The organism is Phyllobacterium sp. YR531, from assembly GCF_000282595.1.
GTDB lineage: Bacteria > Pseudomonadota > Alphaproteobacteria > Rhizobiales > Rhizobiaceae > Phyllobacterium.
Genome location: NZ_AKIZ01000016.1, coordinates 739,754 through 797,424, shown reverse-complemented (window position 1 = coordinate 797,424; position 57,671 = coordinate 739,754). Strand labels below are relative to the sequence as shown.

Sequence of the window (57,671 nt, the reverse complement as noted above, 5' to 3'; positions counted from 1 at the left end):
CGCTAAACCAAGCCACCGAAATGGTGCGCCAGGCTGCTGAAACCATGCCGGATGCGGCAGGAGCCGCTGCCCATGCAATTACAGGTGGCGCGGTCGATCCATTCGTTTTCCGGCTTGCGATTTTTGTTCTGTCGATCTTCGTTGGTTACTACGTGGTCTGGTCTGTAACGCCTGCATTGCATACGCCCCTTATGGCGGTCACCAATGCCATTTCATCGGTTATCGTGGTGGGTGCACTGCTCGCTGTCGGTCTGTCCGCCAGCGGTGCGGCAACGGGTTTCGGTTTTATCGCGCTCGTTCTTGCAAGCGTCAATATATTTGGCGGCTTCCTAGTCACCCATCGCATGCTTGCCATGTACAAGAAAAAAGAAAAGTGAGATTTGAGCAATGAGCGTTAATTTCGCAGCTTTTCTTTATCTCGTCTCCGGCGTCCTTTTTATTCTGGCGCTGCGCGGACTGTCGCATCCAACCACAAGCCGTCAGGGTAATTTCTACGGCATGATTGGTATGGGTATATCAATCGTCACCACTTTAACCTTGGCCGAACCAAGCTTTGGTGGTCTTGGCCTGATCATCTTGGGCCTGGCCATTGGTGGTGGTGTAGGCGCTTACATAGCCAAGCGCATTGCCATGACCGCAATGCCGCAGCTTGTGGCTGCTTTCCACTCCTTGGTGGGTTTTGCGGCTGTAATGGTTGCAGCAGCGGCGGTCTATTCTCCGGAATCATTCGGAATTGGCGAAATCGGGTCCATCCACGCGCAGGCGCTGGTTGAAATGTCGATCGGTGTAGCCATTGGTGCGATCACCTTTACCGGATCGATCATCGCCTTCCTCAAACTTGATGGCCGTATGTCGGGTAAGCCGATCATGTTGCCGGGGCGTCATGTCATCAATGCAGGTTTGTTGATTGCCATTGTCGTTCTTGTCATTGCGCTGGTTATGACTGAGAGCCACGCAGTATTTTGGCTGATCGTGATCCTGTCGCTCATTTTGGGCGGTCTGATTATCGTGCCGATTGGCGGCGCTGACATGCCGGTCGTAGTGTCGATGCTGAACTCTTACTCCGGTTGGGCAGCAGCAGGTATCGGGTTTACGCTAGGCAATCTTGCACTGATCATCACCGGTGCGCTGGTAGGTTCTTCCGGTGCAATTCTGTCCTACATTATGTGTAAGGGCATGAACCGGTCATTCATCTCCGTTATTCTTGGCGGTTTTGGTGGTGAAACAGGCGGTGCTGCAACTGGTGAAGTTGAGCAGCGTCCTGTCAAGCAAGGCTCGGCTGACGATGCGGCCTTCATCATGAAGAATGCTTCCAAGGTTATCATTGTGCCGGGCTACGGTATGGCTGTGGCTCAGGCTCAACATGCCTTGCGTGAAATGGCGGACAAGCTCAAGGCGGAAGGCGTTGAAATCAAATACGCTATTCACCCGGTTGCGGGGCGTATGCCAGGCCATATGAACGTCTTGTTGGCCGAAGCAAACGTGCCTTATGATGAAGTGTTCGAGCTCGAGGACATTAACTCTGAATTTGCACAGGCTGATGTAGCCTTTGTGATTGGGGCGAACGATGTGACCAATCCGGCTGCAAAGACAGATCCGAAGTCACCGATCTTCGGGATGCCTATCCTTGATGTAGACAAGGCCGGCACAGTCCTGTTCATCAAGCGCGGTATGGGTTCCGGTTATGCTGGCGTAGAGAACGAACTTTTCTTCCGCGATAACACGATGATGCTCTTTGCCGATGCAAAGAAAATGGTCGAGAACATCGTAAAGGCGCTCGATCATTAAGCTCAGGCACTGTTGAACAAATAAAAACCCGCCAACTCGGCGGGTTTTTTTGTTGAAATTTGTTAATTAAGGCCTGGCACTTAAGCGCCGCGCGTCCGGGCCAGGCCATCCTTGGCCGGTTTGTAGTTGGGATCAAGTTGCACAGCCTTTGCATAGGATTTGGCTGCCCGAGCCTTTTCGCCGCGATGCTCATAGATGAGAGCCTGATTTGCCCAGCCTTCTGCAATGTCGCCATCGAGCTTGATCGCAGTATTGAAATCGTCAAATGCATTGTCATCATCGCCGAGTGCGACATAGGAGATGCCACGGCCATTATAAGGCTCAGCCGCATCTGGCTGCAGTGATATGGCTGTCGAAAAATCCTCGATGGCCTGTTTATGCTGGTTGCGCGCCTGATAGATCAAACCACGATTATGGTAAGCGCGAGCATCAGTCGTGTTGAGCTGGATGGCCTGCTGAAAATCGTTTAATGCTTCGTCAAGACGTCCCGCCTGACGGTAGAGATTTCCGCGGCCAATATAGGCCGTATCATATTGCGGGTTAATCTGGATGGCTTTGCTGTAATCGGCAGCAGCTTGTGCGGTATTGCCCATATTGCGGTAAACCAGTGCCCGGTTTGCGTAGGCTTGATAGAAGCTCGGGTTCAGCTGAAGGGCTGTATTGAAATCCTTGATCGCATCGTTGCTGCGGCCTGCACGTCCGAAAGCTGAACCGCGCACATTATAGGCTTCCGGATCTTTCGGGTTATTGCGAATAACGTCGTTGAGGGAGCTGATGTTCTCTGCTGAGCCTTGGGCTTTATCGATCCCGGTCATATCTGTTGCAGTGGTATTGCAGCCGACGAGGGTAAGAGCCATCACCGATGCCAACAGGAGGCCAACTATCCTTGTTGATCCGTTGATAGATGCAGGTTTGCGGTATGAAGCCACTTCCATTGAATATGTCATGTCCCAATTGTCCCGTTCAACCAAAGCCTTTGCAAGCGAAAATGTTCCGTCCCGATAAACGAAAAAAGGGCGGTGTGACGCAAGTCACTCCACCCCTTGTCGAGTCAAGGCGTCGATAGTTTATATCAACGAGCCGCAGAAGCGCGGGCCGGTACCTTCTTAACTGGCATTGGCAACAGGCCTTCGCGCTGCGCCTGCTTACGAGCCAATTTACGAGCGCGGCTGATAGCTTCCGCCTTCTGGCGGGCGCGCTTGATCGATGGCTTTTCGTAATGATCATGCATCTTCATTTCGCGGAACATGCCTTCGCGCTGCATCTTCTTCTTGAGGACGCGGAGGGCTTGATCAACATTATTTTCGCGTACGAGTACCTGCACGGTTTATCCTGTATCTCTTAGAATTTCGTTGAGCCTGATTTTCAGCGCCTGCATGGAGCAGAGAACAAAAATCAAACTTCGCGATAGTCATCCATCGCAAACTAAGCGTGGCCATTAGCAGAAACTTTTATCGATGTCCATGGCAGAGTGCGCAGGCTGTTGAGTATTTGCTGTAATTTATCACCCGACTGTTATTTTGAATTATGTAACACGTAACGCCAATCTCCGTCGCAAAATGGCAAAAGAGCTCTGGCTGGATACGATACTGATGCATAAAAGCATGGTTCTCTGTTTAAAAACTGATGTCGATATTTGAACAGAATCAAGCGCCACCTCAATGATCGATTGCTCTAAGGTGCAATTTTGCCAAGGCCCAATTGCTAGGAACGAATGATGCGGAAATATTCGGTGTTTGCTCTGGCCCGGGAGGCCTTGCGTGCCCACAAGGGATGGGACCAGCAATGGTCGTCGCCTGAACCAAAGTCTGAATATGACGTTATTATTGTTGGAGCGGGTGGGCATGGGTTGGCAACCGCGTACTACCTTGCAAAAGAACACGGTATTACCAATGTAGCTGTGCTTGAAAAGGGCTGGCTGGGCGGCGGCAATACGGGCCGCAACACTACAATTATCCGATCGAATTACCTCTATGACGAATCGGCAGGCATTTACGAGCATGCCGTGAAGCTTTGGGAGGGATTGAGCCAAGACCTCAATTATAATGTGATGTACTCTGCGCGTGGCGTAATGATGCTCGCCCATAACATTCACGATGTTCAGGTATTCAAGCGCCATATCCATGCGAACCGACTGAACGGCATTGACAATGAATGGCTGACGCCGGAGCAGGTCAAGGAATTCTGCCCGCCCATCAATCTATCCTCGGATGCACGATATCCTATCATCGGGGCGGCCCTGCAACGCCGTGGCGGTACGGCACGGCACGACGCGGTTGCATGGGGTTATGCCCGGGCGGCTGCAGACCGTGGCGTACATATTATCCAGAATTGTGAGGTCACCGGCATACGCCGTGCTCCGAATGGCGCTGTTCTAGGTGTCGATACGAATCGAGGCCCGATAAACGCCAAGAAAGTTGGTGTTGTCGCAGCTGGCCATACCTCTGTTCTGATGAATATGGCCGGTGTACGGATGCCCCTTGAGAGCTATCCTTTGCAGGCGCTGGTATCAGAACCGGTTAAACCATTGATCCCTTGCGTGATCATGTCCAATACAGTGCACGCCTACATATCGCAGTCAGACAAGGGTGAGATGGTCATCGGTGCGGGTACCGACCAGTATACGTCTTATTCGCAGACAGGTGGTTTGCACATCATCAATCACACACTTGATGCGATCTGCGAAATGTTCCCAGTTCTAACGCGACTGAAAATGTTGCGGTCTTGGGGTGGTATTGTGGACGTCACACCAGATCGTTCGCCAATTTTGGCAAAGACGCCTGTTGCGGGTCTGTACGTGAATTGTGGTTGGGGAACGGGTGGGTTCAAGGCGACCCCGGGTTCCGGCAATGTTTTTGCGCATACCATCGCTCGTGATGAGCCGCATAAAATCAATGCGCCGTTCACGCTTGAGCGGTTTACGACCGGACGCCTGATCGATGAAGCCGCAGCTGCGGCTGTCGCGCACTGATTTCAAGAGAGACGAATACCATGCTTCTCATCAAATGCCCTTATTGCGAAGAAGAGCGTCCGGAACTGGAATTTCGGAACGCTGGTGAAGCGCATCTTGTGCGCAATTCATCAATTATAGAACAGTCCGATGAAGACTTTGCGTCCTTCCTTTATTTCCGTCAGAACCCCAAAGGTTTGCAGTTTGAACGTTGGCGCCACATTCATGGCTGCGGCAGATTCTTTAATGCCGTGCGCGATTCCGTGTCTGACAAGTTCCTGACAGTCTACAAGGCCGGTGAGCCGAAGCCTGATGTGGAAGCGCTTCTCGCTGGCCGTGTGCCATCAGACGCCGAGCCGGTAAAAAGACGTGCGCCCCGCACAAAGAAAGCGGAGCTTTGATCCGATGGTTCACTCAACTCATTCCGGAAGCAATCGAATTGCGGGTGTCGGGCGTCTTACACCGGCGAAAACCGTGCGATTTACCTTTGACGGTCAAAATCTGACGGGGCTGGAGGGCGATACATTAGCTTCGGCACTCATTGCCAATGGCATTCATCTTGTAGGCCGTTCATTCAAGTATCATCGGCCTCGCGGTATTCTGTCGGCAGGCAGCGAAGAACCCAATGCTCTGATCGATATCGAACGCGACAAGTCACGCAAGCAGCCGAACGTGCGGGCAACAGTCCAGGAAATTTACGATGGCTTGAAAGCGAAGTCACAAAACCGCTGGCCATCCCTGACCTTTGATATCGGCGCGATCAATGATGTCTTTTCGCCAATGTTGCCAGCAGGGTTTTACTACAAGACCTTCATGTGGCCGAAATTTGCATGGAAGAGCATTTACGAGCCCAAAATCCGCGCAGCGGCTGGACTTGGTGTCGTTCCGGGCGAACCGGATACAGATCGTTATTCAAATCGCTTTGCTCATTGTGATGTGCTGGTTGTTGGCGCTGGTGCCGCGGGCTTGGCGGCTGCTCTGAGTGCAGCTTCGACCGGGGCACAAGTCATATTGTGCGACGAGCAGTCGGAAGTTGGTGGTGCGCTACGCTATGAAACCGATGTAAAAATCGACGGTCTTTCAGGTTATGATTGGGCTGTTGCCACTTATGCCAAATTGCGCGGCATGGCGAATGTGCGTGTGCTGACACGTACCACAGCCTTTGGTTATTACGCGCAGAACTTCGTGAGCCTGGTTGAGCGGATCAGCGATCATTTGAGCCGTCCGGCGGCGGAAATGCCCCGTGAACGCTTGTGGCAAGTTCGGGCAAAGAAGGTGGTCTTGGCGACCGGCGCTATCGAGCGGCATATGGTGTTTGCCAATAATGACCGTCCCGGCATCATGTTGGCGTCGGCAGCGCGTTTGTTCCTCAATCAATACGGCGTTGCTGTTGGCCGCAAGGTTGGCGTCTATACTGCCAATGATTCTGCGTATGCTGCTGCAATTGATCTGAAGCGCGCTGGTGTTGATGTGCCGGTCATTGTCGATACGCGTGATAGCCCTTCGTCAGCCGTCATTGAGGAAGCGCGTTCGCTTGGTATTGATATTCTGACTGGCCATGCGGTTTATAGCGCGGGTGGCAAGCGCCGTGTTTCGTCCATATCGATCAAACCTAACAATGGTGGAAACGAGCGAAAGATTGTCGTCGATGCCTTGATAATGTCGGCAGGCTGGACGCCGTCAGTTCACCTCTTCTCGCAATCGCGTGGCAAGGTTGCGTGGGATGCCGCCAATGAGCGCTTCCTGCCGGGAACTTATGCTCAAGATTGTATCTCCATCGGTGCTTGCAACGGCACAGATAATTTGCAGTCAGCTATAGACGAAGCTCTTGTTGCTGGTGGCGGACAGACGGGCGCACTTGCTGCGACCGGCGGCACGAACTGGATTTCTGGAATGATTGGTTCAGCACCCGGTGCCGGTGCAAACACGACTGTTAAGGCCTTCGTTGATTTCCAGAACGATGTGACTGCCAAAGATGTGCGACTGGCTGTGCGGGAAGGTATGCACTCAATTGAGCACATCAAACGATTTACCACCAATGGTATGGCAACGGACCAAGGGAAGACTTCCAATCTGCATGGCTTGGCGATTGCAGCCGAGGCCTTGGATAAACCTATTCCTGCGGTTGGTCTTACCACCTTCCGTGCGCCGTTCACGCCCGTAACTTTCGGCGCAATAGTCAATCATGCCCGTCATGATCTGTTCGATCCTACCCGGCGCACACCGATGCATGCCTGGCATGAGGCGCAGGGAGCGCCCTTTGAAGATGTGGGCCAGTGGAAACGCGCCTGGTATTATCCTCAAGCCGGCGAGGACATGCACGCGGCAGTCAATCGCGAATGCGTTGCTGTCCGTAATCATGCTGGCATTTTCGATGCATCGACACTTGGCAAAATTGAAGTCGTTGGACCCGACTCGGCGAAGTTCCTTGAACTGCTTTATACCAATCCTTGGGAAAAGCTCGGTGTCGGACGCTGCCGCTACGGTATCATGCTGCGAGAAGACGGCTTCATCTATGATGATGGCGTCGTTGGTCGTCTGGCAGAAGATCGTTTCCATGTGACGACGACCACGGGCGGAGCCCCACGTGTCATGCATCATATGGAAGACTATCTCCAGACCGAGTTCCCACACCTGAATGTGTGGCTGACCTCGACAACAGAGCAATGGGCCGTGATCGCTGTCCAAGGTCCTAAAGCACGGGAAATCATAGCCCCGCTGGTTGAAGGCATCGATCTTTCAAACGAGGCCATGCCGCATATGAGTGTGCGGGAGGGCAAGATTTGCGGTGTTCCAACACGCCTGTTCCGTATGTCGTTCACGGGCGAGGCCGGCTATGAAATCAACGTGCCAGCTGATTACGGCAAGGCTGTATGGGAGGCGGTCTACGAACAGGGCAAGCCTCATGGATTGACCCCATATGGCACAGAGACAATGCACGTTCTTCGCGCCGAAAAGGGTTACATCATTGTTGGTCAGGATACTGACGGAACTGTCACGCCGCAGGATGCTGGGCTGACATGGGCCATTGGCAAAAACAAGACTGATTATGTCGGTATTCGGGGTCTTCTGCGCCGCGATCTTGTTTCCGATGGGCGTAAGCAACTCGTTGGACTGAAAACGGTTGATCCGAAAGTCGTGCTGGAGGAGGGCGCACAGATTGTCGCCAACCCCAATCAGCCGGTTCCCATGACAATGATCGGTCACGTCACGTCTTCCTACTGGTCGGAAAATTGCGGCCGTTCCATTGCTCTGGCACTGGTGATCGACGGCACAAAGCGCCTTGGCGAAAGACTATACGTGCCTATGCCAAATGGGGTGATTGAGGTTGAAGTAACCGGCATGGTCTTCTTCGATGAAAAAGGAGAGCGGCTCAATGGTTGAGGTTTCCCGCGCAACACGTTTGCACCCGCTGCAAGCAGGTCATTCCGGTATTTTATCAGTGTCGGTAACACTGGCTGAGAATGCGACACGTATATCGCTTCGCGCCAGAGAAGATGCCATTCCCGCTCTTTCCAAAGCGCTTGACCTGACATTGCCAACAAAACCAAAATCAACTGCGTCCAATGGAGCAAGATCAGCTCTATGGATCGGCCCTGATGAATGGTTGATTATTGACGGTATTGAAAGCAGCGTGGCCGAGGATCTTCGTAAAGCAAAGGTTTTGCATTCGGCCGTTGATATTTCGCACCGTAATGTTGGAATCAATGTTTCGGGAAAAGGTGCGGACGCAGTGGTCAATGGCGGCTGCCCGCAAGATCTTTCGTTAAGCGCATTTCCGATAGGCGCTGCATCGCGCACCGTTCTCGGAAAGATAGAAATCGTTCTTTGGCGACTTGCGGAGAATGAGTTCCGCGTTGAATGCTGGCGGTCTTTTTCGAATTACGCCTACGCATTTCTCCAAGAATCAGCACGGGATGTTGCTGCTTAAATAGAAGGAATAAGTTCTCAGCTGAGAACTTATTCCTTTATATTCGATGAGCAATGTCCGCATCAACGGCCAGTTTTGCTGGGTTTTACCCCTTATACCTACTGGATTCTCTGTGCATTCTGACGAATTTCTCATGCATTTTCAAAGATTCTTCAATGAAATATTGTGGCGCTAGCAAGGCTTTTTTGTGATAATTGCCTTAATTGGCATCATGGAACGGCGGCTTTAAGCAAGCCGGATTTTACACCTGCAATGCTGATGCAATTTTACAGTTATCATGTAAACAGACACACGTAGCGCCGGTAACCACAATTACGCCGTCGTTTTTTTAGATGAGGCGCGAACGACTGCGGATTTGCGGTTTGCGTGCATAGAGAAATACATGTCTGTTAAAAAACGTCTGGTTATAAACTTTACCGGCTATGAGGGCTTGCACCCCGATGCTGTGCGCGGGCGTTACATTAACAGCTCGAATGATTTCAATAAGCTTTGGAATGCCAAAACCCATGCTGGGCCAATGGTGCCGGAGGGACCAGATATTGCAGCCATGCATATTCAAACCAATGGTGAGAATTGGTCTACTGAAACCGAATTCTGCCAATATGGAACTGCAGATATTTTCGATGCCTATTCTGCTCGAAATGTTACAACCCGTTTCGCAACCGGCCTGATGGCCTTTCTTGATATTTTACTGTCAGGTACTTTTTACCGATATATGCGCACGAGCTGGCGCTTTTGTCTGTTCTTCATGTGGCCGTTTGCTCTGGCATGCCTGATTACATTGGTGCTACTTGGCATTGGTCTTTCACCTGTTTGGGCGGATTTCAATTCGTGGCACATGTTGTGGAGTATTCCACTCGCATTGGTTGTATGCCGTGTCCTTATAAGGTGGCCAGGTGAGAAGATATTTTTCTCCTACCTGCTTGATGACTGGGCTGCCGCTTCCGACCGAATTCACGGCCGCAGCATTGAGTTAACTCGACGTCGCCGGGATTTTGCTGATCACCTGATCCGCAAGCTTCAGACAAATGATGCTGATGAAGTCCTCATCATTTCCCACAGTCTGGGCACGGTTCCAGCAGTGGAAGCGATTGCCGATGTTTGGCGTGCACAACCGAAGCTATTGGAAAACAAACCGGTATCGTTGGTGGCAGCAGGTTCATGCCTCCTGATGATTGCATTGCATCCCAGAGCGGTAAGTTTGAAAGAAGATATACGGGTTGTAATGCAGGAAACTCCGGTCTTTTGGGCCGAGTTTCAAGCCATTTCCGATATAATACATTTCTATAAATCAAATCCGGCCAGCGCGCTTGGGATCAAACCCAAGGTAGCGCCAACCATAAGGCGGATCAGATTCAAGAATGTTCATAAGCCGGCAAGATATGCACGGGCAAAAAAGAACTTCTTTAAAATGCACCTGCTGTTTCTCAAAGGCGCACAGATAAGAAATACGTATGATATGGGAATGTTTGTGCAGGGGCCGTTTATGTTTGCCGAGCTCATGACCGAATATGACGGCGAACCCGCTCCGCTCGATGCAGGGGGCAGAATTGCCAGATAGCTTCAGTCCATTTCCGGCGGATGCTCAAGCACAGCAATTGTCAACCAGTTGGCAACGAGTGCCGGCTTGACGAGGTTTTCAACTTCAAGCGTCACTTCGTAGTTGTTGAGCACACGTCCGGATGGGCGAATATCGGCATCGACGAGTTTGAAGCGTGCACGCACCCTTCTGCCCGTGTTGACGGGCGACATGAAACGTACTTTGTCAAAGCCGTAATTAATGCCCATCGTTGCGCCTTCGATCATCGGTAGCGCTTCGTAGGCCAAAGTCGATAGTAGTGATATGGTCAAAAAGCCATGAGCAATCGTACCACCAAAGGGCGTTTCTTTCGCAGCCCGCTCCGGATCGACATGAATAAACTGATGATCGTCGGTCGCGTCGGCAAATAGATTGATCATTTCCTGCGTGACTGTACGCCACTCGGAACAACCGATCTCAGTTCCGATCGCTGCCGTCAGTTGTTTGAGCGATATCGCTTCCTTCATAGTATCGACTTTCCAAGCGCTTGTGCGGGTTCATTATGTTTCGATAGTCGGTTCCTGACCGATTGTCATCCCCAATGGATAGAGTGTGGTCTTCGTCCGGCTCTTAAACAGTCCATTGGGTAATGTCTTCGCGTTCGCCTATAAGCGCCAGACCATGTGCGATGGATAGCAATTCGCCGCCGCTTTCAATTTTGTCCCGGTCGAAACGCTCGGTGAAAATACGGCGGACAGCAGGGACGAAGGAAGTGCCGCCTGTCAGAAACACCTTGTCGATCTGGTTTGGTGCAGTGTTCGTTTTTGTCAGGACATCGTCCAATGCACCTTCGATTCTTTGCAGGTCCTCTGCAATCCAGTTCTCAAAATCTGAACGTTGAATCATCTTCCTCCCGCCACGTCCAAGCGGGGCAAAGTGGAACTCTGCTTCATCGGTTGATGATAAAGCGATTTTTGTTGCGGATACTGCCTGATAAAGAGGGTAGCCCTCATCGTGTTCGACAAGATCAACGAATGTTTCAAGTTTGTCAGGGTCGAGACTGCTGCGGACCAGCTTCTTCAATTCGACGAATTCGCGGGACGTCTTGAAGATCGATAATTGGTTCCAACGTCCGAAATTGGCGTACCAGGAAGAGGGCACTTCAAGCTGCTTATCGAAGCTTTTGAAGTAGGTCCCTTTGCCGATTTGAGGTGCCACAATCTGATCGATCATACGATAATCGAAATGGTCGCCTGCTACTCCAACCCCGGAATAGCCTACCGGCGTCGCTTTGAGCCTTCCGGCAGAGCTTTCAAAACGGATAATCGAATAGTCGGTGGTGCCACCACCAAAATCTGCAACCAGAACGGTAGCATCGGCTTTCAGGTGCTGAGCAAAATAAAAGGCTGCCGCAACAGGCTCGTAGACAAAATGCAATTCTGGAAATCCAAAGCGGGAAAGAGCCTCACTATAGCGTTCCATCGCCAAATCAGGATTGGGGTTTGCTCCGGCAAAATGTACAGGGCGGCCAGTCACAATCCGGCTGATGTCTGATGGCCAGCTTTCATCTGCATAGGTTCGCAAACGGCGCACAAATATCTCCATCAGATCTTCAAATGTCTGACGTTTTGCTAAGATCAATGTGCCTTGAAACAAAGCGCTGGCGGCAAATGTCTTTATGGACTGGAGAAATCGGCATTCACCCGGGTGATCGATAAACTGACGGATTGCTGCGTGTCCGGCCTCAACCTTCAACGACGCTACCCCAGCCAGAGGGTCCTTCATGAATGATAGCGCCGTACGCATACTATCGGCTTCGCCAGCCTGGCTGGTAAACCTCATGGAATGTGTGGAAGCACCGTCCGCCAATGCCATCACGGTATTGGTCGTGCCAAAGTCAAAACCCAGCGCCTGAGCCATCGCCGCGCTCCTTGTGCTGCTATATTTTGATAGTTTTTAGGCGCTGGATGCGCTTTCGATTTGGGAGGCGCGTCATCGCACACCAATGCTGGCTATGCAAGAGAGCGTGTTGCCTCGCTCTTGATAAAATCAACAAATGCACGAAGCGGTACCGGCATGTGGTTGCGACTTGGATAGTAAAGCCTTGGCCCGGTAAAACTCAACCACCAGGGTTGCATAACCGGAACGAGATCGCCACTTTTGAACGCAGGTTCAATGGTTTCTTCGAACGAATATATCAGGCCCAAGCCAGCAATCGCTGCACCTAATTCAAGTTCAAGAGACGAAGCCAGTAGCGGCCCTTTCGGTGTAATTTTTACTGCTTTGCCATTTTTTTCGAACTCCCAGGCGGGCGAAGTTCCGCTGGCAAAACGATGACGAATACATGCGTGATCTATAATGTCGCGCGGATGTTCAGGTGCTTCGCGTGTCGCAAGATATGATGGCGCTGCTGCCAGAACAAAGCGCTGAGACCGAGGTCCAATAGGAATGGCAATCATATCCCGCTCAATGCTTTCATCGTAACGAATGCCAGCATCAAAGCCGGCTGCCAGAACGTCTATGAACGTGTCGCTGGCAAGGATGTCGAGCGTGATTCCCGGATGAGCCAGCAGAAACCGGTTGACGATAGGTGGCAAGATACTGCGTGCAACAATGATTGGTACATTGAGCTTGAGCGTTCCTGTCGGGCTATCGCGAAAACTGTTCAAGTCATCCAACGCACCCGCAATCTCGCCCATTGCCGGAGTCAGGCGGTCCAGCAATTGAACGCAGGCCTCTGTAGGGGTGACGCTTCGCGTCGTTCTGTTCAACAGGCGAACATCAAGCCGCTCTTCCAGGCGGCGTATCGCGTCGCTAAGGGATGATGCAGACACTCCACGCGTTTTCGCTGCTGCGCGAAAACTACGTGCTTCTGCGACAGCAACCAAGGCGCTGAGATCTGAGAGATCAGGATCGGTCATTGTACGATTTTACGAACAAGTTGTGCGTATTTCAATGGATTATCGCACAAACAAAAATCTTTTACAGTGGCGCTCGACAGTTTGTCTCGAAGAAAACTTTATGGAGTTCCACAATGCAATATCGTCAACTTGGTGCGACCGGCCCACAGGTCTCTGAGCTTGGTCTGGGTTGTATGGGCATGTCGGGCATGTATGGACCATCGGATCGTGCGGAAAGCATTGCCACAGTTCACGCCGCGCTCGATGCAGGCATTAATTTGCTGGATACCGGTGATTTTTACGGCATGGGCCACAATGAAATGCTGATTGCCGAGGCATTGAAGGACAGAAGGCGCGAGGATGCTGTCCTGAGCGTGAAGTTTGGTGCGTTGCGTGATCCGGGTGCTGGTTGGATCGGCTTCAATGCCAGGCCGGAAGCGGTGAAGACATCGCTTGCCTACTCGCTGCAACGGCTCGGTGTGGACTATATTGATGTCTATCGCCCTGCACGTCTCGATCCGAACGTACCGATTGAGGAAACCATCGGTGCGATTGCGGATATGGTGAAGGCGGGTTTTGTCAAGCATATCGGATTATCAGAAGTTGGTTCAGAGACGATAAGGCGCGCCGCAGCAGTTCATCCTATTGTCGATCTGCAGATCGAATATTCTTTGATTTCGCGTGGCATTGAGGATGGTATTCTTGAGACCTGTCGCGACCTTGGTATCGCCATCACGGCTTATGGCGTGCTTTCACGTGGCCTCATCAGCGGACACTGGCAGAAGAATGCTGTTGCACCTACGGATTTCCGGACGCATAGCCCGCGGTTTCAGGGTGAAAATGTCGACAAAAATCTGGCTTTAGTCGAGGCTCTCAAAAAGATTGCTGAGAGCAAAGGTGTTTCAGTGGCGCAAATTGCCATCGCTTGGGTATCCGCAAAGGGTAAGGATATCATCCCGGTCATTGGCGCGAGACGCAGAAATCGACTGACAGAGTCACTGGGTGCTTTGGATATTACATTAAGCGCCGATGACTTATCAGCGATTGAAACGGCAGTTCCTAAAGGCGCTGCTTCAGGCACGCGTTATGCAGAAGCCCAGATGGCGCATCTTGATAGTGAAACAGGTGCTCACGGTTGAGGGATATTGCGGGCCGGATTATTCGGCCCGCATTCCATCAGAACGGGTTCAGCCGCGAGGCTTTTCCTTATGGCCGCCAAACTCACTGCGCATGGCAGACAGAATCTTGTTGGCGAAGTCTGCATTGCCACGTGAAGAGAATCGCTCCTGCAACGCAGCGCTGAGCACTGGTGTCGGGACGGCCTCTTCAATAGCGGCCATAACTGTCCAGCGACCTTCGCCGGAATCAGAAACATGGCCCTCGTAACTTTCCAAAGCAGGGTCGCCGTGAAGGGCGTCAGCGGTCAAATCAAGCAACCAGGAACTGATGACGCTGCCACGACGCCATACTTCGGCAATTTCCGGCAGGTCCAGTTTGTATTGATAATGTTCCGGATGCTGCAACGGTGTGGTCTCTGCATCGACTTCGTGATCCCGCATACCAATGTCTGCATTGCGTAGAATGTTCAAGCCTTCGGCGTAGGCAGCCATCAAACCATATTCGATGCCATTATGGACCATTTTGACGAAGTGTCCGGCACCATGCGGCCCGCAATGCAGAAATCCCTGATCTGCTGTTCCGGTCGCATTTGCGGGGCGACTTTCTGTAACCGGCACGTCACCCTTGCCGGGTGCCAGAGCAGCGAAGATCGGTGAGAGGTGCTCAAAGGTGGCCTTTTCTCCACCAATCATCAGGCAATAGCCGCGCTCCAGTCCAAAGACGCCGCCGCTGGTTCCGACATCGACATAGTGAAGACCCTTGGGCTGCAAAGCTTTGCTGCGCCGGATGTCGTCATGATAGTAGGAATTGCCGCCATCAATAAGGATATCATCTTCCTCCAGGAGGGGTACCAACTGTTCCAGAACCTTATCGACAATAGCGGCCGGAAGCATAAGCCACACAACCCGCGGCTTGGTAAGCTTGGAGACGAAATCTTCCAGAGATTTGCTTCCTTTGGCACCCAGAGCCTCCAACGCCGCTATGCTTTCGGCACGCGCGTCGTAAACAACGCATTCATGCCCATGCTGCATCAGGCGCTGGGTCATATTGTTACCCATACGGCCCAGTCCAATCATACCGAGTTGCATTTCCAAATCTCCAAGGGAAAAGTTGCAAATATTTAGAGGTGATACGCTACCGGCGGGTGTCGGTAACGGCAATCTTTGGAATGAAATTTGTTTAAATAAAGCCCATGACGGAGAACCAGCTGTGGCTCAACCGTCTTTGCGAGAGACGAGCTTTTTCTCGAAGAAGAAGTATGGGCGAAGTTGGACGCCAAGCATGTTGCCGGCAAAAGCAGCCACTGCCCACACCCAGCCATGCAGGCTGCCGGAGGCAATGCCAGAGAAGTAAGCGCCGATATTGCAGCCATAGGCGATGCGCGCACCGTAACCCAGCAGCAATCCGCCGATAATGGCTGCAACGATCGAGCGTAATGGGATGTCGAGGCTGGGTGCAAAACTTCCTGCCAATGCTGCAGCCAGCATGGCGCCAGCAATTATCCCGAAATCCATAACTGAGGTGATATCGGCGAAGACGCTTTGGCCGAGTGCCTTGGCGTTGCCCGGGAGTTGCCAATAAGCCCATGCCGTTGGGTCAATGCCAATGATCTGCGCACCTTTCGCGCCCCACAATGCGAAAGCGGAGGTAACGCCCCATGGACGGCCAGCAATTGCCAGCGTGGCGAAGTTCAAAACGACCAGCGCAACAGCGCCCAAAACGAGCGGCCAAGGGCCGCGCAAAAGGCGCGAAATACCCTGACGAGGAGATGGTGGGGCTTTTTCCAGTGTCCCATTACGCCGCTTTTCGACGACAACAGTGATACCTGCGACTGCCAGAAAAAGTGCGAGCGAAATGGCTATGCCGCCAGCGGCACCAAAACTCTGTACCAGCGAGATGGGTGGCAGGGAGGGCAGGCTGGTCCACCAATCAAAATTGATGGTCGCCAATACCGAACCGATAATGAAGAAAAGCAGGGTGACCAGCATGCGTGCATTGCCACCACCGGCGGTAAACAATGTGCCCGAAGCACAACCTCCGCCCAGTTGCATGCCAATGCCAAACATGAACGCGCCAACAATCACACCAATTCCCGCAGGAGAGACGGAGCCTTTCACTTCATTTCCGAAAAGGACGCCGTTGGCCAAAGGAGGGAAGAAAAGAATGACGGCTAGCGCCAGCAGGATCATTTGTACACGCAAGCCGCGCCCGCGGCCTTCAACGATGAATACGCGCCATGCCGATGTGAAGCCGAATGCTGCATGATAGAGCGCTATGCCGAGGCCACCCCCAACGAGAAAAAGCGCACCTTGTGCCGGGCCATAACTGTATCCAAGGACGAGCGTGCCAATGATCAAAACTGCCAATGCTGCCAATCCGGGCGCTCCTAATGGTGGTAGCGGTTTTACGGTATCGGGGGTAAGGCTTGCGGCTGACATTGCGGTACTCCATTTCTGGCGCAACCATAATACTGTCGGTTCCGTGCCACGAGTTATTACTGTTTCTGAAATCGCTGTCGATTAGTATAATTTTGCTAGAAATTATAGTTTTGTAGAATGTTTTTATTGTTTTCCTAGGCTGCTGCTCGAAGTAATTTCTGTGGAGACTTGACGGGCAGGGAGTTAAAAACCTGTCAGCGTTAAGAACTGGCGTGGTGCCGCTGTCTCACAAATGCTATTCGACTAATTATTAGTGCAACTACATTGTATCAATGGCATGGGCACGAAGGCAGAGGTTGAATCATGTTAAGATGGTTTCGTGCATTGTTGCCCCGTGAGGATCGGTTCTTCGATCTTTTCGACCGGCACTCACGGGTTGTTGTTGAGGCCGCAAACTCGATGAAAGCCCTCCTAGCCGAAGAAGGCGATATGCAACAGCATTGCGCCCGCATCATCGAACTTGAAGATGAGGCCGACGAAATTACCCGAGAGGTTTTGCTGGCCGTCAGGCGCAGTTTCATTACGCCCTTCGACCGCGGTGATATCAAGGACCTTATCCAGTCGATGGATGATGCCATCGACATGATGCGCAAAACCGTGAAGACGATAAAGCTTTTCCAGCAAACCAGTTTTGATCCCCGCATGAAGGAAATGGGCGGCTTGATTGTCGAGGCGGCTGAATTGATTGCCGAAGCGATACCATTGCTTAATCGCGTCGGAACTCATTCAACGCGGTTAAGTGCAATTGCAGAGCAAGTGGTTCGCATTGAAGACCTTTCTGATGATCTGCATGATGAAGGTCTGCAATCACTCTTCGAGCGATACGGCAAGACTGACCCCATGGCCTATATGATCGGCAGCGAGATATTCGGGGAACTGGAAAAGGTGGTTGATCGGTTTGAAGATGTTGCAGATGAAATCAGCGGCATCGTGATCGAAAACGTTTAGAGCGTAATTCACCATAGGACCGGACTCATGGATCTTGCGTTGAGCTTTCCCCTATTGGTCGGCCTTATCGGTGTCGCGCTGTTCTTCGACTTTTTGAATGGCCTGCATGATGCGGCCAATTCAATTGCAACAATTGTTTCAACCCGTGTGCTGCGCCCGCAATATGCAGTACTTTGGGCCGCATTCTTCAATTTTATTGCCTTCATGTTTTTCGGTCTTCATGTCGCCGAGACACTTGGAACGGGCATCATAGATCCGGGTATCGTGACACCGCGCCTGATTTTTGCAGCACTGATGGGCGCAATTATCTGGAATATCGTGACCTGGATATTCGGTATTCCTTCCAGCTCCTCCCATGCGCTGGTCGGGGGGCTCGTCGGAGCAGGCCTTGTTCGAACCGGAGGCGATGCAATTGTCTGGTCGGGACTGTTGAAAACCATTGGCGCGATTTTCATGTCACCGATGATTGGCTTTTTCCTTGCGTTGCTTCTTGTCCTCGTCGTGTCATGGGCGGCCGTCCGTCAGACACCCTTTGCTGTCGACCGAAAATTCCGCTGGCTGCAATTTGTGTCCGCCTCGCTTTACTCGCTGGGGCACGGCGGCAATGACGCGCAAAAGACGATGGGCATCATTGCTGTTCTTCTGTTTTCACAAGGCTATCTTGGTCAGGAATTCAGCGTACCATTCTGGGTCGTCATCAGCTGCCAGTCGGCCATGGCGCTTGGTACATTGTGTGGCGGCTGGCGCATCGTTCATACGATGGGTTCAAAGATAACACGGCTCAATCCAATGCAAGGTTTCTGTGCGGAGACCGGTGGCGCGATTACCCTTTTCGGAGCAACCTGGCTGGGCATTCCAGTTTCGACAACACATACGATTACAGGTGCAATTATCGGTGTAGGTGCTGCCCGCCGTGTCTCTGCAGTCAGGTGGGGTCTTGCAGGAAACATCGTCATTGCATGGGTTGTAACCATGCCTGCTGCGGCTTTGATTTCCGCAGCGTTCTATTGGGTCAGCGGCTTGTTCAGCTTATGATTCTATCGCAGCACGGAGCTCGTCTATATTCGTCACTTTGGGATAAAGTTTGTTCCCAACAATGAACGCCGGCGTACCTGCGAGTTTCAGGCTTTTTGCTTGTGCTGCATGTTGATCAAGTCTTCCCTGTATCGCATCAAAATTGAATTCCAGGGCATCTCTGGCCTGATCGGTATCAATTCCGGCAGATCGCAAAGTCTCGTCGACGCGCTTCAATGTAAGGCGGCCCGGTATTTTCATCAGTGCATGAAATGCGCGCTCATACTTGCCGATGTAACCTGCTGCCAAAGCCATTCTTGAGGCATAAACCGATACATCACCGAATATTGGCCAATCTCGCATGACCAATCGAATTGAGCCGTGCTCACTGACGAAGTTTTCCAATTGAGGGTGTAGTTTTTTGCAGTTTGGGCACTGATATTCGAAAAACTCTATAATAGTAGTGCTGCCTTTCGGATTACCAAAAACAGGCCAGAGATTTTCCTGATCCGGCACCTCCGCCTCAGCTTTACCCATACCCGCCAATAATGAACTGCCTAACGCTGCGGTCAAAAGTGTACGTCTGGTCAATAACAAATCGGACATCGGCTTCCATAGCAGGTAAGGATTCCCACGCTTGCTGACAGAAACAACAGGCAATTTTGCGGCGGTTCAATCAGGAACTATTTGATATCTTTAATTGCATCCTCATTGATAGGGAGTGAACGATATTGCCCGGCCCCAAGGCAGGCTGATCCGGTTTGGACTTGTCTGCGCTCGTTTGTTGAAGTTATTACGGGGCCAATGAGAATTTCCAGGAGGCTCTGCAATGTGCGCTTCGAACTCCTCTGCGGAGACCATAAATATAGATCAGTCTCTAGTGAGGCGCCTGATCGCTGCGCAATTTCCTCAATGGGCTGATCTTGCCATCAAGCCGGTTGAGTTTGGAGGGTGGGATAACAGAACTTTCCACCTTGGTGATCACATGACGGTGCGATTACCCAGTGCCAAGCATTATGCCGAGCAGGTGGAAAAAGAACAGTTCTGGCTGCCAAAACTTGCCCGCAATTTGCCGCTTCCCATTCCGGAGCCTTTGGGTCTGGGAAAACCAGGGGAGGGTTATCCATGGCATTGGTCGATTTATCGCTGGATTGATGGCGGTACGGCCAAATTTGAACGTATAGCGGATTTAGTTCAGTTCGCTCGTGCGCTGGCGCGGTTCCTGAAAGCTCTGCAGGCTATCGATAGTGCGGGTGGACCTTTGCCCGGACAGCATAATTTTTTCCGGGGAGGTGAGCTTGCCGTTTATGACGAACAAACGCAGCAGGCACTGAAAACGCTAGAGGGCAGAATTGATACCCATATTGCGAGGGAAATATGGGAGAGGGCACTCAAATCGGAATGGCAAAACCCGCCAGTCTGGTTTCATGGAGATGTCAGCTGGGGGAATCTTTTGACCAGCAAAGGTGAACTGAGCGCGGTGATTGATTTTGGAACATCAGGCATTGGCGATCCGGCATGCGATCTGGTTATTGCATGGACGATGTTTCGTGGCGAAAGCCGCGAGATGTTTCGCCAGGAGCTTACTCTCGATGATGCAACCTGGGCTCGTGCTCGAGGTTGGGCATTATGGAAGGCAATGATCATTCTTGCCGGGATGGCCGGTACCAACTCTCCAGGAGGCGGAAGCTCGCGGAGAGTCATTGATGAGATCATCGCGGATCATAAGTTTCAGCGTTGAATGGCCTGATCGCGGAGTTCGAAAAACCTCGCGGCACTTTTGTTCAGATGGATACGCATGGCCCTTTGTGCGGCAGTCGGTTCGCCAGCGTGAATGGCGTTGAAGATGAGGCCATGTTCACGCTGCATACGTGCAATATATTTCTTTCGTTCCCGGTTCTCCATTGTGTCCAGCCTTGTCCACATTCTTGGTACCATGACGCTGCCAAACGTGTCGAAAAGCCGGGCGTAATAGGAGTTATGGGTCGCGACCAGTATCGCGCGATGAAAAGCAAAATCTTCTTCGACTCCGGAGCCGCCATCAAGAATCGATGCCTCCAGCGCTGTCATGCGGGCCGCCATTCGCTCAAGATCTTCATCTGTACGGCGCTGGGCAGCCAGTCCTGCGGCCTCCACTTCAATTCCCATACGTAATTCGATGATGTGCAGGACCTCATCAATCGACTCCAAATCCGTGGGTATGATGGAGAAAGTGCGAGGATGCGGATCATCGGCAACAAATGCCCCTAGACCTTGGCGGGTGATGATCAATCCCTTGGCACGCAACGAAGCCAAAGCTTCTCGCACGACTGTGCGGCTCACGCCCGTTGCGGTCATGATCGCCTGTTCGGTAGGAAGTCTTTGTCCGGGTGCCAGATCGCCAGATTCAATCTGGGCTATGAGCGTATCCACCAAACCGCTACGAAGGTTGGGCGTTTGCTGGATGGTGTTGAAAACAGCCGTTTCATTATCCGCCATCTATGTTTGTGACCTATATTAAAAATTAAAAACGCTAATTAATGTTGCTAATACACGATAGTAAAAAAAGCAAAGCGAGGTCAATTAGTTAGTGTTAGTAGGCAACCCTACTCGCTGGGCCGCACCGTCAAGATGCAGTTGCATGGCGCGCGCTGCAGCTTCAGCATCGCCTGCAGCAATGGCGGCATAAATAAGGTTGTGTTCACCAAGGGTTGTGCTGGCCATTTCATCGGAACCTTGCTGATTGCCTGAAGCCAGAATGCTTTCTCGTACTCGCTCCGCTACAAACCTGAGAACTTGTTCCATATAGCTGTTTCTGGTTGCAGCAACGATTGCCCTATGAAATTCCAGATCAGCCTGAAGCCATGCAACGCTACCATAGGGAGCGTCCTGCATGCGGGAGAGGCTCTGTTTCAAGGCGTCAAGATCAGGCTGTGTTCGCCGGTTGGCTGCCAAAGCGGCGGCTCTGACCTCTAGCGCACTGCGCAATTCAAAAAGGCTTTTGAAAGCATTGCCTTGTTGAGACACATCATAGTCAATAGTGAGAACCGACGAATTCATTTCATCGGCAACAAAAGCGCCGCGCCCCTGTTGCGACCAAATCCGACCTTCTGAACGCAATCGGGCAATGGCTTCCCTGACTACATTCCGGCTAACGCCGAAAGTCGAGGCCAGGGCTTGCTCGGTCGGTAGCTGGTCACCGGCTTTCAACCGGCCCTCAACAATTTCACGCGAGATGGAGCTTGCCACCAGCGTTGACAGATGAGGGCCGCGATTGACTTTGTCGAGTTTGAGCGTCATCGATCACCCGATAATGCAGCGGGCCGCAGAATGCGCCCATTGCTGAGAATATGTCCAGGATCGAAAGCGTCCTTGAGTCGGCTGGCAATGTCCAGTGTCACTTCATCTACGCGATCGAGATAAGCCTGTTGCTTGACGCGTCCGATACCATGTTCTGCGCTGATTGAGCCACCATAGCGATCGACAACATCAAAGATAATTTTCTCGGTCTGATGAAACAGTATTTCCATGGTATCCGGGCTGCTTCCCTTCGGAGGAATGACGTTGAGATGGAGATTGCCGTCGCCAACATGCCCATAAGTTACGGCGAGCACTTCCGGATATTGCTTTCCCAATGCTTCAAGTGTGTCTGTGACGAAATCTGCAAGCTTTGATATCGGTACGGAAACATCTGTCCGTAAATATCGCCCGCCATTGCCCTGGGATTCGACAAGTGTTTCCCGTAGCAACCACAACCTGTCCGCTTGTGCGCGGCTGGTTGCAAGAACACCATCCTGAATGAGATCGCCTGCATCTTGCAAGAAGTCCTGCAAGACAGCAGCCAAATCAATCCTTCCGCCGGCGGAGGCTTCGATTAGAACGTAAACGGGGTATGGTTCTGTAAGCGGATCGATAAAGTCGGGACGGGCCTTCAGTGCAATATCGATACCCACGCGCAAGATGAGTTCAAAAGCGGTCAAAAGATCGCTGCATTCCCGCCGGGCCTTTGCATAAAGAGCCATTGCATCTTCGACAGAGCGCAGTCCAACGAGTGCTGTCTCCACCTGTGTCGGTTTTGGGAAAAGCTTCAACGAGGCTGCCGTGATGATACCCAAGGTTCCTTCACTGCCGATGAACATCTGCTTGAGGTCATAACCGCGATTGTCTTTGCGCAGTATTTTCAATCCGTTCCATATCCGTCCGTCACTCAGGACGACTTCAAGCCCGAGCACCAAGTCGCGGGTCATACCGTAGCGCAGTACGTTGAAACCGCCTGCATTGGTCGCAACATTTCCACCAATCCGGCAACTGCCTTGGGCACCAAAAGTGATTGGCAAAATACAATCACTTACTTCCGCCGCTCGTTTTGCATCTTCGAGAATGCAGCCGGCCTCAACAATCATTGCAAAGTCGATCGGACTGATTGAACGAATTTTGTTCATTCGTTCAAGCGAGACAACGAGTTCATTGCCCCCGGGCGCAGCTACTGCTGCACCGACAAGTCCAGTAAGCCCACCTTGTGGGACAACAGCGATACCGTTCTCGTGACAGTATCGCAGCAAACTGGAAACTTCTGCGGTGCTCTCCGGGCGTGCAACAGCAAGGGGCGTTCCGAAATGGTCGCCAGACCAGTCCCGGCAATACCGCTCCATATCCTCATCAGTCGTGAGTAACGTTCCCTCCGGCATCGTGCTGGCAAGTGCAGCAAGCGATTTTTTACGGGTGGGAGGTAAGGCATTCATAAAAACTGTCTCCGGGCATAATTCTGTAGACAACTATCACTGTTACCGTGTTATCATACAAGTAAGATTTGTACCATCAGGCTGATGCAGGTTTTTCCCGCCAGTTGGATGTCTAGAATCGCAATGAAACCCATGCTTCACAGGAGGAAAAGCAAGATGAGTGCTGACAACGGATTTCGCATGATGCACACCATGATCCGGGTGTTCGATCTGGACAGGTCGATCAAATTTTATACCGAACTTCTGGGAATGAAGCTTCTTCGCAAGGAGGATTTTCCAGGTGGCAAGTTTACGCTGGCATTTGTCGGCTATGGGCCGGAAGAGAACAATACAGTGGTGGAACTTACACATAATTGGGATCAGGCAGAGCCCTATCAGATAGGCAGCGGATTTGGCCACTTGGCTCTCGGAGTGAACGATATTTACGCTGTTTGCGATGCGCTTGAAAAACAGGGGGCAAGCATTCCCCGCAAGCCCGGCCCTATGTTGCACGGAACCACACATATTGCCTTTGTGGAAGATCCTGACGGCTACAAGATCGAACTTGTTGGGCTCGACACAATGCAATAATGGCGCTCCGGCGGGCCGCGTATGCCTTTGGGGTATGTGGCCCGCCACGTTATGAATACAAAATGCGTTAGGCTGCATCATTTGATTATCGCGATCTTGCTGCGGTCGATTGTGATGGCGACGGCACCGATCAAAACAGCACCGAAAATCACGTTCTCAGCAAATATATTGACGCCGACAAATGTCATTCCGATACGGACGATAGAAATGATCAGTGCGCCGACTGCAGTTCGCCCGACACCACCCAATCCGCCAGTGATTGCCGTTCCGCCGACAATAACTGCGGCAATGGCGGGTAGGAGCAGTTGGTTGGCGAGGCTTGGTGAACCGCTGGACAGGCGTGATGCCAGAATGACACCAGCAATTGCAGCCAGTGTGCCAGAAATCGCGAAGGCGATGACCTTCGTACGATCAACGTTGATACCCGCTGCATAGGCAGCAGATTCGCCGGCTCCAACGGCAAAGCTGTAGCGACCAAAGCGGGTGTATCGCAGGATCAGAAAGCTGATCAAGCCTACGGCAATAGCAAGAAGAACCACGACCGGCACCCCGACAACAGTCTCGTTGATCCAGATCGTATTGACGCGGCCTGCTTCTTCAATCGTGATGGCCCGGCCATTGGCAATCCACAGCGCGATACCGGCAACAACGCCGCCGGTTGCCAGCGTGGCGACGAATGATGGAACTCGTAGCCGGACGTGTACGATTCCGCTCAATAAGCCAAAACCCAGCCCGGAAAGAATGGCAACGGGAAAGGCCGCAAAACCCATTGAAGGCAAAAGTTGAGCGAGAATAACGCTGGCCAGCGAGGCGACGGCCTGAATCGAAAGATCAATGCCGCCGATCAGGATGACGAAGGTAACGCCCGTTGCCAGAATGAATAGCACTGCGGTGTTTGACAGCAGCAACGCCAAAGTCTCGCCCGTAAGGAAGCCGGGCGAAGCCAATTCGACGATCACGATGAGCAATACAAGCAAGCCGGTTGGGATTGCGCCTTGCACCCAGCTGTTTGCAAATAGCGATTTGATCTTTGTTATATTTTCCATCGCTGCTTCCTCAAACCATCGCTGCTACAAGTTCGACCTGATCCGGCTTTTTGCCTGCAGCCGCATCGAACCGAGCCGTAATTTCGCCGTCGCGCATAACCAGCACCGTGTGGGAGAGGCCTATAGTTTCCTCCAACGTGTCCGAGAGCAGCAAGATCGCAATGCCTTGCCCGGAAAGTTGCCGGATAAATTCGTAGACCTCTTCCTTGGCGCCGACATCGAGCCCGCGTGTGGGATGATCAAGTATCAGGATGCGTGATCCGGCCGTCATCCATCTTGCCAGCACGACTTTTTGCTGGTTGCCACCGCTAAGTTTACGGCAGGCAGTATCCGGTCCTGGCGCCTTTATGCGCAGACGCTTGATCCAGTCAGTTGCAACACGTCTTTCCTTGCCATAATCGATGGCACCCCTGCGCATCACGTGCGAGAGGTCGGCGAGAGTGATATTCTCGGCAATGGAAAGGAACATCACCAAGCCCTCGACGCGGCGCTCACGCGGGATATAGCCTACGCTCTTGCGGACGGCCTGTCCGGGTGAGGTTAGCCGCACCGTTTCACCCGCAATTTTTAAAGTGCCTTGCGTGTGTGGAAGGAAACCGCCGACTGCACGCGTCAACTCCTCGCGGCCCGATCCAACCACGCCGGCAATGCCTACGACTTCGCCAGCTCGGATGCTGAAATCCACATTATGAAAGAATCCTGAGATGCCAAGATCCTTGGCTTCGACCATGACCTCGGATTGAGGTGCGATTTGCTGCGCTTCCTTATAATACTCCGTATGCAGGCCGCGCCCGACCATGATCTCATGCAGTTCCGGGCCTGTAACCTTTGCCGCTTCATGCTCTGCGACGACTTTGCCATCCTTCATTGTGTAAACGCGATCGGAAATCCTTAGAACTTCGTCAAGACGATGAGAAACAAACACAAAACTCGCCCGGGATTTTAACGAGCGGACACGTGCGAAAAGCACATCAATATCCGATGCACTCAGCACAGATGTTGGCTCATCAAGCAAAATCACGAGAGGACGGTCGACGCTTTCTTCAAGGGTTAGTGCCTTTGCCAACTCCACCATCTGCCGGGCTGCGAATGTCAATTCCGAGGTGCGGGCGGTGACATCGATATCGACGCCGATCTTGGCAAGCTGCCGACGCGAAGCCTCATGCATGGCGCGCCAGTTCACTATACCAAACCGTGTGAACTGCTGCTCCTGTCCAAGATATATGTTTTCCGCCACGGTGAGATTAAGTAACAGTGACTGCTCTTGAAACACCATGCCGATGCCATTTGCAGCCGCAGCGCTTGAATTGCGCAGGCGCAGTGGTTGCCCGTCCAGCGTCAGCGTTCCGCTATCGGGTCGATGTGTCCCGGAAAGCACGCGCATAAGCGTCGATTTGCCAGCGCCGTTCTCGCCGATAAGGCCGACAACTTCGTTAGGCCTGATTTCGATATCGACATTATTCAGGGCGTATGTGCCTGCGATGAATGATTTGCTTATTCCTTTGGCTGCGAGCATGGCGTTACTTCACAATCTTCAGGTTAAGGCGGTCGAGTGACAGAGCCACAGCGGCTATGATCATCAACCCTTGTACCGTCTGCTGAATGTAGGGCGAGATACCAAGCAGGATCATTCCATTGGCGAGGATGGTCACGATAAGCACCCCGACAAGTGTGTTCAGAACGCCGCCTTCACCGCCGGTCAAAGCTGTTCCCCCGACGACTACCGCAGTAACGGCCGCAAATAATCTTCCGTCTGCAATGGTGGCGTTGGACTGGCCAAGCTGTGCAGCGGCAAGTACTCCTGCTACGCCGAAAAAGAAGCCCGCTAGGCCGAATGCATAAATACGTACGCGTCTGGGATTTACTCCGGAAAACTCTGCAATGTCCTCACCGCCGCCAAGAGCCAGAACGTGGCGGCCAAATCGCGTATAATATTGAATGATAATGGCTAGGGTGAATGCTGCGAGAGCAACCCATACTGCAAGAGGCAGTGATAAAAAGCGGGTGAGGGCGAGGCCCCGGATGCTTTCATCCATCAATCGAACTGCTGAGCCACCGAGCATATAAACTGAAAGCCCAAGTCCTATGAACCAGACGCCAAGCGTTGTCATGAAGGATGGTATGCGCAGGACTGTCTGGAGAACGCCGCTTAATAGACCGATCATGGTGCTCGCAGCAATGGCTGCCAGAACGGCAAGCCAGCCATAATTATGCGCATTGCTGTCATTTGCGGCAAGTAGCACTACCACCATCGCCGCGACGGACATTGCGCCTTCAACCGAAAGATCAATGCTCCCGAGCAGAATGATAAAGGTCATCCCCATGGCAAGGGTCAGTGGTACCGCAGCAGAATTGGCGACCCGTATGAGATTACGGGGTTCGATGAAGTTCGGATTGGCTATTGTAATGATGATACAAAGAACAACCAGCACTGCGAGAGGGGCAAAGGCGCGCCATTTGCGCAATCGCTTCCCGCTAGTTAATCGGGTCAGGAACGATTGCATCGCGTTCTTCTGCTCCGTGGTTGAGATGGACTTCACGAGTTCAGAATTGACAGACAACAGACTATATCCAACATCGAGAGTGGAAAAGTGCAGAGGCCGTATTCGCCAATGCGGTGTTGCAGCAGACAGGTCATGGCCCCGTCTGCTGCTGTGTCAGGTGATCAGGTCCGGATTGCCCCAGTCACACGGCCCCATAGGTCGTTCCAATCCAGCGTTGGCTGGGATTCGACGTTGGTTTTGTAGTATTCTTCGACATTCTCTTTCGAGATAAGAAGCGCCTTGCCGTAGAATTCGCGATGTTCCGGTGGTTCCTTGGCAGGGTCAAACTTCTTGATGTGCGCGTTGTAGCCGATGGCCAGGCCCATGCCGCCCTGCCAGAAGGGATCGGATGTTACCGTGCAGGCAAACTCACCCTTCCGCACTGCGTCCACGGCAGACTTGATGCCATCTACGCCAACAATGGGAACTTTCCCCGCCAGATCTTCGGCTCGCAATGCTTCAAGAGCACCAACGCCCATATCGTCATTTGCTGCCCAGATACCCTTGATGTCGTCGCCAAAGCGTGTGAGCAGATTGCTGGTCAGGTCGAAAGCTTCGGTTGATTTCCAATTGGCAACCTGGAAATCCAGAAGCTTGATATTCGGATTTGCCGCAAGCGCTTCATCGAGCCCCTTTTTGCGTTCAATGGCTGCCGTGGTCGAGATCATGCCTCCTAGCGCAACAATGCCGCCACTGCCACCAATGGCCTTGAACAGTATTTCGGCGATCTGCTTACCGCTGGCAATGCCATCAAACTCGATGTGCGAGACATAATTTGGCGTAAAGTCTTTCGGATGAAGATCGGCAGGCTTGTTCCATTGGGTAACGACAGTGGCACCAGCCTTCGCGCAGGCTTCAACAATCGGCCGTGCATCAGGTGTATCGTTCGGGTCCGAGTTGAGCACCATATTGCCGCCGGTCTTTGCCAGCATTGCTTTGATGTCGGCAATACCCTTTTCGCTATTGCCTTCCGAGACGAGTGTCACGTGCTCAAGGCCAGCGGATTTTGCATAGGCCTCGGCACCCTGTTTCCAGACAGCGTGATATGGGTTGGAAAGCGATCTGATTGACGTCACCAGCGTTGGTGCGGTTTGTGCAAAGAGACGTTTCGGCAGTGCGGCCACCGCAAGTCCTGCAGTTGCACCCAACATCAATGTTCGCCGGTTCACCCGGCCAAAACGCGCAAACTTATCCTGTTCATTCATTCCCAATTCCTCCCTCTGGAAATTAATGTTCTTATATTATCGGCATGTCAGACGCTTGAATTGTGTAGAAAAGCCGCAAGTCTTTACCTTCTATTTGTACGACAACCCTTCAACACCATAACCATACCCTTTCTCTTGACGCTTCACAAGAGACTTGAGATTGTATGTGCGAATTACTGGCTGACGTGAAGTTCCAGCCGGGCTTGTTCCATGAATGGGAGGAACTAAATGGCCGATTATATTATCGTGGGTGGCGGGTCGGCAGGCTGTGTGCTTGCTGCGCGGTTGTCGGAGGATACCAACGCCACCGTTACCCTGCTTGAGGCTGGTCCTCGCGATACCAACATGTTCATCCATTTGCCTGTAGGGTTTTTCAAAATGACTGCGGGGCCACTGATATGGGGCTATGAAACCGCCGCGGGGAGCGAGATAGACGGCAGGACGATGGTTTACCCGCAAGCTCGGGTGCTGGGGGGCGGAAGCTCCATCAATGCCCAGGTTTTTACGCGGGGCTGTCCCGAAGATTATGATGCGTGGGCCAACGAAGAAGGCTGCGAAGGTTGGTCGTTCAAGGATGTGCAGCCCTATTTTAAGAGGTCAGAGGGCAATGACACGCTGGTTGATGAGTATCACGGGAATGCAGGCCCGCTTGGCGTAAGCTCGGGCAATCCGCATCCTTTGACGCGTACTTTTGTTCAGGCAGCGCAGCAGGCCGGGATTCCTTTCACTGCAGATTTCAATGGTGGCAAACAGCAAGGCAGCGGTTTCTATCAAACGACAACCAGGAACGGGCGGCGAAGTAGCACGGCAGTTGGATATTTGAAGCCGGTTCTGGATCGCAGCAACTTGACCGTGAGAACGGGTGTGTTCGTAAACCGGATCGTTGTTAAGGGAAATCGGGCCATCGGCGTTGAAATTATCGAAAAGGGCAAAAAGGTTTTCATAGCGGCCGATCGGGAGGTGATACTCACGTCCGGTGCCATTGGCTCACCAAAGCTTTTGATGCTTTCCGGTATTGGCGCCGCAGATGAACTTAAAAACTTAGGGATCAATGTAGTGCATGATTTGCCCGGTGTCGGGCAGAATCTGCAAGACCATATGGATGTTGATGTTATCGCGGAACTGTCGGGTTCCTATGGCATTGATCGTTACAAGAAGCTGAGATGGCAAATTCTGGCGGGACTCGAATATGCCGCGTTCGGCAAAGGACCAGTTGCTTCGAATATTGTTGAAGGCGGTGCTTTCTGGTGGGGCGATGAAGCAGAAAAAACGCCTGATATTCAATTTCACTTCCTGCCGGGTGCCGGAGTGGAAAAGGGTATTGGCTCCGTTCCGGGTGGTAATGGCTGCACGTTGAATTCCTATCATCTGCGACCACGCTCACGCGGTACGGTGAAATTGCGTTCTTCAGATGCGCGTGATGCGCCAATTATTGATCCCAATGCATTTGCTGAGCCTTATGATCTGGAACGTGCGGTGGATGGAATAATTATCAGCAGAGACATTTTGAAACAGCCAGCATTTGAGCCATTCATCAAACGCGAACATTTGCCGGGTGATGGCGTGAATACACGTGCAGAATGTGCGGCGTTTGCCCGGCAACATGCGCGATCTGCCTATCATCCCGTCGGGACTTGCAGGATGGGTACGGGAGAGGGGGCAGTTGTTGATCCGCAGCTAAGAGTGCACGGCATTGATGGGTTGAGGGTCTGCGACAGTTCGATAATGCCCCGGCTGATTTCATCGAACACCAATGCGGCAACTGTCATGATTGGCGAAAAGGCGGCCGACCTTATCCGACGCGCCAGTAATTGATAACGGAAATCAAAATCTTCTGATCAGGCGTCTTGCAGGGTTGTCGTACAAGTAAAATCTGGTAGAACATCGCAACAGCGGATTTGCAGGGAGATCATGATGCGATCGAAAGAGTTTGGCCGTACCGGCCGCACAGTTAGCGAGATTGGCTTTGGCGCATGGGCAATTGGCGCTGCTTGGGGCGAGGTGAATGATGAAGAGGCGCTAGCTGCCCTTCATGCGGCGCTGGATAGTGGCGTCACATTTATCGATACCGCTGATGTGTATGGCGATGGTCATTCGGAGCAGTTGATTGCGAAGGTAATCAAGGAGCGGGGCGGCGAGAAGCCGTTTATCGCGACCAAAGCCGGACGCAGGCTGTCGGAGCAGACCGTGGCTGGCTACAGCATGGACAACCTGACAGCATATATTGAACGCAGTTTGAAAAATCTTCAGACTGATACACTCGATCTGGTTCAACTTCACTGTCCGCCAACCGACCTTTACTATCATCCAGAAGTGTTTGAACGGCTGGACCGGCTGGTGGATCACGGTAAGATTCGCAATTACGGCGTGAGCGTAGAGCGCGTGGAGGAAGCTCTTAAAGCTCTCGAATATCCTGGCGTTGTCAGCGTCCAGATAATCTTCAATGCATTCAGGCAGCGTCCCGCAGAACGCTTCTTTGCTCTGGCTGAAGAAACCAAAACGGCAATCATTGCGCGGGTGCCTCTGGCGAGTGGATTGCTATCAGGTAAGTTCAAGCGGGATACAAAATTTGCAGAGAATGATCATCGTCTCTTTAACCGCAATGGCGAAGCATTCGACGTTGGTGAAACCTTCTCCGGTGTGCCCTACGAAAAAGGTCTGGAGGCTGTGGAGCGCGTTCGGCCACTGGTGTCGGGAGACACAACCATGGCCAAGTTTGCCTTGCGTTGGATATTGATGTTTGACGCTGTGACTGTTGCAATTCCAGGAGCGCGTAACCCCGCCCAAGCCCGCTCAAATGCGGAAGCTGCTGCGCTTGCACCGCTTTCGGTAGAAACGATGGAAAAAATCGAGCAGATCTATCAGGAAGATATCAAGCCGTTTGTTCATCAACGCTGGTAGAACTCAACAATTGGCGAAATATCACGGCGGCCATGTGCCGCCGTTTCTTTATTCCTGCAACGCAGAGCAAGCTATATACTTCAAAAATAATAGTAAATTTGCAGTTTCCTCATCTCCTATAATTCCTCCCCCAACTAATACCACAGCCAAAATTGGTTCTATTGACAACGCTATAAGCCCGAGTAGCATTAAATCAAATCAATTGAACTAATAGGCGGAACAACGAACTATTTTAATGGGGGAATGAAGATATGACTAAAGAGTTGAATGCAAACTTCGTCCGACTGTCACCGATATCCCGACTGATCAATTATCTTCCGAAGGCCGCGATACTAGGCGCTGTGCTTGCATCAACGCTGACCATGACTTCCACTTCAGCCTCTGCCGAGGCTCTTTTGACAATGCACATTGAAGAGCAAACAAGTTGGGTGCGAAACTTTAATCCATTCGATTTCGCCGGGCGCCGGCAAAGCACGCTTGATTTCATCTATGAGCCACTCGTCATTTTCAATGACCGGGACAATGGAAAACCAATCTATCGGCTCGCAACGGCGTTCAAATTTGCGGACGACCTCAAGTCCATTACCTATACGATTCGTGATGGCGTAAAATGGTCGGACGGCAAGCCTCTGACTGTAGAGGACGTTAAATTTACGATTGAGATGATGCTGAAGAATCCGGCTATTGATTTCGTCGGTGTAAAAGACAGTATTACCGCGGTGGACGTTACCTCTCCAAACGAGTTGAAGATCACACTCAAGGAAGTGGATACACATTTTCCGGAATCGATAATGGATCTTCCCGTTGTGCCGCAACACATCTGGAAAGATGTAGCCGACCCATTTGCTTTCAAGAATGAAAACCCTGTTGGCTCGGGTCCGATGACCGAAATTCGCCGCTTTACGCCGCAGGTCTATGAGCAATGCCGCAACCCGAATTACTGGGATGCCGAGTCGCTGAAAGTCGATTGCCTGAGGCTGCCGCAAATTGCCGGCAATGACCAGGTGCTGGCAACGATCCCCGAGGGACAACTGGACTGGTTTGGATCATTTATACCGGATATCGACAATACCTTTGTCTCAGTTGATACGGAGCATAATCATTACTGGCAGCCGCCTGCGGAAACCGTATCGTTTCAGATGAACCTGAAAACAACCAAGCCCGGTAACGCTGCGGCCTTCAACGATATAGCATTTCGTAGAGCCATCAGTCTGGTGATGGACCGCACTGCGATGGTCGACATTGCCGGTTTTGGTTATCCGGTGGTCAATCTCCATGCCAGCGGTCTTCCGCCTCGTTTTGACAGTTGGCGTAATCCTGAAGCCGAGAAGGCTCAAGATGAGTGGATGGGCTATGACATCGACAAGGCCAACAAGCTGCTTGACGATGCCGGTTATAAAAAGGGTGGTGACGGCTTCCGGACCACCGCGAAAGGTGATCCGATTGCTTTTGCAATCATGGTGCCGAATGGTTGGACTGACTGGATTGATGCGGTTCAGATTGCCACTGAAGGTCTTCGCAAAGTTGGCTTGAATGCGACTGTTGCTACTCCGGAATATGAACAATGGGGAAAGCAGGTTCTTGAAGGTAGTTTTGATGCGCTCATCAATTCGCGTGCCGATGGCCCGACACCTTTCAAAGGATATTATGAATCGCTCTCATCGGCCTATGCAGGCCGCGTCACTGGCGCTCCATCCCGCTATTCGAATCCCGAATTGGATGGATTGTTTGCGGATTATCGCAAAGCAACAAGTGACGAACAACGCCGTGATATTTTCAACAAGATACAGCTCGTTGTTGCAAATAATTTCCCCGTTATTCCACTGTTCAACGGCCCGACCTGGTATCAGTATTCTACGAAGCGTTTCACCGGCTGGGTATCCAAAGATGATCCCGCGCTGAATCCTGAAGACCATGACAATAACAGGTTGCGTCTGGTTCATCTTCTACGCTTGCGCCCGGTTGATGAGAAGGCGAGTGGAGACAACGGCTGATGCGCATTCCGCTTCACCGGCTTGCTGTCTATGGCGTCGCCTTTGTTTTTGCCATTGTTGTCAATTTTCTTGTTCCCCGGCTTATGCCGGGGAGCCCCGTCGATGGAATGATTGCACAACTTGGGCCACGTGCAACACCGGCGGCGATAGAGGCAATCAAGGCTCGCTTTGGTGCCGTCGAACAGCCAATGTGGGTGCAGTTTCTGGACTACCTCAAGGGGTTGGCCACTCTCGATCTGGGCGTTTCGGTAAAGTACTATCCGCAAACTGTCGTTGAAGTGTTGGGGCGGTCTGCCGGGTGGACAGCTTTTCTGGTTCTGACTGCGATCATATTTTCGCTCTGCATAGGTACGACCTTAGGCGCTCTTTCCGCATGGCGTCGTGGTGGTCGGTTGGATACGGTGGTTTCACCATTATCCATCATGATGATCGCAATTCCACCTGTGGTGATTGCAGTGGCTACACTCTTCACATTTGGTGTGGCGCTGCGCTGGTTCCCGGTTGGATATGCCTATAACCCCAATCTTGATCCCGGGCTGAATTTTACATTCTTCGGTAGCGTTTTCCTGCATGCCATCATGCCCGTGCTCACACTGTCGCCGTATCTTATCGGCGAGTTCCAGACGACGATGCGTACAAGCATGATCTCGGTTCTGGGGGAAGACTACGTGACCATGGGCAGAGCCAAGGGCTTGAGCGAAACGGCAGTCATGTTTGGATATGCCGCACGCAACGCATTGCTGCCGGTGCTGACCAATCTCGCCCTGATGCTGGGTGCTGTTTTCGGTGGCTCAATCGTTACGGAAATCGTGTTCAATTATCCCGGCCTCGGCCTGACGCTTTATACGGCCAGCGTTGCCAGAGATTATCCTGTTATTCAGGGGCAGCTCCTGCTCATGACGTTCGCCACCCTTAGCGCAAATCTTCTCGTCGATCTGATTTATGGCGTTGTCGATCCGCGCATCAGGGAGGCAAGGACATGAACTCCGGGATCAAAGTTCTATTGCGTCAGAAAAAGGCAATGGTTGGTCTGGTTATCGTTGTGGCACTTTGCCTGATGGCTCTGTTCGCGCCAATCATTGCACCGAACGACCCGGGTGCACGCGTGGGGCGTTCGCATCAGGCTCCCAGCATTCAGCATGTCTTGGGAACAACCAAGATGGGCCGCGATGTCTATAGCCAGTTTGTATGGGGAGCCCGATCATCTCTTGCCGTCGGATTCGCTACGGGCATACTCATAACGGTGCTTGGCACGTGCATCGGCCTGGCAGGCGGGTACTTCGGTGGACGCACCGACAATACGCTCGATATCCTGACCAATGCCGTGCTTGTGATCCCCAATATACCATTGCTGATCCTGCTGGCTTCATTTGCAGGTACGGTCGGGCCATGGGCCATCATGACGATTATTGCTTTGACCTCATGGCCATGGGGAGCCCGAATGACGCGATCACAAACACTTGCATTGCGGAACCGCGAGTTTGTTGTTGCCGCGAGAATGGTCGGTGAGCCGAACTGGCGCATTGTATTTGTTGAGATTGTACCAAACCTCCTTCCATTGATCGCGCTCAATCTGGTGGGCAGTATCATCTATGCAATTGTTGCGCAGACCACGTTGGAATATCTCGGATTTGGTGACCCGCTTAACGTCACTTGGGGCACCATGCTTTACAATGCCCAGAATTCGTCGGCGATTATTGTCGGTGCCTGGTGGGATATTGCCGTTCCGTGTGCCGGTATCGTGCTTGTGGGACTAGGGCTTTCGCTGCTCAACTTTACCTTCGATGAAATAGCCAATCCACAGTTGCGCTCCGGCCCGGCATTGAAGCGCTGGTTGCGATTGAACCGTCAGCGGGTACGCATGCTGGAGGCGAACCAATGACCGATGCGCTTCTTCAGGTACGTAATCTCAGTGTCGACTATCTCCTCGATAAAGGAGTATTCAACGCCGTCAAAAACGTGTCATTCGATATTGGCCGGGGCGAACTTTTTGGACTGGCCGGAGAGTCTGGATGCGGGAAAAGCACGATCGCATATGCCATAACCCGGCTGGCAAAGCCTCCGGCCTGGGTTGCAGGCGGTGAGATTTTACTCGAAGGGCAAGATATTCTCAAAATGCCCGACCGTCAGCTCCAATCAGTTCGCTGGCGGCGCATTGGGATGGTTTTTCAAAGCGCAATGAATTCGCTTAATCCGCTGATGCGGGTAGAAGCGCAGTTTCATGATGTCTTGCACCGTCACACAGGTTGCCCCCGCGAAAAATCTCGCGAGCGTGCCAAAGAGATGTTTCAGCTGGTCGGTATTCCTGCCGACAGGCTCTCAAACTATCCCCATCAATTCAGCGGGGGAATGCGCCAGCGCATCGTGATTGCAATCTGCCTGGCACTCAATCCTGAACTCATCATTATGGATGAGCCGACGACTGCTCTTGATGTCGTTGTGCAACGGGAAATTTTGGAACAGGTCGCTGACCTTCAGAGAACCAAAGGTTTCTCAGTGCTGTTCATCACCCATGATCTGCATCTGATGGCGCAAATCTGCCATCGCATAGGCGTGATGTTGAAGGGTGAGCTGGTTGAAGTCGGAGAAGTTCGGCAAGTGAGCACTGCTCCTGCCCACGAATACACAAAACGTCTTTGGGGTGCCATTCCCAGTCTCCCGTCCAGCATGCAAAGAGAGGGAGTGCCGCTATGAATGCAATTCCCGATCTTGGCCGCGTAAAAGGATCAGGGCTGGCACCGATCATCGAACTCAGCTCCATTACCCGGTCATTCGGACTTGTTCACGCGTTGCGTGGCATCAGTCTTTCGCTGGTTCCCGGCAAAGCGCTAGCCTTGGTCGGAGAGTCCGGGTGTGGAAAGACGAGTTGTGCGCGTATTATTTCGCGCATGGACCACCCAACGTCCGGCGAAATGTTGTTTCGCGGTCAGAATGTTACGACTGCCGGATCTGCCGAAACCGAACGTGCCTATCGGCGTGCGGTTCAGATGGTTTTTCAGGACCCTTTTGCGTCACTTAATCCGGTGTTTTCCATTGAACATCATTTGACCCGGCCCTTGCTTTTGCATGGTCACGCAAAAGGCGGAGTAGAAGCAAAAGCGGGCGTCAACTCGTTGTTGGCAAGTGTTGGCCTGGATCCGACCGTCACCGCGTATAAGTTTCCGCATGAACTTTCAGGTGGACAAAGACAGCGTGTCAATATTGCCCGGGCACTGGCGGTACAACCAGAGGTTCTTGTCGCAGATGAACCCACCTCCATGCTTGATGTGTCCATCCGGCTGGGCATTCTTGAACTGTTGTCCAGCATCAAGCGCGAGCGCAATCTGGCATTGCTTTACATCACGCATGATATCGCAACTGCCGCCTATGTTGCCGAGGAAATTGTCGTGATGTTCGCCGGGCAGATGGTTGAGTGGGGCGATACAAACTCCGTAATCGAAAATCCGCAACATCCTTATACCCGCTTGCTTCTGTCGGCGGTGCCGGACCCCTATCGACCTTTTATCCCGGGGGAGAGTGCGAAATTCCTGCGCCATGCGGAAGAGGTCAGGCGGCTATCACGTCCTGAGTCCCAAGTGGTGCAGCAGGCTGCTTCAAATCACTTCTTTCGCTCTCTTGGACAACAGTGACGGTTATTGGAGCCAGTATGGATCTTCTGGTCAGACTTTATGCCCTCAAGCAAAACTCAAAACTTGATGAGCGCCTTTTTCACGCAGGCATCGTAATCAGACGCGTTCTCGCACCGGAACTTGGCCTTGTGACGCAGTGGATACAAAAGGAATTTGGTAGGGGCTGGGCGAGCGAGGCAACAGTCTCTTTTACCAGACAGCCTCCGGCGTGCTTCATTGCTGTGAAGAAGGGCGAGTTGATCGGGTTTGCTTGCTACGACGCGATTGCACGGGGTTTCTTCGGGCCAACCGGCGTGAGCGAGGCGGCAAGAGGCGCTGGTGCGGGCCAAGCTTTACTGTTGGCATGTCTTATTGACATGCGTTCGCAGGGCTACGGCTATGCCATTATTGGCGACGCAGGACCGATTGATTTCTACGCACGTGCGGTAGGTGCAACAGCCATTTCCGATTCAACACCGGGCATCTATGCCGGACTGCTCACAAACCCATAACGCAATCCACCATTCTGAAAGTCCATCCATGACATCGCGTATGCAATTTCGTCTTGAAACCCACTGGCAACCCGCCACAGGAAATGAACCGCTCTCCTATTCGTTGAAGCTCACAAACCTTTCATCGGAACCAATTACGGGTTTTCGTCTTTGCGTAAGCGGCCCAGCCCGTATCGACCCCGCAGCGACTGTCGAGGGCGGCATCCTTGTCGAACGGTTGTCAAATCATTCGGAATTTGCTCCGTTGGACAATTTTACATTGGAGCCGAATGCTTCATGGACGGTGAAGGCACGTGGCTTGAGTTATCCGCTTCGACATTGGAGCGATGGCGCAAATAGCGCCTATCTGTTGCTGGAAGATGGCAGTACTTTACCAATCCCCGCACTGCCGACACGTGCTATCGGCGACAACGCAACTTTAAAGCGTGGTGCAGAAATATATCCTGTCCCCGAGAATGTTGATGTACCTGTGGCCATCATTCCCTGGCCGCAATCTGTGGAAATTTCAGGAAATCGCCCCGCTCCTCTTGGCCTTGCTCCCGTTGCGAAGGATGCAGTTGCTGACAAAGCGATTGCAGCGTTCGATGCGCTCACCAAGGCTCTGTTCCCGGTTGAGGGTATTGTCCGTGGCGTTTCCGAAGGCGGATTGCCCGTTAACATTACCTTGCAAAAGGATGTTGGTGCTGAAGCCTACACAATAGAGTTCCAGCAGAATTCCATTGCGCTCACGGCAGGATCAAAGACCGGGGCTCTGTATGGACTGATCACTCTTGGACAGATACTGCGCGGTGCACGGCTTTATCCCGATACATTCAACTTTCCTTTGTCAGGCAAAATAGAAGACGCACCCGCCATGCTCTGGCGTGGTACTCATCTTGATGTTGCAAGGCAATTTTACAGCTCGGCTGAAATCACACAATTCCTGAATATTCTGGCGTGGAACAAGCTGAACAGATTTCACTGGCACCTTTCAGACGATGAAGCATGGCGCGTTGAAATCGATGCGTATCCCGAACTCATTTCCGTCGGTGCGTGGCGTGGTCATGGCTTGCCAATTCCGCCATTGCTCGGATCTGGACCGCACGCGACAGGTGGGTATTACACGAAGTCAGCAATCCGTGAGATTGTTGCACTTGCCAACGATCTGGGAATTGATGTGGTGCCGGAAATTGATATGCCTGGCCACTGTTACTCCGTCCTGCAGGCACTTCCCTGGCTGCGCGATCCGCAGGAAACGGGTGAATATTTTTCAATTCAAGGCTTTCCCAATAATTGTCTCAACCCTGCACGTGAAGAAACCTATCACTTCGTTGAAACAGTGCTGACGGAACTTCTGGAGCTATTTCCGTCCCGAACCATTCATGTCGGTGCAGATGAAGTCCCAACCGATGCGTGGTCTGGCTCACCTCAGGCGAAGCAACGTCTGGCTGAGCTTGGCGGAGATACTGCGGCTGTGCTGCAGGCCGATTTTCTGCGAAGAGCTCAAGCCTTTCTAATCGCCCATGGCCGTATCACTGGCGCTTGGGAGGAAGCGGCTCATGGTGGTGGTATTGAAAAGTCCAATTGCTATCTGGATGGTTGGCATACGGTGGAAATCAGCGCCAAGCTGGCTGCTGAAGGATATGACATCGTGGTGTGCCCCGGACCTGTTTATTATCTCGATATGGCAAATAGTCCCGATTGGTCAGAACCGGGGGCGGGATGGGCAGGGTGGTCCGAGCCTGAAAAACTTTATGAGTTTGATCCTGTAAAGGGCTGGAGTCAGGATCAGAAGAAACATTTTCTCGGCATCCAAACCTGCATCTGGTCTGAACCGATGACAGATCGCGGCGTGTTCGACCGACTTGTATTTCCGCGGATTTCAGCGATGGCCGAGACGGCATGGACGAAAGCGGAAGCAAAATCGTGGACTCGCTTTAAAGCAATGGCCGGACTGATGCCGGTGCTTTATGGAGTGGGGTAGTTCACTCAAATAGCGGGTAGAATCCATGACAGAGCTTAAAACGAGAACACGTGCGGTTGGTGCCAGAGCCGTTTTGAAAGCAAAGGAGCTTCCAGCGGTCACCACCGAAACAGGTGGCAAGCTGAACATTGTCACCTCTGTTTCCGAGGCAGGTTTCAATCCGCTTGACTTGCTCTATTCATCCTTGGCAGCTTGTATCGTGCTAAGCGCTCGCATCGCTGCTTCACGGCTGAAGGTTTCAGACAGGCTGGATGAAGTCCGTGTGCACGTCACTGGCGAGAAATCTCACGAAGAACCGTTTCGCATTGTGCGTTTCGATATCGATGTTGAGATTGAAGGCGATCTAGACGAGGCCGCGCGGCATCAGATCATGGAATTGGCCGAGGAGATTTGCACAGTCAGCAATACACTCCGCGGAGACGCCGATTTTGTTACGAGGATTTTGCCGTCAGTTTAATTTGACCAGAGCCACACGGCGATTCTTGGCGCGCCCTTCTTCATCGTCGTTGCTGGCAACCGGCGCCATCATTCCCGCGCCAGAGGTTGCCAGCCGCTCCGCTTTGATTTTGTAGGTCGTAACAAGAGCTTTCTTTACCGCAGCAGCGCGTTTCGACGATAGGTCAAGATTATAAGCGAACTTGCCCTCATTGTCGGTATGGCCGACGATTAAAACCGCCAGCTTTTCGTCAAGTGCCAGTAGACCTGCGATCTCTTTTAAGGTCGGCTCCGATTCAGGTTTCAGATCGCTTTTATCAGTGTCGAAATAAATGCCGTAAAGCGAAATGCTTCCTTGTGTAGAAATTGAACTCGCCATCTCGGTTGCGCCGACAACAACCATTTTCTTATCGCGTGATTTGGGTTCAACAACATGGACTATGGCAATAGTTCTGCCGTTCAGGGCTTTGCAATAAAGGTCATCAAGCATCGTATAGGTCTGGACGGTGACGTAAGTGTCGCCGTCAGAGGCGGGAATTTTCGCCGAAAAAAACCGCTGATCCTTTATTGCGGGCGTCAAAGCACAGGCTCCATTGGAAAACGCCTCGTCTTTGAGGTCGCCTTCGCGGAAGAAGATCATGGCGAGGCTCATATCGCCGCCGCCACCTGCACTGGAACGTGTAGCATCACCGCCACATTCTTCTGATTTACATTGAAAGAGTAGTTCGCCTTTGGCTTTCTCGATTTCATCCTGATAGTTACGCAAAACTTCGAGCGGAGAGCGTTCTGGCGGCAGCACATAAGCGATGCGGGTCAACATGCCCTCAATGTCGAGTGTCTTTTCCGGCGCATAAACAGAGTTGTTGCTGGCGTCACGTTTCTCGGTGTCAGGGTCGCGCTTCAGAGCGCCGAGGGGAACGGTGAAATCGGTGTAGGAGAAGGTTTCATAACTGACGATGAACGATCCATCATAGCGTTTGATCAAAGGATTGTCCGCTGACCCATCAATGTCGCTTGTTGGTTCGATGGCGTCAGCAAACGCGCCAGCCATACCTTTCATAAGCAACATCATGATAATGAGAAATTTCAAACCTTGCTGCAACGTAACCATGCATCGTCCCCCACAAGCCCGGTAACGGCATATCGGAGCACAAAAACCGGGCGACTGCCAGCGACTTCGCATTTTGAAAAGAAGACTTATCGATGCTGGTGGGTATTGCGGGATCTTAATTTTTGGATTTGAGAAGGGGCAGATGGTGGGCGTGACAGGGATTGAACCTGTGACCCCTACGATGTCAACGTAGTGCTCTCCCGCTGAGCTACACGCCCATCTGCCGGGCGCATACACCATATTGAATTGTGTCCGTCAATAGCTGTTGAGGGACTTAATGGGCTTTCTTGCAGGAATACAATAATGACGTAGCGCAACTAGGCTGCGACAAGCATTTTTTCGATTTCGTTGACAAGATCGCGCAAATGAAATGGCTTGGACAGCACTTTGGCGTCCTTGGGTGCCTTCGAATCAGCATTCAAGGCCACGGCCGCAAAACCGGTGATGAACATGATCTTGAGATCGGGGTCGATTTCGGACGCCCGTCGGGCCAATTCAATGCCATCCATTTCCGGCATGACGATATCGGTCAACAGGAGCGAAAACGGCTCTTCGCGCAGACGATCATAGGCGCTGGCACCATTATCGAAATGCGTGACATGATAGCCAGCTTTCTCAAGCGCTTTCACGAGGAAACGCCGCATATCATTGTCATCTTCTGCAAGAAGTATTCTTTTCATCGGTCCGTCCGAATTATTTAGCGCCGGATCATCCCCAGACCAGCGTTCCGTAGAATCTACAAAGCGCTTTTTTGGTAAAGATCACGTGAATGATTTGCTAGAAATAAGGCTGAACGGGGCAAATGTCGAGGTGGGTTCAGCGTGGATAGCATCTTAACAAAGATGAGCGTATCTTCCGTGCACCATCAATTCCATTACGCATAAACTTGCTCTAGTGTATCAGAAGCAGCACCCTGCAAGTTCAGCAATAAACATTTGAAGTGAACGATGACCGTCAACCGCGATTTTCCCGACAGCTCTCCCTATGAATTGCGGCAGCCGTCTGATCAACGCATACCATTCGTTTTCAACTCTCCCCATAGCGGCCGTTTCTATCCGCCAGCATTTATCCAGCAGTCACAACTTGATGCGCATATTATCCGCCGCTCGGAAGATTGCTTTGTAGATCAGCTCTTCGCTTCAGCGGTAATGCTGGGCGCGCCTTTGATGCTGGCGCATTTTCCGCGCGCATATCTCGATGTTAATCGTGAGCCCTATGAACTCGACGCAAAAATGTTTATCGAGCCGCTTCCTTCATTCGCCAATGCGCATTCTGCACGCGTGGCAGGCGGTCTTGGTACCGTTCCCCGACTGGTAGGAGAGGGGCAGGAAATCTATGCCCAGAAGCTCCATATATCCGAAGCGCTTGGCCGTATTGATACAATCTACAAGCCTTACCATGCGATGCTTGGGAATGTCCTTGCAATGACTTATGCCCGCTTTGGCTATGGCGTGCTTGTCGATTGCCACTCAATGCCAGCGAGCATCCGTTTTCCTGAAAGCGGAATGCGCCCGGATTTCATAATTGGAGATAGATTCGGCACGAGCTGCGCGCCGGAACTTGCAGGCGCTGCTATACAGCTGCTACGTGAAATGGGCTATGTGGTGGCCCATAACAAGCCCTATGCTGGAGGGTACATTACTGAACATTACGGCCGCCCTCTCAAGCACATCCATGCCTTGCAGATTGAGGTCAATCGCGGCCTTTACCTGAATGAAAATACTTATGAGAAAAAGCCCGGATTCGATCAGCTCCAGCGTGATATAGGGCTGTTTCTTGCAGATCTGGTTTCGCTGCCGGACTTCTATTTCCTCGATACACCGTTGGCCGCCGAATAAAACAATAACAGTCGCATGACAAAAAAAGACCGCGCGTGAGCGCGGTCCAAGTCTAGGGAGGAAACGCCCAAGGAGGGCATAGACAGGTCACCCCGTCCGACAATCAGTCTATGCTGCGTCGCACAAATGTCAAGTTAATTGCGCGCTTTTTTAAGCAGCCGCGAATATTGCCTAAAAAACATGCATAATTTGCGTGTTTTGACCTTAAATGAGAATAATTCAGTCGTCAGGAGCTGCTTTGGTTATCGATCTTACCTTTTTAAAGAAAATTGCAGAGGTTGCCTCACAGCAAACATTGCCCAGATTCAGAACCGCATCGCTTGTCGATAATAAGTATCAGAGTGGTTTTGATCCGGTCACGGAGGCTGACAGGGAAGCAGAGCGCGCAATTCGTGCGCTAATAAACGATACTTTCCCAGAGCATGGAATTTTAGGTGAGGAGTTTGGCGGCGAGAATCTGGACCAGCCGAATGTATGGGTCATTGACCCTATCGATGGAACGCGTGCCTTCATTTCCGGATTGCCTGTCTGGGGAACGCTTGCCGGGCTGACCGTCAATGGCGATGCGGTGGCCGGACTCATGTCGCAACCCTTCACCCGGGAACTGTTTATGTGTGACGGCGAGGCGTCCTGGTATGAAGGTCCTGATGGAACGCGCCGTTTGCAGACACGCAAGACAACCGAGCTTGCTGATGCGACGCTATTTACAACGACTCCGGCGCTTTTCAAGGATGCACAGCGAGAATCCTACGACCGGGTTGAATCATCTGTACGCCTGGCGCGGTACGGCACTGATTGCTACGCCTATGCCATGCTGGCATCTGGATTTGTCGATCTGGTCATTGAAACGGGGCTGCACCCTTATGACATCGTGGCGCTGATACCGATTATCGAGAAAGCTGGCGGTGTCTTTACAACATGGGATGGGGGACCGGCAGAAAAGGCTGGCGATATTGTCGCTGCGGCAACGCCTGAGCTGCATAGCAAAGCATTGGCGATGCTTAATCGGTAAGTTCTGTCTCGTCGGATAGTTGGGATTGCTCGTGTCCGGTTCCGGGAACAAAGGCGTCAAACGCAGCCCAAAACTGCTCGCGATAGAAATCGGCTTCCTGCAATATCTCGTGTCTGGCGCCGTCAATGGTGAGAAGAGTAGTGTTGCGTAGCTGCAAAGCATAGCGCTCAATCGCCGGGGTGGAGACGATGCGGTCTGCGCCTGCTGCGATGATCAGTATGGGAATACGTATTTTCTCGATGAACTCAGGTCGGTTCACCTTCCTGATCGCTTTTGCAGCAGCAAGAATCCAGCTCGCTGTCGGGCCCCCAAGCGCCAGTTCCGGCGATTGTTCCAGTACGTCGCATTGGCGCTTGTAGCGAACAGCATCGGATGTAACCGGATTGTTTTCGAAAGGCTTGGCCTTGTATGGCCCGCTGAGCATATATGTTCTGCCAAGCCCTATCGAACGCAGAGAGTTTGCCACGATTCTCGCTGTCATTCTTTGCAGGCGTGTCATTGGGATATCAAGCAATGGCGAGGTCAGAACCATCCTGTGAATTCTGTTGGACATTGAAGGGGCGGCAAGCAGCGCTATAAGCGCCCCGGTTGAGTGGGCGAGGACATAAAATGGCCCACGGCAATCGGGTAGAAGCACCGCCTCGAAGAAACGCTCGAAATCTGAAACATAATGTTCGAAACTTCTTATATGGCCACGTGCAACATCACGCAAAATACGGCTTGAAGCGCCCTGACCGCGCCAGTCGAAGGTGGCAACAGTAAATCCGCGTGCTGCGATGTCCTTGGCGGTTTCAAAGTATTTTTCGATGCATTCACTACGCCCGTGCAAAAGAATGACAGTACCACGAACGTGCGTAGTGCTGGCGGGAATGATCGCATAGCGCAGTTGCTTGCGATCAGGCAGATCAAAACTATCAACACGAGCCCCGGTAGGAATGGGATTGGATGCAGTTTCGATAAGTGTTCGAATCATGTTCGTACGGATGCCTTAATGAGCAATTTCTCTCCGTGATAAAGCCGCTCCGGCAGAAGGTCAAACAATGCCGATGGAGGACAACGAAACCGGAATAAGAAGTAAACTTATATCTGGAAATATCAAAAAAGATCGACCGGAAACCCTCCCTGAGAGTTTCCGGCCAGTACATTGCAGATGGAAGGGACGTTACATCCGCAATGATTTCGGCTTTTATCAGTAGGCCGGATTGATCTCGATGCGGAAGCCCGAACGATCCCGGTCACGGTCGCGTCCAACGCGGCGTGTTTCAAGAATTTCACCTCTGCGGGAGACAACAACAATAACCGGGTTGCCGCGACGTGAAGCTCTTACAAAATAGCGCCCGCGTTCAAAGTCGACGTCACGTACACGATATCCACGACGTTCAAGCATGCGGGTAACGTCGCGTGGACCGAAGCGCTCGCGGCGATCTTCGCGCCAATCACGGCGATCACGATCATAGCGACCGCGATCCTGAATGAAGTAGCCGTCCTGTTCGTCGTCCTCTAGATAAATCGCAGGTGCATTATCGCGATAATAGCGTTCCTGAGCAAAAGCCGAAGAGGCAAAGCCTGTGATCAAAACAGCGGCTGCAGTAAGCGCGAGAAAAGGTCTCTTCATTGTCCTATCCTTTGTATGCCGGACCGTATCCGACCGTGAGTGTAGATATAAACCATCAAGGTGAACGTATTCCGAAGATGATGTTCATTTTGCGTTCATTGAAACGTTTGGGTTGGCAAAAAACGGACTTGAAACCACCGCGCAGGCTTACCAAATAAGCTTTGCAGCCGCCATATCGGGGCTGTTGGTTCAACGGGATTTGCCATATCGGGGATCTCAGGACGAATCAGAAAACGCAAACATTGTCGCTCTAAAGGAGGGCTTACCCATGCGTCACGTTGATTTTTCACCACTCTATCGTTCAACTGTTGGTTTCGACCGGCTTTTCACAATCCTCGACAGTTTGGCACAGCCGGAAGGCGCCCAGACCTATCCGCCCTATAATATCGAGCGGACAGGCGATAATACCTATCGCATCACCATGGCTGTTGCCGGTTTCTCTGAAGATGAAATTCAGATTGAGGCCCATCGCAACCAGTTGAAAGTGACTGGTGAGAAGGCTGCTGAAAAGTCTGAAGGTTCTGAAACGCTTTATCGTGGCATTGCTTCACGCGCGTTTGAACGCCGCTTTCATCTTGCCGATTTCGTCGAGGTTAATGGTGCCAGTCTGAAAAATGGCTTGCTGCACATTGATCTCAAGCGCGAAATTCCCGAAGAGATGAAGCCGCGCAAGATCGCTGTCACGGCTTTGTCTGACAACGAAGCCAAGCAGATCGAAGCCAAAGCCACGCACTAAGCGGCTATTTCGTTGAGTGAAGAAGGCGGCGCAGTAATGCGCCGCTTTTTATGCGATCAGATCACCAAATCGGACAACTTCGTCCTGTGTCGTAGCAAAGCTGGTCACAAGACGAATCAATGCTTCATTCCCGGTAATCAGGTTTGCTTCATTGTGGGGTGGCTTCCACTCATAAAAAATGGCGCCGCTTGCCTGTAAACTGGCAACATTATCCTTGGAAACGATCGCGAAAACTTCGTTTGCACGTGGCTCCCAAGCGAGCTTCAGTTTTTTCGAGGCCTTGATGCGCGTTGCCAGTTCCTGCGCCATATCGTTGGCATGGCTGGCAAGTTTGAGCCACAACCCATCGGCAAAATAGGCTTCAAACTGCGCTGCCACGAAACGTGACTTTGAGAAAAGCTGCGCGGACCTTTTCCGGATGAAGGGCAGATCCTTTGCCTGATCGGGATTCATGAATACCAGCGCCTCTGCACACCAGCAGCCATTCTTGGTACCGCCAAAGGAAAGGATGTCGATACCCTGCTTCCACGTCATTTCTGCCGGGCTGCAGCCCAACGTAACAAGCGCATTGGCAAAGCGTGCGCCATCCATATGCAGCGGCAATCCATTACCTTTGCACAGAGCCGAGATGGCTGCGATTTCGTTCAATTCATAAAGCGTACCGATCTCGGTAGACTGGGTAATCGAGACGCCCATAGGCTGGCCGGAATGCACATTGCCTGGCGCAAAACCTTCGATTGCTGCTTTCAGATTGCTGATATCCATACGCCCTGTCGGACCATCCACCGGCTGTAGACGGCCTCCCGCAGAGAGAAAACCGGGAGCCCCGCCCTCATCATCAATCACATGAGCTTCACGATGAGCGAATGTGACGCCTCCCGGCCGTCCAATGGCAGCTTGAGCCAACGAATTCGCGGCGGTGCCAGTCCCAACAAAGAAAACAGCGACTTCCCGTTCAAATATTTTATTGAACGTTTCGTCTACAATGCGGTCAAGCATGCTGGAGCCATAGGCTGAGGCAAAACCGGCCGAATGCCGGTTCAGATTCTCGGCAATTTTGGGATGGGCGCCGGCCCAGTTATCGGACGCAAAGTGCATGAAGCTTACCTCTGTTCAGGATATGATGGCTGAGGCTTACGCCTTTAGCAGCATGGTGGAAAGCGGTCGTCAACGCTAATATTGGCGGAAGTCCCCGCGAAAACTTCAAGCATTAGCGGAAAATGCGGTGTCAGTAACTAATGCGACCAAATTGACAATTTGACGCAATCTTCTTTCGTGGAATGGTGTTATTTTTTGCTTTTCCATCTTGTTTGTTTGGAATTATTCTGGCATACGCTAATACGACAGCAATACTGTCCTATTTGCGGAAACTAAAAATTGAAGGCAGAAAGCTTGGCTTCTGTCTTTCTTGAGGTGCCTGCAATCTACAATCGGAAGATATGCCGCATGAAGCCGGGCGTGAATTATGCTATTCCCGTCCCTGGACACAAGACCGCCCTGCGAGGGCTTAAATGGAGGAATTGACGATGTCGGATTTGACGCCATCTGTAACGACTGAACTAGCTCAGGCCGTACAGAATCGTGCGGTCAAAACCAATAAATTGTCAGGTTTTCCTAAAGCCCAAGGGCTCTACGATCCTCGTAACGAACATGACGCCTGCGGTGTGGGCTTTGTTGCGCATATGAAGGGCGAAAAGTCCCGCAAGATCATCGAAGACGGGCTTTTCATGCTCGAAAACCTCACTCATCGCGGCGCCGTAGGTGCTGATCCGCTGATGGGCGATGGTGCTGGTATGCTCGTGCAGATTCCAGATGCGTTTTTCCGCGCTGAATGGGCCGAAAAGGGGGTCGAGCTTCCCGCGGTCAACCAATATGCTGTTGGCTATTTCTTTATGCCGCAGGATCCCGAAGAGCGTGCTCACATTGAGCAGGTAGTCGCTGAAGTTATTGCTTCAGAAGGCCAGACGCTGATCGGCTTTCGTGATGTGCCAGTTGACAACTCCTCGTTGTCAAAGGCTCCGCATATTGCTGCGACCGAGCCCTTCCATCGTCAGGTATTCATAGGGCGTAACCCCAGCATTGAATCCAACGAAGACTTCGAAGGTCGTCTTTTCGTCCTCCGCAAGGTGATCTCCAACCGTATCTATAAAGAGAACGGCGATAGGGAGAGTGACTTTTATGTGGTCTCCATGTCTGCCCGGACGATTGTCTATAAAGGTATGTTTCTGGCCTATCAGGTTGGTGCCTATTACAAGGATTTGAAGGACCCGCGTTTTGTCAGTGCGGTGGCGCTCGTTCACCAGCGCTTTTCGACAAACACGTTTCCGTCCTGGAAGCTTGCGCACCCATACCGCATGGTCGCGCATAACGGCGAAATCAACACATTGCGCGGCAACGTGAACTGGATGGCTGCCCGGCAGGCTTCCGTTGACTCCGAGTTTTTTGGGAACGACATTTCCAAGCTCTGGCCGATTTCCTATGAGGGGCAGTCCGATACGGCCTGTTTCGACAATGCGTTGGAATTCCTGTTTCAGGGTGGGTATTCGCTTGCCCATGCGATGATGATGCTCATCCCGGAGGCATGGGCCGGCAACAAACTGATCGCTGATGACCGCAAGGCGTTCTACGAATATCACGCAGCTCTTATGGAGCCATGGGATGGTCCGGCAGCTGTCGCATTTACAGATGGCCGGCAAATCGGCGCGACGCTGGACCGTAATGGCCTGCGCCCTGCACGCTATCTGGTCACTGACGATGATTTCGTCATCATGGCATCGGAAGCCGGTGTGCTGCCCGTGCCTGAAGAAAAGATCGTCAAGAAGTGGCGCTTGCAGCCCGGTCGCATGCTGCTCATCGATATGGAAAAAGGCGAGATTGTTTCGGATGATACAATCAAGTCCGAGATAGCCAATCGTCACCCCTACAAGCAGTGGCTCAAGAATACGCAGCTGATCCTGGAAGAACTGAACCCGGTCGAGCCGCGTGCTCTTCGCAAGGATGTCAGCCTTCTCGATCGCCAACAGGCGTTCGGTTACACGCAGGAAGACACGCGCATTCTGATGTCGCCCATGGCGACAACGGGTCAGGAAGCCATTGGCTCGATGGGTACGGACACGCCGATCTCGGCCATGTCTGACAAGTCGAAGATGCTTTATACATATTTCAAGCAGAACTTCGCACAGGTCACGAATCCACCGATTGATCCGATCCGCGAAGAGTTGGTGATGAGCCTTGTTTCATTCATTGGTCCGCGTCCGAACCTGTTCGATCTTGTTGGAACTTCTCGCCGCAAACGGCTGGAAGTACGACAGCCTATTCTGACCAATGGCGATCTGGAAAAGATCCGCTCTATCGGCCACACCGAAGATCGCTTCGACACGAAGACACTTGATACAGCTTACGCTGTTGAAGAAGGTGCAGCCGGTATGGCTGGCGCTGTGGAACGACTTTGCGACCGTGCCGAAGCGGCAGTTCATGGTGGATATAACATCATCATCCTGTCAGACCGGCAGGTTGGTCCGGATCGCATTCCGATTCCCGCGCTGCTCGCAACAGCGGCCGTCCACCATCACCTTATCCGTAAAGGTTTGCGCACCTCGGTCGGCTTGGTGGTTGAATCGGGCGAGCCACGCGAAGTGCATCATTTCTGCTGTCTTGCAGGTTATGGTGCGGAAGCAATCAACCCATATCTGGCATTTGATACGCTGCTCGACATGCATAAGCGCGGCGAATTCCCGCCGGAAGTGGATTCGAAGGAAATTGTATCGCGGTATATAAAGTCCATCGGCAAGGGCATCCTGAAGGTCATGTCGAAGATGGGCATCTCGACCTATCAGTCCTATTGCGGTGCGCAGATTTTTGATGCCGTCGGGCTGCAATCGGAATTCGTAGATCGGTTCTTCTTCGGCACCGCTACCATGATCGAAGGTGTCGGGCTCGAAGAAATCGCAGAAGAAACCATTCGCCGTCACCGCGATGCTTTCGGCAATGACCCTGTATTGTTGAACACGCTCGAAGTTGGTGGCGAATATGCATATCGCATGCGCGGCGAAGCGCATCTCTGGTCGCCGGATGCGGTTGCAAAGCTGCAGCATGCTGTGCGCACCGAGTCAGCGAGCACGTTCAAGGAATATTCTGATCTGGTGAACAGCCAGTCAGCTCGGGCAAAGACCATTCGCGGTCTGTTTAACATCAAGATGGCTGCGGAGACCGGGCGCAAGCCAGTTTCTATAGATGATGTCGAGCCCGCCAAGGAGATCGTAAAGCGGTTTTCTACAGGCGCGATGTCGTTCGGCTCTATCAGCCGCGAAGCCCATACAACACTGGCTGTTGCGATGAACCGCATTGGCGGAAAGTCCAACACAGGTGAGGGTGGCGAGGAGCCGGACCGGTTCTATCCTTTGCCGGATGGCAAGCCAAACCCGGAACGCTCTGCAATCAAGCAGGTGGCATCCGGACGCTTTGGCGTGACGACGGAGTATCTTGTCAATTCTGACATGATGCAGATCAAGGTTGCTCAAGGAGCAAAGCCTGGTGAAGGTGGTCAGCTTCCAGGTCACAAGGTTGATGCTACAGTTGCCAAGACCCGGCATTCGACCCCGGGTGTCGGTCTTATATCTCCGCCGCCGCACCATGACATTTATTCGATCGAAGATCTGGCGCAGCTGATCTACGATCTGAAAAACGTCAATCCCGAAGCGGATGTGTCGGTCAAGCTGGTATCTGAGGTTGGCGTTGGCACAGTTGCTGCTGGCGTAGCCAAGGCGCGCGCCGATCACATCACCATTTCCGGCTATGACGGTGGAACGGGAGCTTCGCCGCTGACATCGCTCAAGCATGCGGGCAGCCCGTGGGAGATGGGACTTGCAGAAACTCAGCAAACGCTGGTTCTCAACGGTCTTCGTTCACGCATTGCCTTGCAGGTGGACGGCGGCTTGCGGACGGGGCGTGACGTGATTGTCGGTGCGTTGCTGGGCGCAGACGAGTTCGGTTTCTCTACTGCCCCGTTGATTGCGGCTGGCTGCATCATGATGCGCAAGTGTCACCTGAACACCTGTCCTGTTGGTGTCGCTACGCAGGATCCTGTTCTGCGCAAGCGTTTCAAAGGCACCCCTGAGCATGTGATCAACTTCTTCTTCTATATGGCGGAAGAGGTTCGGCAGTTCCTTGCGGAAATGGGCTATACGCGATTTGAAGAGATAGTTGGCAAAGCCGAACTTCTTGAAAAGCGTGAGATGATTGACCACTGGAAAGCTAAGGGCCTTGATTTCAGCCGTATATTCCACAAGCCGGAAGCGTCTGAGGAAAAGACCCGTTGGACGGAGCGTCAAAACCATCCGATCTTCGATGTTCTCGATCGTAAGCTGATTGAACAGGCTCTTCCCGCACTGGAAAACCGGATTCCTGTGAAGATCGAAATGGACATCAAGAATGTTGATCGTTCTGCAGGTGCCATGCTTTCGGGCGAAGTTGCCAAGCGTTTCCGGCACAAGGGCCTGAAGGAAGATACGATTTCGGTAAAGTTCACCGGAACGGCCGGGCAGTCCTTCGCTGCATTTTTGGCGAGGGGAATTTCCTTTGAGCTGATCGGTGATGGCAACGACTATGTTGGCAAGGGTCTTTGCGGCGGGCGTATCGTCATTCGACCGCCGGAAAACACGAAAATTGTGCCGGAAGACTCGATTATTGTCGGTAACACGGTGCTTTATGGAGCTATCGAAGGCGAGGCCTATTTCCGCGGTGTTGCAGGCGAACGTTTCGCTGTGCGTAACTCGGGTGCGATTGCCGTTGTCGAAGGTACGGGCGATCACGGTTGCGAGTACATGACCGGCGGCGTCGTGGTGGTCATCGGCCAAACCGGTCGCAACTTCGCGGCGGGTATGTCCGGCGGTGTTGCCTATGTGCTTGATGAAGCTGGTGATTTTGCCCAGCGATGCAACATGGCAATGGTGGAGCTCGAGCCGGTCCCTGAAGAGGACGACATCCTTGAAAAGCTGCATCACCACGGTGGTGATCTTGCACACAAGGGCCGGGTCGATGTCTCAGCGAACATGACACGGCATGATGAAGAGCGTCTGGTTCAACTGATTTCAAACCATATGCATTATACGGGTTCTGGCCGGGCGAAGGAAATTCTCGATAATTGGGAAACCTTCAGGCCGAAATTCGTGAAAGTCATGCCGGTGGAATACCGACGCGCGCTCGAAGACATGGAGCGTATGCGTATGGGTGTCGCAGCCGAATAATTTCAATGCCTTGGCTTCGAGCGTCGTTACGATGCTCGGCCAAGGTCCAATGCTGCCCATCGATTTAAATCGATATGGGTGGCCCTCCGAGAGGCGAGGGGAGCAGTTTATGGGTAAGGTTACAGGTTTTCTTGAGATAGACCGGCAGGTTGGCAAGTATCAGCCGGCATCGGATCGTATTCGCCACTTCAGGGAATTCACTATTCCCATGACCGATGGTGAGGTCAAAAAGCAGGCGGCTCGCTGCATGGATTGCGGTATTCCGTTTTGCCATGGACCAACAGGTTGCCCGGTGCACAATCAGATCCCGGACTGGAACGATCTCGTCTATAATGACAATTGGGATGAGGCGATCCGGAACCTGCACTCCACCAATAATTTCCCTGAATTTACAGGGAGAATCTGTCCTGCGCCTTGCGAAGAAGCCTGTACGCTGAACCTTGAAGACGTGCCGGTTTCAATCAAGACCGTCGAGCAGGCTATTGCCGACAAGGCCTATGAAACCGGATTTATCATTCCGCAGCCAGCAGCTTCGAAGACTGGAAAGAATGTTGCGGTCATCGGTTCAGGACCGGCAGGAATGGCGGCCGCGCAGCAACTTGGACGCGCCGGACACGAGGTTCACATATACGAACGCGAGAGTAAGCCGGGTGGATTGTTGCGTTATGGCATTCCGGATTTCAAGATGGAAAAGCACTTCATCGACCGTCGCATCAGCCAGATGGAAGGCGAAGGTGTTACGTTTTTCTGTGGTGTAAATGTCGGAATTGATAAGCCAATTCAAGAGCTTATCGATAGCTATGATGCTGTGTTGTATTGCGGTGGCGCAGAGACACCCCGCCCGGCTGGTATACCGGGTGCGGAGTTTGAGGGTGTCCATGACGCCATGCATTATCTGGTCCAGCAGAACCGCCGCGTTGGCCGCGAAAACATTGAATCCGTTGCCTGGAAGAGCGACTCAATTGTCGCGTCCGGGAAGCACGTTGTGGTTGTTGGTGGTGGTGATACGGCCTCCGACTGTGTGGGCACCGCGTTCCGTCAGGGCGCGGTAAAAGTGACCCAGCTGGACATCCGCCCGCAGCCGCCCGAGAAGGAAGACAAGCTTAGCGTCTGGCCTTACTGGGCGACAAAAATGCGCACATCGTCATCGCAAGCCGAAGGCGCTTCGCGGGAATTTCAGGTGGCAACCCTTGAATTCATTGGAGAAAATGGCGAGCTTACCCACGTGAAATGTTGCGAAGTGGACGAGGCACGCAAGCCTATCGCCGGAACAGAATTCTTCATCAAGGCCGATCTCGCCTTCATCGCAATCGGCTTTTCCGGTCCCTTTGAAGACGGAATTGTGAAAGAGCTTTCCGGCTCTCTTGAAATGAAGGCCGATCGCCGCGGCAACCGTTCGGTTGTAGCCGATGAAGTGGAATATCGCACAAGTGTCGACAAGCTTTTCACCGCTGGCGACGTAAGGCGCGGCCAATCACTGGTCGTCTGGGCCATCCGTGAAGGACGTCAGGCGGCAGCGGCAATTGATGCGGCCCTGATGGGCACGACTGTCCTACCGCGATAACAATCTCTACCGCGCACAACCAAATTGCGCGCGGTAGTTGCTAATTTGCTCCCCAATTCGACCATTTTGCTCTCAAGTAAAGGGATTTTGCTCTGGAACGGGCATAATCCCATTCAATGCTGTCGAGATTGGTGTTCTTTTACGGGCTTCACGAAGCCCACGCTTTTCAGGCGCAATTTTTTTGGTTGATGCGCTTGCTATGGTTGCATACTCGTCAGTGGACACAGAAATGCGTCTACTGATTGTAAATATCAGATCAGCAATCAAAGATTGAGAAAGCGCAGGATTTATTACGGTATACTCGCAACCGGGTTGTTACCAGAATCAGCCGCCCTCTTTTCGCGTTGGAAAACGCGTATAATCTGCAGTCACGTAGCAGTTCGTAATCTGGCGCGTTTACTTTGCAGGCTTCGGCCATGTAAAATCATTTGTCCTACCGGGCTGGCTTGCGGGTGCAACGCCCTGATTGACAAGCAGGTCCCGCGCAGATTTTTCCGACGCCGCTATGGGACGGGTAGGCGCGCCGAGCAGATCGGTCCCGCCATCCAGTTCCGGATCGCTAAGGCTGATTGGCGCAAGACGGTCGACCTTGATCGGCCCTGAAGGAATTTCCGGCAAAGCCTGCACCGGGGCACCCGGCTTGATAGCGGCGATATTGGGTGCTGTTGCCGTACCAAGCAATTGACGCAGCGGCTTTTCGACATAAAAGGCAAGCTTGCGTTTGCCAGCGCTGGTCAGCCCGATACCATCATTATTGCGCAAGCGCGCGGTTTGCCCGGACATGTCAAAACCCGTCAGGGTGAAGGTGCCGCTTTGGTCAACAAAGCCATCCCACACATCGACAAAAGTACCATCGGCTTTTTCAGCAGCATTGCGGTAAAGCTCGTTGAATGCCAGCACATCATTGGTCATGCTTTTGGTTTTGAATGCCGGTTGCCCGACCCAAACCACAGGCTGGCCGGTTTTCTTGACAGCATCAAGAAATGCGCCAAGCCGTGCCTGATATTCTTTAGACCATTCATCGCCCAGCAACGGCTTGCCCTTGGCCTCAGACTGAACGCCGCTGAATGGCTGACGATCATTCGCCCCTGCCATGATAACAACGACCGAAGGCTTTTCCGTTTCGATCATGCTGCCGATAGTCGCTGGCCAATTCAGATGGTCGTCACGAACAAATCCGGAAGAGCCATCGGCTTTATCGATAACGCGAACACCGGGGCTATCGATAAACGCCGCATCAAGTCCCTCTGCCAAACCACTGGCCATGAAATCACCAACCACCAGCACAGTTTTTGCGTCGGCAAGTTTGGCGGGTATTGCGGCCTCCGTTGAAACTGCTGCCGCAGGTCCGGTCGCAGGTGTTCCGGCCGGAGCAGTTTTCGGGCGTGCAGGTTTGGTGGCGCGGTTTCGGGGTTGTGGCCGCGGTCGCCTGCCATCGTCAATCAGGCGATCCGTATCTTCGCGATAAATCTCGCGCCGTCCCATAAGCATGTCGAGCAAAGTTCGGGCAGCCGCGGTTTCGGTGAAAACCATGCTGCCGCCCGCTGTGAGGACAATGGACACGACAAGGAAACGCATGGAAGCGACCGGCGTCTTTCGTTTGTCCATTCTACTCCTAGCTCTACTTCTTGCGAAGGATCGTCAGCACTTCCTTGCTCGGATGCCCATCAGGGTCCATGCCCATGCGGGTCTGGAAAGCCTGAATCGCATTGCGCGAGCCGCTGCCGATCTTGCCATCGACCTTGCCGTCATAATAGCCGAGTTCGGTCAAATGATGTTGAAGTTCTTCACGCTCCTTCATTGTGATTGGCGTGAAGGGGCGGTTCCAATCCTGACGCAGCCCGGTTGAACCGGCAATCTGGTCGGCCAACAGGCCCACACCAAGCGCATATTTATCGGCATTGTTGTAGTTCTTCAGAACGAAGAAATTTTTGGTCATCAGGAATGAAGGTCCCTGACGTCCATCCGGCACCTTGAGCGTTGCCTTTATGCTGCCGTTCGGGAACGCCTTGCCATTGGCGCGAACCACGCCGAGGCTCTGCCATTCTGCGATTGACTTTGAACCGGCAGGGAACTTGCGCCCGGCGGGCAGAACAACCTCGTATCCCCATGTCTGCCCGGATTGCCAGCCATTCTTGCGCAGAAGATTGGCAGCTGTTGCCAAGGCGTCAGGTATGGAATTCCAGATGTCGCGCTTGCCATTGCCATCCATATCGACGGCATAGGCAAGATAGCTGGTGGGAATAAACTGGGTATGGCCGAGTGCACCCGCCCATGAACCTGTCAAATGGCTGCGGTCTATATCGCCCGTCTGCAGGATTTTCATGGCGGCAATCAGCTGGGTGCGGCCAAACTTTCCGCGGCGTGGATCGGCATAGGCGAGGGTAGCGAGCGATCGGACAGCATCGCGCATCACGTCATCGCGTTTCATGATCTCGCCGTAGTTGGTTTCCATCGACCAGATGGCCAGAAGAATATTGCGGTCAACACCAAAGGATTTTTCGATGGCGCCGAGCCAGCGGCTATATTTCTTTGCCATTTCGCGGCCGGTCGCGACCGAGTTTTCATTGACGCGATTGTCGATATAGTCCCAGACAGGTGCAGTGAATTCCGGCTGGAACTTGGCTTTTTCCAGCACTTCAGGATCGATTTCGGTGACACCAGCAAAAGCGCGCTTGTAGGTTGCTGCGGAAATGCCGCTAGCCATCGCAGTAGCCCGGAATTCAGCGATCCAGTTCTGGAACTTTGCATCGGCGGAGGCATTGTTGACGTTCAGTGACAGCGCAAGGCCTGCCGCTGCCGCAATCATATATAGACGTTTGGATAATGCCGACGAAACTTCAATCATGTTATGCCCTCGAATGTGTTTCCACAGGTTCAGACGATAATATTTGCATGCCAAAGTTAGGAATTAGTTTACCATGCCTATTCCAATGCCCACATTAACATCAGCAAAGAATATTTATTTTACAGGCCTGTGCATTTTCGTTCTTTGAGGCCAGATTGTCTACCACGCAACCAAAAACCGGAATCGGTATTTGGAAATTATATCAAAATTTGAATTGTTACTGCGGCTTTTGTGAGTTCACGGCGACAATTACCGGTTTAACTAAGTTATCGCATACAACACTAAACGAGGTACTGATGACGACACTGAAGAAAATTCGCAAGGCCGTCTTTCCAGTTGCGGGTTTTGGAACCCGCGTTCTTCCTGCCACGAAATCCATTCCCAAGGAAATGCTGACCGTTGTCGACAAGCCGGTCATCCAATATGTGGTTGACGAAGCGCGCGAAGCCGGCATCGAACACTTCATTTTCGTAACGGGACGCAACAAGGCGGTCATCGAAGATTATTTCGATGCGCAGTATGAGCTTTATTCCTCGCTGACAGAGCGCGGCAAAACCGCGTTGCTGGAAGAGTTGCAGAGCATTCAGCCCCGCCCGG

General features: G+C 52.4%; 50 protein-coding genes and 1 tRNA gene (2 of these 51 running past the window's edge). 28 read left to right on the top strand and 23 right to left on the bottom strand.

Annotation, left to right across the window (positions count from 1 at the left end; translation table 11 throughout):
* Together PMI41_RS11120 and PMI41_RS11115 are read left to right on the top strand one after the other, a co-directional pair.
* Window positions 1-377, top strand: the 3' portion of a protein-coding gene (locus PMI41_RS11120) for an NAD(P) transhydrogenase subunit alpha (RefSeq protein WP_008124740.1). 34 nt of this gene lie to the left of the window's left edge; the window shows 377 of its 411 coding nt (coding positions 35-411); the start codon falls outside the window, past its left edge; its stop codon occupies window positions 375-377.
* A 10-nt stretch (window positions 378-387) separates the two neighbouring features.
* A complete protein-coding gene (locus tag PMI41_RS11115) occupies window positions 388-1,788 on the top strand; it encodes an NAD(P)(+) transhydrogenase (Re/Si-specific) subunit beta (protein ID WP_008124739.1) in 1,401 nt (466 codons plus the stop codon).
* A gap of 80 nt (window positions 1,789-1,868) precedes the next feature.
* Here PMI41_RS11115 and PMI41_RS11110 read toward each other — a convergent pair whose 3' ends face one another.
* Window positions 1,869-2,723 (bottom strand): tetratricopeptide repeat protein, encoded by an 855-nt coding sequence (locus PMI41_RS11110; protein ID WP_052025883.1) that lies wholly within the window; start codon window positions 2,721-2,723, stop codon window positions 1,869-1,871.
* 137 nt (window positions 2,724-2,860) lie between these two features.
* Window positions 2,861-3,112 carry a 30S ribosomal protein S21 gene (gene rpsU, locus PMI41_RS11105; RefSeq protein ID WP_008124734.1) on the bottom strand — a complete coding sequence of 84 codons (252 nt, stop codon included), beginning with the start codon at window positions 3,110-3,112 and terminating at the stop codon, window positions 2,861-2,863.
* 393 nt (window positions 3,113-3,505) lie between these two features.
* On the opposite strand from rpsU, the gene PMI41_RS11100 reads away from it, so the two are divergent.
* The 5 genes from PMI41_RS11100 (at window position 3,506) to PMI41_RS11080 (ending at window position 10,230) form a co-directional block, all read left to right on the top strand.
* Window positions 3,506-4,759, top strand: coding sequence for a sarcosine oxidase subunit beta (locus tag PMI41_RS11100; protein ID WP_008124732.1), 1,254 nt, complete (start codon window positions 3,506-3,508; stop codon window positions 4,757-4,759).
* Between the two features lie 20 nt (window positions 4,760-4,779).
* On the top strand, window positions 4,780-5,139 hold the full coding sequence (locus PMI41_RS11095) for a sarcosine oxidase subunit delta (RefSeq protein ID WP_008124730.1): 360 nt from the start codon (window positions 4,780-4,782) through the stop codon (window positions 5,137-5,139).
* 4 nt (window positions 5,140-5,143) lie between these two features.
* Window positions 5,144-8,122 carry a sarcosine oxidase subunit alpha gene (locus PMI41_RS11090; RefSeq protein ID WP_008124728.1) on the top strand — a complete coding sequence of 993 codons (2,979 nt, stop codon included), beginning with the start codon at window positions 5,144-5,146 and terminating at the stop codon, window positions 8,120-8,122.
* Entirely contained in the window at window positions 8,115-8,669 is a 555-nt protein-coding gene (locus PMI41_RS11085) for a sarcosine oxidase subunit gamma (protein ID WP_008124725.1), read from the top strand. The genes PMI41_RS11090 and PMI41_RS11085 overlap by 8 nt, the downstream gene beginning before the upstream one ends.
* Before the next feature lie 382 nt (window positions 8,670-9,051).
* The gene (locus tag PMI41_RS11080) at window positions 9,052-10,230 is read left to right on the top strand and encodes a hypothetical protein (RefSeq protein ID WP_008124723.1); all 1,179 of its coding nucleotides are present in this window, start codon (window positions 9,052-9,054) and stop codon (window positions 10,228-10,230) included.
* A gap of 2 nt (window positions 10,231-10,232) precedes the next feature.
* On the opposite strand, the gene PMI41_RS11075 is transcribed toward PMI41_RS11080, so the two are convergent.
* The 3 genes from PMI41_RS11075 to PMI41_RS11065 form a co-directional block, all read right to left on the bottom strand.
* A complete protein-coding gene (locus tag PMI41_RS11075) occupies window positions 10,233-10,715 on the bottom strand; it encodes a MaoC family dehydratase (RefSeq protein ID WP_008124721.1) in 483 nt (160 codons plus the stop codon).
* Window positions 10,716-10,818: 103 nt separating this feature from the next.
* Window positions 10,819-12,108, bottom strand: coding sequence for an Hsp70 family protein (locus PMI41_RS11070; RefSeq protein ID WP_008124719.1), 1,290 nt, complete (start codon window positions 12,106-12,108; stop codon window positions 10,819-10,821).
* Between the two features lie 92 nt (window positions 12,109-12,200).
* Window positions 12,201-13,109 carry a LysR family transcriptional regulator gene (locus tag PMI41_RS11065; protein WP_008124717.1) on the bottom strand — a complete coding sequence of 303 codons (909 nt, stop codon included), beginning with the start codon at window positions 13,107-13,109 and terminating at the stop codon, window positions 12,201-12,203.
* A gap of 113 nt (window positions 13,110-13,222) precedes the next feature.
* Here PMI41_RS11065 and PMI41_RS11060 point away from each other — a divergent pair, with 113 nt between their 5' ends.
* A complete protein-coding gene (locus tag PMI41_RS11060) occupies window positions 13,223-14,227 on the top strand; it encodes an aldo/keto reductase (RefSeq protein ID WP_008124715.1) in 1,005 nt (334 codons plus the stop codon).
* A 48-nt stretch (window positions 14,228-14,275) separates the two neighbouring features.
* Here the strand turns inward: PMI41_RS11060 and gnd are convergent, their stop codons facing one another.
* Window positions 14,276-15,295 carry a phosphogluconate dehydrogenase (NAD(+)-dependent, decarboxylating) gene (gene gnd, locus PMI41_RS11055; RefSeq protein WP_008124714.1) on the bottom strand — a complete coding sequence of 340 codons (1,020 nt, stop codon included), beginning with the start codon at window positions 15,293-15,295 and terminating at the stop codon, window positions 14,276-14,278.
* A gap of 126 nt (window positions 15,296-15,421) precedes the next feature.
* Entirely contained in the window at window positions 15,422-16,645 is a 1,224-nt protein-coding gene (locus tag PMI41_RS11050; RefSeq protein WP_008124711.1) for a YeeE/YedE family protein, read from the bottom strand.
* A 303-nt stretch (window positions 16,646-16,948) separates the two neighbouring features.
* Between PMI41_RS11050 and PMI41_RS11045 the strand changes: the two genes are divergently transcribed.
* On the top strand, window positions 16,949-17,593 hold the full coding sequence (locus tag PMI41_RS11045) for a DUF47 domain-containing protein (RefSeq protein ID WP_008124709.1): 645 nt from the start codon (window positions 16,949-16,951) through the stop codon (window positions 17,591-17,593).
* Between the two features lie 27 nt (window positions 17,594-17,620).
* Window positions 17,621-18,628 carry an inorganic phosphate transporter gene (locus tag PMI41_RS11040; RefSeq protein ID WP_008124706.1) on the top strand — a complete coding sequence of 336 codons (1,008 nt, stop codon included), beginning with the start codon at window positions 17,621-17,623 and terminating at the stop codon, window positions 18,626-18,628.
* Here the strand turns inward: PMI41_RS11040 and PMI41_RS11035 are convergent.
* Window positions 18,623-19,213 (bottom strand): DsbA family protein, encoded by a 591-nt coding sequence (locus PMI41_RS11035; protein WP_008124705.1) that lies wholly within the window; start codon window positions 19,211-19,213, stop codon window positions 18,623-18,625. The two genes, PMI41_RS11040 and PMI41_RS11035, sit on opposite strands and share 6 nt — an antisense overlap.
* Before the next feature lie 223 nt (window positions 19,214-19,436).
* On the opposite strand from PMI41_RS11035, the gene PMI41_RS11030 reads away from it, so the two are divergent.
* Window positions 19,437-20,348 carry an aminoglycoside phosphotransferase family protein gene (locus PMI41_RS11030; protein WP_008124703.1) on the top strand — a complete coding sequence of 304 codons (912 nt, stop codon included), beginning with the start codon at window positions 19,437-19,439 and terminating at the stop codon, window positions 20,346-20,348.
* On the opposite strand, the gene PMI41_RS11025 is transcribed toward PMI41_RS11030, so the two are convergent.
* From PMI41_RS11025 to PMI41_RS11015, 3 genes are all read right to left on the bottom strand, one after another.
* Window positions 20,339-21,085 carry a FadR/GntR family transcriptional regulator gene (locus PMI41_RS11025; protein ID WP_008124700.1) on the bottom strand — a complete coding sequence of 249 codons (747 nt, stop codon included), beginning with the start codon at window positions 21,083-21,085 and terminating at the stop codon, window positions 20,339-20,341. The two genes, PMI41_RS11030 and PMI41_RS11025, sit on opposite strands and share 10 nt — an antisense overlap.
* Window positions 21,086-21,169: 84 nt before the next feature.
* On the bottom strand, window positions 21,170-21,886 hold the full coding sequence (locus tag PMI41_RS11020; protein WP_008124698.1) for an FCD domain-containing protein: 717 nt from the start codon (window positions 21,884-21,886) through the stop codon (window positions 21,170-21,172).
* Window positions 21,883-23,328 (bottom strand): FAD-binding oxidoreductase, encoded by a 1,446-nt coding sequence (locus PMI41_RS11015; protein WP_008124697.1) that lies wholly within the window; start codon window positions 23,326-23,328, stop codon window positions 21,883-21,885. Before PMI41_RS11015 ends, PMI41_RS11020 begins: the two co-directional genes overlap by 4 nt.
* Before the next feature lie 156 nt (window positions 23,329-23,484).
* Between PMI41_RS11015 and gloA the strand changes: the two genes are divergently transcribed.
* On the top strand, window positions 23,485-23,898 hold the full coding sequence (gene gloA, locus PMI41_RS11010) for a lactoylglutathione lyase (RefSeq protein WP_008124696.1): 414 nt from the start codon (window positions 23,485-23,487) through the stop codon (window positions 23,896-23,898).
* A gap of 77 nt (window positions 23,899-23,975) precedes the next feature.
* On the opposite strand, the gene PMI41_RS11005 is transcribed toward gloA, so the two are convergent.
* The 4 genes from PMI41_RS11005 to PMI41_RS10990 all read right to left on the bottom strand — a co-directional run bounded on the left by PMI41_RS11005 (window position 23,976) and on the right by PMI41_RS10990 (window position 28,692).
* Complete coding sequence (locus tag PMI41_RS11005; RefSeq protein ID WP_008124695.1) at window positions 23,976-24,944, bottom strand: ABC transporter permease; 969 nt, start codon at window positions 24,942-24,944, stop codon at window positions 23,976-23,978.
* A gap of 10 nt (window positions 24,945-24,954) precedes the next feature.
* Complete coding sequence (locus tag PMI41_RS11000) at window positions 24,955-26,460, bottom strand: sugar ABC transporter ATP-binding protein (protein WP_008124694.1); 1,506 nt, start codon at window positions 26,458-26,460, stop codon at window positions 24,955-24,957.
* Window positions 26,461-26,464: 4 nt separating this feature from the next.
* Entirely contained in the window at window positions 26,465-27,505 is a 1,041-nt protein-coding gene (locus PMI41_RS10995; protein WP_244423922.1) for an ABC transporter permease, read from the bottom strand.
* Between the two features lie 104 nt (window positions 27,506-27,609).
* Window positions 27,610-28,692: a sugar ABC transporter substrate-binding protein gene (locus PMI41_RS10990; RefSeq protein ID WP_008124692.1), complete on the bottom strand. Its 1,083-nt coding sequence runs from the start codon at window positions 28,690-28,692 to the stop codon at window positions 27,610-27,612.
* Window positions 28,693-28,920: 228 nt separating this feature from the next.
* Between PMI41_RS10990 and PMI41_RS10985 the strand changes: the two genes are divergently transcribed.
* From PMI41_RS10985 to PMI41_RS10940, 10 genes are all read left to right on the top strand, one after another.
* Window positions 28,921-30,507: a GMC family oxidoreductase N-terminal domain-containing protein gene (locus tag PMI41_RS10985; RefSeq protein ID WP_008124691.1), complete on the top strand. Its 1,587-nt coding sequence runs from the start codon at window positions 28,921-28,923 to the stop codon at window positions 30,505-30,507.
* A gap of 99 nt (window positions 30,508-30,606) precedes the next feature.
* The gene (locus tag PMI41_RS10980; protein ID WP_008124690.1) at window positions 30,607-31,593 is read left to right on the top strand and encodes an aldo/keto reductase; all 987 of its coding nucleotides are present in this window, start codon (window positions 30,607-30,609) and stop codon (window positions 31,591-31,593) included.
* 362 nt (window positions 31,594-31,955) lie between these two features.
* Window positions 31,956-33,587 (top strand): ABC transporter substrate-binding protein, encoded by a 1,632-nt coding sequence (locus PMI41_RS10975; RefSeq protein WP_157179373.1) that lies wholly within the window; start codon window positions 31,956-31,958, stop codon window positions 33,585-33,587.
* Complete coding sequence (locus PMI41_RS10970) at window positions 33,587-34,570, top strand: ABC transporter permease (protein WP_008124688.1); 984 nt, start codon at window positions 33,587-33,589, stop codon at window positions 34,568-34,570. The genes PMI41_RS10975 and PMI41_RS10970 overlap by 1 nt, the downstream gene beginning before the upstream one ends.
* Window positions 34,567-35,469, top strand: a complete 903-nt coding sequence (locus PMI41_RS10965; RefSeq protein WP_008124687.1) for an ABC transporter permease — start codon at window positions 34,567-34,569, stop codon at window positions 35,467-35,469. Before PMI41_RS10970 ends, PMI41_RS10965 begins: the two co-directional genes overlap by 4 nt.
* Window positions 35,466-36,281, top strand: a complete 816-nt coding sequence (locus tag PMI41_RS10960) for an ABC transporter ATP-binding protein (RefSeq protein ID WP_008124686.1) — start codon at window positions 35,466-35,468, stop codon at window positions 36,279-36,281. Before PMI41_RS10965 ends, PMI41_RS10960 begins: the two co-directional genes overlap by 4 nt.
* Complete coding sequence (locus PMI41_RS10955) at window positions 36,278-37,216, top strand: ATP-binding cassette domain-containing protein (RefSeq protein ID WP_008124684.1); 939 nt, start codon at window positions 36,278-36,280, stop codon at window positions 37,214-37,216. Before PMI41_RS10960 ends, PMI41_RS10955 begins: the two co-directional genes overlap by 4 nt.
* A gap of 17 nt (window positions 37,217-37,233) precedes the next feature.
* Complete coding sequence (locus tag PMI41_RS10950) at window positions 37,234-37,707, top strand: GNAT family N-acetyltransferase (protein ID WP_008124682.1); 474 nt, start codon at window positions 37,234-37,236, stop codon at window positions 37,705-37,707.
* Window positions 37,708-37,735: 28 nt separating this feature from the next.
* Window positions 37,736-39,670 (top strand): beta-N-acetylhexosaminidase, encoded by a 1,935-nt coding sequence (locus tag PMI41_RS10945; protein ID WP_008124680.1) that lies wholly within the window; start codon window positions 37,736-37,738, stop codon window positions 39,668-39,670.
* Between the two features lie 25 nt (window positions 39,671-39,695).
* Complete coding sequence (locus PMI41_RS10940; protein WP_008124677.1) at window positions 39,696-40,127, top strand: OsmC family protein; 432 nt, start codon at window positions 39,696-39,698, stop codon at window positions 40,125-40,127.
* Here the strand turns inward: PMI41_RS10940 and PMI41_RS10935 are convergent.
* From PMI41_RS10935 to PMI41_RS10925, 3 genes are all read right to left on the bottom strand, one after another.
* On the bottom strand, window positions 40,119-41,216 hold the full coding sequence (locus PMI41_RS10935; protein WP_008124676.1) for an OmpA family protein: 1,098 nt from the start codon (window positions 41,214-41,216) through the stop codon (window positions 40,119-40,121). The two genes, PMI41_RS10940 and PMI41_RS10935, sit on opposite strands and share 9 nt — an antisense overlap.
* 143 nt (window positions 41,217-41,359) lie before the next feature.
* Window positions 41,360-41,434: transfer RNA gene (locus PMI41_RS10930), tRNA-Val, on the bottom strand.
* Between the two features lie 99 nt (window positions 41,435-41,533).
* Window positions 41,534-41,896, bottom strand: a complete 363-nt coding sequence (locus tag PMI41_RS10925) for a response regulator (protein WP_008124673.1) — start codon at window positions 41,894-41,896, stop codon at window positions 41,534-41,536.
* A gap of 267 nt (window positions 41,897-42,163) precedes the next feature.
* Here PMI41_RS10925 and PMI41_RS10920 point away from each other — a divergent pair, with 267 nt between their 5' ends.
* Together PMI41_RS10920 and hisN are read left to right on the top strand one after the other, a co-directional pair.
* Complete coding sequence (locus PMI41_RS10920) at window positions 42,164-43,054, top strand: N-formylglutamate amidohydrolase (protein WP_008124672.1); 891 nt, start codon at window positions 42,164-42,166, stop codon at window positions 43,052-43,054.
* Window positions 43,055-43,292: 238 nt separating this feature from the next.
* Window positions 43,293-44,066, top strand: coding sequence for a histidinol-phosphatase (gene hisN / locus PMI41_RS10915; RefSeq protein WP_008124670.1), 774 nt, complete (start codon window positions 43,293-43,295; stop codon window positions 44,064-44,066).
* Here hisN and PMI41_RS10910 read toward each other — a convergent pair.
* Together PMI41_RS10910 and PMI41_RS10905 are read right to left on the bottom strand one after the other, a co-directional pair.
* Window positions 44,056-45,039: an alpha/beta hydrolase gene (locus tag PMI41_RS10910; protein WP_008124668.1), complete on the bottom strand. Its 984-nt coding sequence runs from the start codon at window positions 45,037-45,039 to the stop codon at window positions 44,056-44,058. The two genes, hisN and PMI41_RS10910, sit on opposite strands and share 11 nt — an antisense overlap.
* Window positions 45,040-45,255: 216 nt before the next feature.
* A complete protein-coding gene (locus PMI41_RS10905; RefSeq protein WP_008124665.1) occupies window positions 45,256-45,681 on the bottom strand; it encodes a hypothetical protein in 426 nt (141 codons plus the stop codon).
* A 268-nt stretch (window positions 45,682-45,949) separates the two neighbouring features.
* Here PMI41_RS10905 and PMI41_RS10900 point away from each other — a divergent pair, with 268 nt between their 5' ends.
* On the top strand, window positions 45,950-46,417 hold the full coding sequence (locus PMI41_RS10900) for an Hsp20 family protein (protein WP_008124664.1): 468 nt from the start codon (window positions 45,950-45,952) through the stop codon (window positions 46,415-46,417).
* Window positions 46,418-46,465: 48 nt separating this feature from the next.
* Here the strand turns inward: PMI41_RS10900 and PMI41_RS10895 are convergent, their stop codons facing one another.
* Window positions 46,466-47,515 carry a low specificity L-threonine aldolase gene (locus PMI41_RS10895; RefSeq protein WP_008124662.1) on the bottom strand — a complete coding sequence of 350 codons (1,050 nt, stop codon included), beginning with the start codon at window positions 47,513-47,515 and terminating at the stop codon, window positions 46,466-46,468.
* A 428-nt stretch (window positions 47,516-47,943) separates the two neighbouring features.
* On the opposite strand from PMI41_RS10895, the gene gltB reads away from it, so the two are divergent.
* Both gltB and PMI41_RS10885 read left to right on the top strand, forming a co-directional pair.
* On the top strand, window positions 47,944-52,662 hold the full coding sequence (gene gltB, locus PMI41_RS10890) for a glutamate synthase large subunit (protein WP_008124660.1): 4,719 nt from the start codon (window positions 47,944-47,946) through the stop codon (window positions 52,660-52,662).
* A 109-nt stretch (window positions 52,663-52,771) separates the two neighbouring features.
* Window positions 52,772-54,226 (top strand): glutamate synthase subunit beta, encoded by a 1,455-nt coding sequence (locus PMI41_RS10885; protein WP_008124659.1) that lies wholly within the window; start codon window positions 52,772-52,774, stop codon window positions 54,224-54,226.
* A gap of 396 nt (window positions 54,227-54,622) precedes the next feature.
* On the opposite strand, the gene PMI41_RS10880 is transcribed toward PMI41_RS10885, so the two are convergent.
* Window positions 54,623-55,834 carry a DUF459 domain-containing protein gene (locus tag PMI41_RS10880; RefSeq protein WP_008124656.1) on the bottom strand — a complete coding sequence of 404 codons (1,212 nt, stop codon included), beginning with the start codon at window positions 55,832-55,834 and terminating at the stop codon, window positions 54,623-54,625.
* A gap of 13 nt (window positions 55,835-55,847) precedes the next feature.
* Complete coding sequence (locus PMI41_RS10875) at window positions 55,848-57,074, bottom strand: lytic murein transglycosylase (protein WP_008124654.1); 1,227 nt, start codon at window positions 57,072-57,074, stop codon at window positions 55,848-55,850.
* Window positions 57,075-57,370: 296 nt separating this feature from the next.
* Here PMI41_RS10875 and galU point away from each other — a divergent pair, with 296 nt between their 5' ends.
* On the top strand, window positions 57,371-57,671 hold the 5' portion of the coding sequence (galU, locus tag PMI41_RS10870) for a UTP--glucose-1-phosphate uridylyltransferase GalU (RefSeq protein WP_008124652.1). It continues 602 nt past the right edge of the window; the window shows 301 of its 903 coding nt (coding positions 1-301); its start codon is at window positions 57,371-57,373; the stop codon falls past the right edge of the window.

Coding starts and splice junctions, on each gene's coding strand:
- PMI41_RS11020 (WP_008124698.1), bottom strand. CDS start 21,886: ATGACGCTCAAACTCGACAAAGTCAATCGCGGCCCTCATCTGTCAACG.
- PMI41_RS11085 (WP_008124725.1), top strand. CDS start 8,115: ATGGTTGAGGTTTCCCGCGCAACACGTTTGCACCCGCTGCAAGCAGGT.
- PMI41_RS10925 (WP_008124673.1), bottom strand. CDS start 41,896: ATGAAAAGAATACTTCTTGCAGAAGATGACAATGATATGCGGCGTTTC.
- PMI41_RS11070 (WP_008124719.1), bottom strand. CDS start 12,108: ATGGCTCAGGCGCTGGGTTTTGACTTTGGCACGACCAATACCGTGATG.
- PMI41_RS11060 (WP_008124715.1), top strand. CDS start 13,223: ATGCAATATCGTCAACTTGGTGCGACCGGCCCACAGGTCTCTGAGCTT.
- PMI41_RS10935 (WP_008124676.1), bottom strand. CDS start 41,216: ATGGTTACGTTGCAGCAAGGTTTGAAATTTCTCATTATCATGATGTTG.
- PMI41_RS10905 (WP_008124665.1), bottom strand. CDS start 45,681: ATGAAGAGACCTTTTCTCGCGCTTACTGCAGCCGCTGTTTTGATCACA.
- PMI41_RS11045 (WP_008124709.1), top strand. CDS start 16,949: ATGTTAAGATGGTTTCGTGCATTGTTGCCCCGTGAGGATCGGTTCTTC.
- PMI41_RS11115 (WP_008124739.1), top strand. CDS start 388: ATGAGCGTTAATTTCGCAGCTTTTCTTTATCTCGTCTCCGGCGTCCTT.
- PMI41_RS11100 (WP_008124732.1), top strand. CDS start 3,506: ATGCGGAAATATTCGGTGTTTGCTCTGGCCCGGGAGGCCTTGCGTGCC.
- PMI41_RS10945 (WP_008124680.1), top strand. CDS start 37,736: ATGACATCGCGTATGCAATTTCGTCTTGAAACCCACTGGCAACCCGCC.
- PMI41_RS10875 (WP_008124654.1), bottom strand. CDS start 57,074: ATGATTGAAGTTTCGTCGGCATTATCCAAACGTCTATATATGATTGCG.
- PMI41_RS10885 (WP_008124659.1), top strand. CDS start 52,772: ATGGGTAAGGTTACAGGTTTTCTTGAGATAGACCGGCAGGTTGGCAAG.
- PMI41_RS10880 (WP_008124656.1), bottom strand. CDS start 55,834: ATGGACAAACGAAAGACGCCGGTCGCTTCCATGCGTTTCCTTGTCGTG.
- PMI41_RS11030 (WP_008124703.1), top strand. CDS start 19,437: ATGTGCGCTTCGAACTCCTCTGCGGAGACCATAAATATAGATCAGTCT.
- PMI41_RS10965 (WP_008124687.1), top strand. CDS start 34,567: ATGAACTCCGGGATCAAAGTTCTATTGCGTCAGAAAAAGGCAATGGTT.
- PMI41_RS10980 (WP_008124690.1), top strand. CDS start 30,607: ATGCGATCGAAAGAGTTTGGCCGTACCGGCCGCACAGTTAGCGAGATT.
- PMI41_RS11040 (WP_008124706.1), top strand. CDS start 17,621: ATGGATCTTGCGTTGAGCTTTCCCCTATTGGTCGGCCTTATCGGTGTC.
- PMI41_RS10940 (WP_008124677.1), top strand. CDS start 39,696: ATGACAGAGCTTAAAACGAGAACACGTGCGGTTGGTGCCAGAGCCGTT.
- PMI41_RS10900 (WP_008124664.1), top strand. CDS start 45,950: ATGCGTCACGTTGATTTTTCACCACTCTATCGTTCAACTGTTGGTTTC.
- PMI41_RS11005 (WP_008124695.1), bottom strand. CDS start 24,944: ATGGAAAATATAACAAAGATCAAATCGCTATTTGCAAACAGCTGGGTG.
- PMI41_RS11025 (WP_008124700.1), bottom strand. CDS start 21,085: ATGGCGGATAATGAAACGGCTGTTTTCAACACCATCCAGCAAACGCCC.
- PMI41_RS11035 (WP_008124705.1), bottom strand. CDS start 19,213: ATGTCCGATTTGTTATTGACCAGACGTACACTTTTGACCGCAGCGTTA.
- PMI41_RS11015 (WP_008124697.1), bottom strand. CDS start 23,328: ATGAATGCCTTACCTCCCACCCGTAAAAAATCGCTTGCTGCACTTGCC.
- gloA (WP_008124696.1), top strand. CDS start 23,485: ATGAGTGCTGACAACGGATTTCGCATGATGCACACCATGATCCGGGTG.
- PMI41_RS11090 (WP_008124728.1), top strand. CDS start 5,144: ATGGTTCACTCAACTCATTCCGGAAGCAATCGAATTGCGGGTGTCGGG.
- PMI41_RS10920 (WP_008124672.1), top strand. CDS start 42,164: ATGACCGTCAACCGCGATTTTCCCGACAGCTCTCCCTATGAATTGCGG.
- PMI41_RS10960 (WP_008124686.1), top strand. CDS start 35,466: ATGACCGATGCGCTTCTTCAGGTACGTAATCTCAGTGTCGACTATCTC.
- PMI41_RS10975 (WP_157179373.1), top strand. CDS start 31,956: ATGACTTCCACTTCAGCCTCTGCCGAGGCTCTTTTGACAATGCACATT.
- PMI41_RS10985 (WP_008124691.1), top strand. CDS start 28,921: ATGGCCGATTATATTATCGTGGGTGGCGGGTCGGCAGGCTGTGTGCTT.
- gltB (WP_008124660.1), top strand. CDS start 47,944: ATGTCGGATTTGACGCCATCTGTAACGACTGAACTAGCTCAGGCCGTA.
- gnd (WP_008124714.1), bottom strand. CDS start 15,295: ATGCAACTCGGTATGATTGGACTGGGCCGTATGGGTAACAATATGACC.
- PMI41_RS11000 (WP_008124694.1), bottom strand. CDS start 26,460: ATGCTCGCAGCCAAAGGAATAAGCAAATCATTCATCGCAGGCACATAC.
- PMI41_RS11050 (WP_008124711.1), bottom strand. CDS start 16,645: ATGTCAGCCGCAAGCCTTACCCCCGATACCGTAAAACCGCTACCACCA.
- PMI41_RS11080 (WP_008124723.1), top strand. CDS start 9,052: ATGTCTGTTAAAAAACGTCTGGTTATAAACTTTACCGGCTATGAGGGC.
- PMI41_RS10990 (WP_008124692.1), bottom strand. CDS start 28,692: ATGAATGAACAGGATAAGTTTGCGCGTTTTGGCCGGGTGAACCGGCGA.
- PMI41_RS11110 (WP_052025883.1), bottom strand. CDS start 2,723: ATGGAAGTGGCTTCATACCGCAAACCTGCATCTATCAACGGATCAACA.
- PMI41_RS10970 (WP_008124688.1), top strand. CDS start 33,587: ATGCGCATTCCGCTTCACCGGCTTGCTGTCTATGGCGTCGCCTTTGTT.
- PMI41_RS11075 (WP_008124721.1), bottom strand. CDS start 10,715: ATGAAGGAAGCGATATCGCTCAAACAACTGACGGCAGCGATCGGAACT.
- PMI41_RS10895 (WP_008124662.1), bottom strand. CDS start 47,515: ATGCACTTTGCGTCCGATAACTGGGCCGGCGCCCATCCCAAAATTGCC.
- PMI41_RS11065 (WP_008124717.1), bottom strand. CDS start 13,109: ATGACCGATCCTGATCTCTCAGATCTCAGCGCCTTGGTTGCTGTCGCA.
- PMI41_RS10910 (WP_008124668.1), bottom strand. CDS start 45,039: ATGATTCGAACACTTATCGAAACTGCATCCAATCCCATTCCTACCGGG.
- PMI41_RS10955 (WP_008124684.1), top strand. CDS start 36,278: ATGAATGCAATTCCCGATCTTGGCCGCGTAAAAGGATCAGGGCTGGCA.
- PMI41_RS11095 (WP_008124730.1), top strand. CDS start 4,780: ATGCTTCTCATCAAATGCCCTTATTGCGAAGAAGAGCGTCCGGAACTG.
- PMI41_RS10950 (WP_008124682.1), top strand. CDS start 37,234: ATGGATCTTCTGGTCAGACTTTATGCCCTCAAGCAAAACTCAAAACTT.